This window comes from Sulfurospirillum tamanense, assembly GCF_016937535.1.
Taxonomy (GTDB): Bacteria; Campylobacterota; Campylobacteria; order Campylobacterales; family Campylobacteraceae; genus Sulfurospirillum_B; species Sulfurospirillum_B tamanense.
Genome location: NZ_JAFHKK010000010.1, coordinates 1 through 57,671, shown reverse-complemented (window position 1 = coordinate 57,671; position 57,671 = coordinate 1). Strand labels below are relative to the sequence as shown.

Annotated in this window: 58 protein-coding genes (1 of these 58 running past the window's edge); 25 read left to right on the top strand and 33 right to left on the bottom strand. The window is 45.7% G+C overall.

Annotated features, from left to right (window positions below; translation table 11 throughout):
- The 9 genes from JWV37_RS12805 to JWV37_RS06045 form a co-directional block, all read right to left on the bottom strand.
- A protein-coding gene (locus JWV37_RS12805) for a methyl-accepting chemotaxis protein (RefSeq protein ID WP_205458888.1) crosses the window boundary here: on the bottom strand, positions 1 to 1,014 show its 5' portion. 576 nt of this gene lie to the left of the window's left edge; 1,014 of the gene's 1,590 nt are visible here — the first part of the coding sequence; the start codon lies at positions 1,012 to 1,014; the stop codon falls past the left edge of the window.
- 138 nt (positions 1,015 to 1,152) lie between these two features.
- A complete protein-coding gene (locus JWV37_RS06080; protein WP_205458887.1) occupies positions 1,153 to 1,446 on the bottom strand; it encodes a metal-sulfur cluster assembly factor in 294 nt (97 codons plus the stop codon).
- Positions 1,440 to 1,820, bottom strand: coding sequence for a hypothetical protein (locus tag JWV37_RS06075; RefSeq protein WP_205458886.1), 381 nt, complete (start codon positions 1,818 to 1,820; stop codon positions 1,440 to 1,442). The genes JWV37_RS06080 and JWV37_RS06075 overlap by 7 nt, the downstream gene beginning before the upstream one ends.
- On the bottom strand, positions 1,789 to 2,685 hold the full coding sequence (locus JWV37_RS06070; RefSeq protein WP_205458885.1) for a hypothetical protein: 897 nt from the start codon (positions 2,683 to 2,685) through the stop codon (positions 1,789 to 1,791). Before JWV37_RS06070 ends, JWV37_RS06075 begins: the two co-directional genes overlap by 32 nt.
- Before the next feature lie 3 nt (positions 2,686 to 2,688).
- On the bottom strand, positions 2,689 to 3,039 hold the full coding sequence (locus JWV37_RS06065) for a hypothetical protein (RefSeq protein ID WP_205458884.1): 351 nt from the start codon (positions 3,037 to 3,039) through the stop codon (positions 2,689 to 2,691).
- A 110-nt stretch (positions 3,040 to 3,149) separates the two neighbouring features.
- On the bottom strand, positions 3,150 to 4,682 hold the full coding sequence (gene purH, locus JWV37_RS06060; RefSeq protein ID WP_205458883.1) for a bifunctional phosphoribosylaminoimidazolecarboxamide formyltransferase/IMP cyclohydrolase: 1,533 nt from the start codon (positions 4,680 to 4,682) through the stop codon (positions 3,150 to 3,152).
- A gap of 132 nt (positions 4,683 to 4,814) precedes the next feature.
- Entirely contained in the window at positions 4,815 to 5,423 is a 609-nt protein-coding gene (locus JWV37_RS06055) for a hypothetical protein (RefSeq protein WP_205458882.1), read from the bottom strand.
- 156 nt (positions 5,424 to 5,579) lie between these two features.
- Positions 5,580 to 5,855, bottom strand: a complete 276-nt coding sequence (locus tag JWV37_RS06050; RefSeq protein ID WP_205458881.1) for a hypothetical protein — start codon at positions 5,853 to 5,855, stop codon at positions 5,580 to 5,582.
- Positions 5,856 to 5,900: 45 nt separating this feature from the next.
- Positions 5,901 to 6,359 (bottom strand): FKBP-type peptidyl-prolyl cis-trans isomerase, encoded by a 459-nt coding sequence (locus JWV37_RS06045; RefSeq protein WP_205458880.1) that lies wholly within the window; start codon positions 6,357 to 6,359, stop codon positions 5,901 to 5,903.
- 125 nt (positions 6,360 to 6,484) lie between these two features.
- Between JWV37_RS06045 and JWV37_RS06040 the strand changes: the two genes are divergently transcribed.
- A complete protein-coding gene (locus JWV37_RS06040; protein WP_205458879.1) occupies positions 6,485 to 6,886 on the top strand; it encodes a cupin domain-containing protein in 402 nt (133 codons plus the stop codon).
- A gap of 47 nt (positions 6,887 to 6,933) precedes the next feature.
- Here the strand turns inward: JWV37_RS06040 and sstT are convergent, their stop codons facing one another.
- Positions 6,934 to 8,145 carry a serine/threonine transporter SstT gene (sstT, locus tag JWV37_RS06035; RefSeq protein WP_205458878.1) on the bottom strand — a complete coding sequence of 404 codons (1,212 nt, stop codon included), beginning with the start codon at positions 8,143 to 8,145 and terminating at the stop codon, positions 6,934 to 6,936.
- Between the two features lie 158 nt (positions 8,146 to 8,303).
- Complete coding sequence (locus tag JWV37_RS06030; protein WP_205458877.1) at positions 8,304 to 8,675, bottom strand: pyridoxamine 5'-phosphate oxidase family protein; 372 nt, start codon at positions 8,673 to 8,675, stop codon at positions 8,304 to 8,306.
- 176 nt (positions 8,676 to 8,851) lie between these two features.
- On the opposite strand from JWV37_RS06030, the gene JWV37_RS06025 reads away from it, so the two are divergent.
- Complete coding sequence (locus tag JWV37_RS06025; RefSeq protein WP_205458876.1) at positions 8,852 to 10,846, top strand: transporter-like protein; 1,995 nt, start codon at positions 8,852 to 8,854, stop codon at positions 10,844 to 10,846.
- Here JWV37_RS06025 and JWV37_RS06020 read toward each other — a convergent pair.
- Complete coding sequence (locus JWV37_RS06020; protein ID WP_205458875.1) at positions 10,843 to 11,601, bottom strand: DnaJ domain-containing protein; 759 nt, start codon at positions 11,599 to 11,601, stop codon at positions 10,843 to 10,845. The genes JWV37_RS06025 and JWV37_RS06020 overlap by 4 nt on opposite strands.
- A gap of 98 nt (positions 11,602 to 11,699) precedes the next feature.
- Here JWV37_RS06020 and JWV37_RS06015 point away from each other — a divergent pair, with 98 nt between their 5' ends.
- The 4 genes from JWV37_RS06015 to JWV37_RS06000 all read left to right on the top strand — a co-directional run bounded on the left by JWV37_RS06015 (position 11,700) and on the right by JWV37_RS06000 (position 16,523).
- Positions 11,700 to 13,322: a cation:proton antiporter gene (locus JWV37_RS06015; protein WP_205458874.1), complete on the top strand. Its 1,623-nt coding sequence runs from the start codon at positions 11,700 to 11,702 to the stop codon at positions 13,320 to 13,322.
- On the top strand, positions 13,315 to 14,442 hold the full coding sequence (locus JWV37_RS06010) for a MalY/PatB family protein (RefSeq protein ID WP_240332056.1): 1,128 nt from the start codon (positions 13,315 to 13,317) through the stop codon (positions 14,440 to 14,442). The genes JWV37_RS06015 and JWV37_RS06010 overlap by 8 nt, the downstream gene beginning before the upstream one ends.
- Positions 14,443 to 14,558: 116 nt before the next feature.
- Positions 14,559 to 16,292 (top strand): aldehyde ferredoxin oxidoreductase family protein, encoded by a 1,734-nt coding sequence (locus JWV37_RS06005; protein ID WP_205458872.1) that lies wholly within the window; start codon positions 14,559 to 14,561, stop codon positions 16,290 to 16,292.
- Positions 16,293 to 16,523 (top strand): MoaD/ThiS family protein, encoded by a 231-nt coding sequence (locus JWV37_RS06000; RefSeq protein WP_205458871.1) that lies wholly within the window; start codon positions 16,293 to 16,295, stop codon positions 16,521 to 16,523.
- Here JWV37_RS06000 and thiS read toward each other — a convergent pair.
- Entirely contained in the window at positions 16,520 to 16,798 is a 279-nt protein-coding gene (gene thiS / locus JWV37_RS05995) for a sulfur carrier protein ThiS (RefSeq protein ID WP_205458870.1), read from the bottom strand. The two genes, JWV37_RS06000 and thiS, sit on opposite strands and share 4 nt — an antisense overlap.
- Positions 16,799 to 16,843: 45 nt before the next feature.
- Between thiS and JWV37_RS05990 the strand changes: the two genes are divergently transcribed.
- Positions 16,844 to 17,644, top strand: coding sequence for a HesA/MoeB/ThiF family protein (locus JWV37_RS05990; RefSeq protein WP_205458869.1), 801 nt, complete (start codon positions 16,844 to 16,846; stop codon positions 17,642 to 17,644).
- Here the strand turns inward: JWV37_RS05990 and purL are convergent.
- The 11 genes from purL to JWV37_RS05935 form a co-directional block, all read right to left on the bottom strand.
- Entirely contained in the window at positions 17,641 to 19,842 is a 2,202-nt protein-coding gene (gene purL, locus JWV37_RS05985; protein WP_205458868.1) for a phosphoribosylformylglycinamidine synthase subunit PurL, read from the bottom strand. The two genes, JWV37_RS05990 and purL, sit on opposite strands and share 4 nt — an antisense overlap.
- A 197-nt stretch (positions 19,843 to 20,039) precedes the next feature.
- Positions 20,040 to 21,368, bottom strand: a complete 1,329-nt coding sequence (mnmE, locus tag JWV37_RS05980; RefSeq protein ID WP_205458907.1) for a tRNA uridine-5-carboxymethylaminomethyl(34) synthesis GTPase MnmE — start codon at positions 21,366 to 21,368, stop codon at positions 20,040 to 20,042.
- Positions 21,365 to 22,273 carry a Jag N-terminal domain-containing protein gene (locus tag JWV37_RS05975; protein WP_205458867.1) on the bottom strand — a complete coding sequence of 303 codons (909 nt, stop codon included), beginning with the start codon at positions 22,271 to 22,273 and terminating at the stop codon, positions 21,365 to 21,367. The genes mnmE and JWV37_RS05975 overlap by 4 nt, the downstream gene beginning before the upstream one ends.
- Positions 22,270 to 23,865 (bottom strand): membrane protein insertase YidC, encoded by a 1,596-nt coding sequence (yidC, locus tag JWV37_RS05970; protein ID WP_205458866.1) that lies wholly within the window; start codon positions 23,863 to 23,865, stop codon positions 22,270 to 22,272. The genes JWV37_RS05975 and yidC overlap by 4 nt, the downstream gene beginning before the upstream one ends.
- 9 nt (positions 23,866 to 23,874) lie before the next feature.
- Positions 23,875 to 24,219, bottom strand: coding sequence for a membrane protein insertion efficiency factor YidD (yidD, locus tag JWV37_RS05965; RefSeq protein WP_205458865.1), 345 nt, complete (start codon positions 24,217 to 24,219; stop codon positions 23,875 to 23,877).
- Positions 24,216 to 24,554, bottom strand: coding sequence for a ribonuclease P protein component (gene rnpA / locus JWV37_RS05960; RefSeq protein WP_205458906.1), 339 nt, complete (start codon positions 24,552 to 24,554; stop codon positions 24,216 to 24,218). The genes yidD and rnpA overlap by 4 nt, the downstream gene beginning before the upstream one ends.
- Complete coding sequence (gene rpmH, locus JWV37_RS05955; RefSeq protein WP_205458864.1) at positions 24,542 to 24,676, bottom strand: 50S ribosomal protein L34; 135 nt, start codon at positions 24,674 to 24,676, stop codon at positions 24,542 to 24,544. Before rpmH ends, rnpA begins: the two co-directional genes overlap by 13 nt.
- Positions 24,677 to 24,872: 196 nt before the next feature.
- Positions 24,873 to 25,397: a hydrogenase-4 component G gene (locus JWV37_RS05950; protein WP_205458863.1), complete on the bottom strand. Its 525-nt coding sequence runs from the start codon at positions 25,395 to 25,397 to the stop codon at positions 24,873 to 24,875.
- Between the two features lie 139 nt (positions 25,398 to 25,536).
- Positions 25,537 to 25,962 carry an Hsp20/alpha crystallin family protein gene (locus tag JWV37_RS05945; protein ID WP_205458862.1) on the bottom strand — a complete coding sequence of 142 codons (426 nt, stop codon included), beginning with the start codon at positions 25,960 to 25,962 and terminating at the stop codon, positions 25,537 to 25,539.
- Between the two features lie 122 nt (positions 25,963 to 26,084).
- A complete protein-coding gene (locus tag JWV37_RS05940) occupies positions 26,085 to 26,675 on the bottom strand; it encodes an Aq_678 family protein (RefSeq protein WP_205458861.1) in 591 nt (196 codons plus the stop codon).
- 58 nt (positions 26,676 to 26,733) lie between these two features.
- Positions 26,734 to 29,307 carry an ATP-dependent Clp protease ATP-binding subunit gene (locus JWV37_RS05935; RefSeq protein WP_205458860.1) on the bottom strand — a complete coding sequence of 858 codons (2,574 nt, stop codon included), beginning with the start codon at positions 29,305 to 29,307 and terminating at the stop codon, positions 26,734 to 26,736.
- A gap of 208 nt (positions 29,308 to 29,515) precedes the next feature.
- Between JWV37_RS05935 and JWV37_RS05930 the strand changes: the two genes are divergently transcribed.
- The 9 genes from JWV37_RS05930 to JWV37_RS05890 all read left to right on the top strand — a co-directional run bounded on the left by JWV37_RS05930 (position 29,516) and on the right by JWV37_RS05890 (position 37,909).
- Positions 29,516 to 30,823: a S41 family peptidase gene (locus JWV37_RS05930; RefSeq protein ID WP_205458859.1), complete on the top strand. Its 1,308-nt coding sequence runs from the start codon at positions 29,516 to 29,518 to the stop codon at positions 30,821 to 30,823.
- 9 nt (positions 30,824 to 30,832) lie between these two features.
- Positions 30,833 to 31,546: a phosphoribosylaminoimidazolesuccinocarboxamide synthase gene (purC, locus tag JWV37_RS05925; RefSeq protein WP_205458858.1), complete on the top strand. Its 714-nt coding sequence runs from the start codon at positions 30,833 to 30,835 to the stop codon at positions 31,544 to 31,546.
- A gap of 11 nt (positions 31,547 to 31,557) precedes the next feature.
- The gene (purS, locus tag JWV37_RS05920) at positions 31,558 to 31,797 is read left to right on the top strand and encodes a phosphoribosylformylglycinamidine synthase subunit PurS (RefSeq protein WP_205458857.1); all 240 of its coding nucleotides are present in this window, start codon (positions 31,558 to 31,560) and stop codon (positions 31,795 to 31,797) included.
- Positions 31,794 to 32,465, top strand: a complete 672-nt coding sequence (purQ, locus tag JWV37_RS05915) for a phosphoribosylformylglycinamidine synthase subunit PurQ (protein WP_205458856.1) — start codon at positions 31,794 to 31,796, stop codon at positions 32,463 to 32,465. Before purS ends, purQ begins: the two co-directional genes overlap by 4 nt.
- A gap of 4 nt (positions 32,466 to 32,469) precedes the next feature.
- On the top strand, positions 32,470 to 33,627 hold the full coding sequence (locus tag JWV37_RS05910; protein ID WP_205458855.1) for a hypothetical protein: 1,158 nt from the start codon (positions 32,470 to 32,472) through the stop codon (positions 33,625 to 33,627).
- Positions 33,611 to 34,306, top strand: coding sequence for a lysophospholipid acyltransferase family protein (locus tag JWV37_RS05905; protein ID WP_205458854.1), 696 nt, complete (start codon positions 33,611 to 33,613; stop codon positions 34,304 to 34,306). The genes JWV37_RS05910 and JWV37_RS05905 overlap by 17 nt, the downstream gene beginning before the upstream one ends.
- Positions 34,275 to 34,664 (top strand): fluoride efflux transporter FluC, encoded by a 390-nt coding sequence (locus JWV37_RS05900; protein WP_205458853.1) that lies wholly within the window; start codon positions 34,275 to 34,277, stop codon positions 34,662 to 34,664. Before JWV37_RS05905 ends, JWV37_RS05900 begins: the two co-directional genes overlap by 32 nt.
- Positions 34,665 to 34,774: 110 nt before the next feature.
- Positions 34,775 to 36,649, top strand: a complete 1,875-nt coding sequence (htpG, locus tag JWV37_RS05895) for a molecular chaperone HtpG (protein WP_205458852.1) — start codon at positions 34,775 to 34,777, stop codon at positions 36,647 to 36,649.
- Between the two features lie 144 nt (positions 36,650 to 36,793).
- Positions 36,794 to 37,909: a PQQ-dependent sugar dehydrogenase gene (locus JWV37_RS05890; protein WP_205458851.1), complete on the top strand. Its 1,116-nt coding sequence runs from the start codon at positions 36,794 to 36,796 to the stop codon at positions 37,907 to 37,909.
- Positions 37,910 to 37,946: 37 nt separating this feature from the next.
- Here JWV37_RS05890 and JWV37_RS05885 read toward each other — a convergent pair whose 3' ends face one another.
- Genes JWV37_RS05885 through JWV37_RS05870 form a run of 4 tightly spaced genes read right to left on the bottom strand, consistent with a single transcriptional unit; the run spans position 37,947 to position 41,473 of the window.
- Positions 37,947 to 38,888, bottom strand: coding sequence for a DMT family transporter (locus tag JWV37_RS05885; RefSeq protein ID WP_205458850.1), 942 nt, complete (start codon positions 38,886 to 38,888; stop codon positions 37,947 to 37,949).
- Position 38,889: 1 nt separating this feature from the next.
- Positions 38,890 to 39,279, bottom strand: coding sequence for a rhodanese-like domain-containing protein (locus tag JWV37_RS05880; RefSeq protein WP_205458849.1), 390 nt, complete (start codon positions 39,277 to 39,279; stop codon positions 38,890 to 38,892).
- 16 nt (positions 39,280 to 39,295) lie between these two features.
- Complete coding sequence (locus JWV37_RS05875) at positions 39,296 to 39,436, bottom strand: hypothetical protein (protein ID WP_205458848.1); 141 nt, start codon at positions 39,434 to 39,436, stop codon at positions 39,296 to 39,298.
- A gap of 9 nt (positions 39,437 to 39,445) precedes the next feature.
- The gene (locus tag JWV37_RS05870) at positions 39,446 to 41,473 is read right to left on the bottom strand and encodes an ATP-dependent helicase (RefSeq protein WP_205458847.1); all 2,028 of its coding nucleotides are present in this window, start codon (positions 41,471 to 41,473) and stop codon (positions 39,446 to 39,448) included.
- Positions 41,474 to 41,729: 256 nt separating this feature from the next.
- Here JWV37_RS05870 and JWV37_RS05865 point away from each other — a divergent pair, with 256 nt between their 5' ends.
- From JWV37_RS05865 to JWV37_RS05855, 3 genes are all read left to right on the top strand, one after another.
- Positions 41,730 to 43,751, top strand: a complete 2,022-nt coding sequence (locus JWV37_RS05865; protein ID WP_205458846.1) for an ABC transporter substrate binding protein — start codon at positions 41,730 to 41,732, stop codon at positions 43,749 to 43,751.
- 110 nt (positions 43,752 to 43,861) lie between these two features.
- Positions 43,862 to 45,478, top strand: a complete 1,617-nt coding sequence (locus JWV37_RS05860; protein ID WP_205458845.1) for an ABC transporter substrate-binding protein — start codon at positions 43,862 to 43,864, stop codon at positions 45,476 to 45,478.
- Positions 45,468 to 48,038: an EAL domain-containing protein gene (locus JWV37_RS05855; protein ID WP_205458844.1), complete on the top strand. Its 2,571-nt coding sequence runs from the start codon at positions 45,468 to 45,470 to the stop codon at positions 48,036 to 48,038. Before JWV37_RS05860 ends, JWV37_RS05855 begins: the two co-directional genes overlap by 11 nt.
- 29 nt (positions 48,039 to 48,067) lie before the next feature.
- Here the strand turns inward: JWV37_RS05855 and JWV37_RS05850 are convergent, their stop codons facing one another.
- Together JWV37_RS05850 and JWV37_RS05845 are read right to left on the bottom strand one after the other, a co-directional pair.
- Complete coding sequence (locus tag JWV37_RS05850; RefSeq protein WP_205458843.1) at positions 48,068 to 48,277, bottom strand: hypothetical protein; 210 nt, start codon at positions 48,275 to 48,277, stop codon at positions 48,068 to 48,070.
- A gap of 15 nt (positions 48,278 to 48,292) precedes the next feature.
- The gene (locus JWV37_RS05845; RefSeq protein ID WP_205458842.1) at positions 48,293 to 49,147 is read right to left on the bottom strand and encodes a TIGR01777 family oxidoreductase; all 855 of its coding nucleotides are present in this window, start codon (positions 49,145 to 49,147) and stop codon (positions 48,293 to 48,295) included.
- 288 nt (positions 49,148 to 49,435) lie between these two features.
- Between JWV37_RS05845 and JWV37_RS05840 the strand changes: the two genes are divergently transcribed.
- The 3 genes from JWV37_RS05840 to JWV37_RS05830 are packed head-to-tail and all read left to right on the top strand — an operon-like array spanning position 49,436 to position 52,395.
- A complete protein-coding gene (locus JWV37_RS05840; protein ID WP_205458841.1) occupies positions 49,436 to 49,669 on the top strand; it encodes a hypothetical protein in 234 nt (77 codons plus the stop codon).
- Between the two features lie 52 nt (positions 49,670 to 49,721).
- The gene (gene metE / locus JWV37_RS05835; protein ID WP_205458840.1) at positions 49,722 to 51,980 is read left to right on the top strand and encodes a 5-methyltetrahydropteroyltriglutamate--homocysteine S-methyltransferase; all 2,259 of its coding nucleotides are present in this window, start codon (positions 49,722 to 49,724) and stop codon (positions 51,978 to 51,980) included.
- Between the two features lie 58 nt (positions 51,981 to 52,038).
- Positions 52,039 to 52,395 carry a methionine-R-sulfoxide reductase gene (locus tag JWV37_RS05830; protein ID WP_205458839.1) on the top strand — a complete coding sequence of 119 codons (357 nt, stop codon included), beginning with the start codon at positions 52,039 to 52,041 and terminating at the stop codon, positions 52,393 to 52,395.
- A 15-nt stretch (positions 52,396 to 52,410) separates the two neighbouring features.
- Here JWV37_RS05830 and JWV37_RS05825 read toward each other — a convergent pair whose 3' ends face one another.
- Positions 52,411 to 53,175: a fumarate reductase cytochrome b subunit gene (locus JWV37_RS05825; RefSeq protein ID WP_240332055.1), complete on the bottom strand. Its 765-nt coding sequence runs from the start codon at positions 53,173 to 53,175 to the stop codon at positions 52,411 to 52,413.
- Between the two features lie 330 nt (positions 53,176 to 53,505).
- On the opposite strand from JWV37_RS05825, the gene JWV37_RS05820 reads away from it, so the two are divergent.
- From JWV37_RS05820 to dtd, 3 genes are read left to right on the top strand one after another with little or no spacing between them, the layout of a single operon-like run.
- Positions 53,506 to 56,136 (top strand): valine--tRNA ligase, encoded by a 2,631-nt coding sequence (locus tag JWV37_RS05820; protein WP_205458838.1) that lies wholly within the window; start codon positions 53,506 to 53,508, stop codon positions 56,134 to 56,136.
- A 23-nt stretch (positions 56,137 to 56,159) separates the two neighbouring features.
- On the top strand, positions 56,160 to 56,762 hold the full coding sequence (locus JWV37_RS05815; protein ID WP_205458837.1) for a DedA family protein: 603 nt from the start codon (positions 56,160 to 56,162) through the stop codon (positions 56,760 to 56,762).
- Positions 56,759 to 57,202 (top strand): D-aminoacyl-tRNA deacylase, encoded by a 444-nt coding sequence (dtd, locus tag JWV37_RS05810; protein WP_205458836.1) that lies wholly within the window; start codon positions 56,759 to 56,761, stop codon positions 57,200 to 57,202. The genes JWV37_RS05815 and dtd overlap by 4 nt, the downstream gene beginning before the upstream one ends.
- 12 nt (positions 57,203 to 57,214) lie before the next feature.
- On the opposite strand, the gene JWV37_RS05805 is transcribed toward dtd, so the two are convergent.
- Positions 57,215 to 57,499, bottom strand: coding sequence for an addiction module antidote protein (locus JWV37_RS05805; protein WP_240332054.1), 285 nt, complete (start codon positions 57,497 to 57,499; stop codon positions 57,215 to 57,217).
- Complete coding sequence (locus JWV37_RS12910) at positions 57,499 to 57,663, bottom strand: type II toxin-antitoxin system RelE/ParE family toxin (RefSeq protein ID WP_369407660.1); 165 nt, start codon at positions 57,661 to 57,663, stop codon at positions 57,499 to 57,501. Before JWV37_RS12910 ends, JWV37_RS05805 begins: the two co-directional genes overlap by 1 nt.
- Positions 57,664 to 57,671: the final 8 nt, after the last annotated feature.

Genomic DNA, 57,671 nt, shown 5'->3' with positions numbered 1-57,671 from the left:
AGAACTTGCAATGTGTTCCACCACAATTTCTAACGCATTAACCATATCTGTCAAAACCTCATAAGAGGCCATGCTATCCTCAACGGTTTTTAATGCCAGTTTTTCTGACACCCCTAATTCTTCTTCTACTTCTTTAGTCAGTGCATATGATGCTTGCACTTGTATGTTTTGAGTTTTGGCACTCTGAAGCAACCCTGAAGCATTTTGATTTAAGGTGCTGCTAGTGGCCTCCACGCGGTGCGCCACTCCTTGGGCCTCTGTAACAGTGTGGTGAATTTTTTCAATAAAAACATTTACATGTTGCCCCACTTGCCCGATCTCATCTTCACTTTTTACCACAACGCGCGCGGTCAAATCACCGTTGCCACTAGCCAAATCACAAGAGCGCACCAAAAGCTCTCTAAGAGGCTTCCCTACCATCTGCCTCAAAGCGTAAAGCAAAAGAAGTGTAATAGCAACGAAAAAGAAACTAAAAATGAAGATAAATTTCATACTTCGCTGGCGAATATCCTCATCCACCAAGGCAAAAGAGTACCGCATATCCATCACCCCAAGCACCTCTCCGTGCTTGGAGGTGCCATGACAGGCCAAGCAATCCTCTTGGGCTATCATAGGCTGTACAAGGCGCAAAAAATGACCCTCATCAGTCTTAACTTCAAGATTAAAGCTTCGTGGAGCGTTAAATTGCTCTACAATCAACGGGTCTGTTGAGATAATCGCGTTCAAACCAAAAGCATTAATAACCTCTTGAGATTTGTGGATTGTAATGGATGCAATCCCTTCAATCTCAGCCACATCCTCAATAGCCTTTTGGATGATGACAGGGTCGCCAAAATTCATCGCATTGCGAATGGTTTGAAACACCGATTTGCCTAGCATGTTGAGATTATTCTCGCTCTGCTGCAATGAAGAGTTTTTAAACTCACTGATGAACACAAATTGCATCACCCCAAAACTCACCAACAACACACCTGCAAGCATAGCGATGATCTTTATCCCCATGGAGCGCTTCATGAAAACACCCCCACTTTGAAACCCAAGTCTTTTTTTGTACACACATCCACCACACATCCTTTATCTGTCACATGTTTGTTATTAAGGATTGTAGTGTATCTATAATTACAATTGACTTTAGTGATAATTTTGAAATAATTATGCCAATGCTTTTTTAACTTCTTTGCTTGCCATGGTAATGTTCCACGCAGGTTCCCATACGATATTAATGTTACATGTAAGAACTTCGGGAAGCTTCTCTACTGCTTCTTTAGCCCATTGTTTAAGCAGTTCATGAAGCGGACATCCGCGTGTGGAAAGGGTCATGTCCACCTCCACGTGCGTCCCTTCGATACGCGCATCATAAATGAGTCCAAGATTAACGATGTCAAACCCCACCTCGGGGTCGATGACTGTTTTTAACGCTTCGTAAATTGTCTCTTTTGTTAGCATGTTTTTTCCTTCCATTTTGAAAACCCATAAGCGCGGTAAAGCACCACCATAAGCGCCCAGCCGCTCAGTGCCAAAAGCACCGCGCCACCAAACTCCACAACCCTTACATGTAAAGTCATCCCCAGAGCAAAAAGCGTTGTGCCAAGAACGCCTAAAATAAGTTGCGCGTAGGCATAACGCTCCACAATCATCTCGTGCAACATAGGGACTTTTTGCTTGCCAACTAGTGGCGCAATGAACTCATACCACACCAAAAAGGGCAAGATTTTGTACAAATGCCCTGCCACAAAGTGGAGTCCAAAGCCCACCAAAAACACAAACATAGCAACTTTTAGCGCGTTTTCATCGCCGCCCAACCCCCCCCCAAAGCCCAAGCCCAACTGCCACGACAATGCACGCAAGCGCAAAAGCAACATTATAAAACCAGTAATCTTTCTTTCGGCGCATCCGCTTTGCCAAAATGTGTGCAGATTGCGCCACATAAAGCACAAGCCCAAGCCCCAAAAGCCACGCCATAAGCGCAAAAGCGTTGATAAAGGCACATCCAAAAGCCAACAGCATCGCCCCAAAGGCGACCTTGGAGTACCACGTGCTTACGCCGTGCGCTAGGGCAAACATAGGCAAAAGCACCAGCGAAACCCCCATCACGATAAACATCACAAATCCACCAAGGCTCAGCACCCCGTGGCGAATGAGCGTCGCTGTGACATCTAGCGCTATGCCGCCTGTACTCATGGCGATGAGCAACCCAAGCCCAAGGCTAATGCCAAGCACCAAGCACACGCCCGAAGCGAGCAAAAAATAGGTGATGAGATTCCAACGCGTGACACCCTTAAAACTGAGCAAAAACAGCACCGAAAAAGCCGTCAAACTAGCGTATACCGCCGTGCCTCCTGCGTGCATGAGCGGGTTGTTGCCCAGCACCATTCCCCCGCTTAGGGCGAGAGTGCCTAAAAGATAGGCATAAAACAGCACCGAACTCCCTTTGAGGGTAAAAAACGGTGCTTCAAGCACCACAGGCACGAGTTGATACAGCGCACCCAAGATGACCATCATCACAAACCCAAGCAAGTACAGGTGGATAAACCCTGCCGCCCCAAAAGCCAAAAGAGGCGTTTGGGTTGCTACAAATGGGAGGGCGTTGAGGCTCACCAAGAGCAACACGCTTGCCGCCATAAAAAACTTCGACACCAATGAAAACGGCGGAGCCATCGAAATAGCACTTTGAGAAAGCATCATGACTTAGCCCGCGCAGTGGAAAGAGGAGAGGTCAGCGTGTTGTGTCGCGCCTTCTTTGTAGCTAAAGGTGAGACGCACGGCACCGTTTTCAAGCTCTTCTTGGTCAATACTGTAGCATTCGCCAATCTTGGCAAGCAAGCCCACGGGGCTTCGGTGGTTAATCATCACTACTTTGGTTTGTGGGGTTTTGATGTGCACGAGGGCCAGCATGGCGTTGACCATGGGCTCGGGCGGCACACACGCGCGGGAATCAAACCCGATGAAGTGGATGCCCTCCTTGGTGTACTTTACAAAGGGAACGGTGGCGCCCTCTTCTTGAAACGCAATCGCATCGCTAGGCCATAATGTTTTCATGAAATTATCCTCTTTTTTTGGGAGGATTATAGGGGAAATTGAGAATGAATGTCATTGATAGATATCAATCAAGAGGCGCGGGGTGATGGCGCGCACCACCCCAAAAAATGTTAATGTAAAAAGTGACGAATCCCTGTAAAGTACAGTGCCATGCCGTGCTCATCGGCCGCGGCGATGACTTCATTATCACGGATACTGCCGCCGGGTTGGATGATGGCTTTGACGCCCGCTTTGGCCGCGGCGTCCACGCTGTCGCGGAAAGGGAAAAACGCTTCGCTGGCCATGGCACATCCTGCTACTTCTAGCCCCATCTCTTTGGCTTTTAACAGGGCGCATTTGCCCGCGTCCACACGACTCGTCATCCCCATGCCAATACCTACCATCATGCTGTCCTTGACGTACACGACGCAGTTAGATTTAGTGAGGCTGGCGACTTTGTAGGCGATTTCAAGGTCGGCGAACTCTTGGACTGAGGCTTTGCGGGCACTTTTTTGCTCGGCATTTGTAACTTCGTCTTCGCCCACCGCGTCGGCTTCTTGGTAAACAAACCCGCCATCGATGTGTTTAAAGTCGTACGCGTCGTTGCTCAGCACCAAATAGGGGCTTTCTTGGGTAAAGATTTTGATGCGTTTTTTGCTCTCAAAGACCGCTAGGGCGTCTTCGTCCACATTAGCCGCGATGATGACTTCGATGAAGATTTCGTTGATTTTCTCGGCTAGGGCTTTGTCTAGCTTGCCGTTGATAGCGACCACGCCACCAAAGGCCGACACAGGGTCGCATTTGAGGGCTTCGGTGTAGCTTTCTAAAAGCGTGTTTTTGATAGCAAAACCGCAGGGATTTGCGTGCTTGATGATGGACACTGCGGGGGCTTCGCCAAAGGCCGCGGCGATTTTGACCGCGCCGTGGATGTCGGTCATGTTGTTAAAACTAGCTTCGCCTTTGAGGGCTTTGAAGTTGTTGGAAAAAAAGTAGTCAAACTCGTACAACGCGCCCTTTTGGTGAGGGTTTTCGCCATAACGCGTGTCGAATGCTTTGGTGCCGACGATGAACTGCTTGGCTCCAAAACCGCCGTTGAAACGCTCATTCATGTAGTTGGCAATCATCGCATCATACGCGCCCGTGTGCTCGAACGCCTTAATCATCAAACCACGGCGAAACGCTAGGCTATCGGCACCTTCTTTTAGAGCTTCAAGCACCGCGTCGTAGTCCAAAACGTCGGTGACGATGAGGACATCTTGGAAGTTTTTGGCCGCACTGCGCACCATGGCAGGGCCGCCGATGTCGATGTTTTCGATGATGGTATCAAAATCGTCCGTTTTGGCGATGGTTTCTTTGAAGGGGTAGAGGTTCACGCACACAAGGTCGATGCCTCTGATGCCGTGTTCGTGGGCGGTCTTTACATGTAAGGGTTCATCCCTACGGTGCAAAATCCCCCCGTGAATGTAGGGGTTGAGGGTCTTGACCCTGCCATCAAACATTTCAGGAAACTTGGTCACTTCGCTAATCTCAACGGCGCTAACGCCCGCTTCTTGGAGTTGCTTAAAAGTGCCGCCTGTAGAGACGATCTCCCATCCAAGTGCTACTAATCCTTGGGCAAACTCCACAATGCCCGTCTTGTCACTTACGCTTATCAATGCTCTCACAACGCATCCTTACATGTAAAGGTTTAAAACCGCGATTGTACCTAAAGCTTCTTTTAAGGAGGGTTAAATGGGGTTAGATACAGAGAAGGATGGGCGTTGTCTGCATTTTATTTCCAATCTTTTGAAAATAAATTAGCTGTTTAGCTTTTTTAAAATTGCATTCCATATTTCTCTGGATTCCGCTAGATATTTATTGGAAGAAAAATTTTCATCTTTTATTCTCAAATATCGGGCTTTCAGATTTAGATATTTTTGCAATTTTTGAGGTTCACAAAAATATTTTTGGCTTATTTTGTTGCTCAAATTGACTCTCGGAAGTTTAAATATTACATTTGAATTAATCTCGGAAGAGTAGAATTGAAAACGATTTTCCGATGATTCATTAGTTATTATTTCTATTTTTATTGGACTTTTTTCTCTGCCTCCATACTTAACCCTTCTTGGCCCATAGATTGCTTCAGATTCATTCATCAACCCACGTACCAAAATGCCACAATAGATATCTTTATCTTTATTTCCATTGCAAATATCAAAACCACTATAGTGTTGATATTCTTTTAAACTTTCTAAGTGTTCATTTCTATCATGGCGATAAATATCGTCAATACCTTTTTTAGCATCCTTGAGGTAGATTTCAATTTCTGCTAATTCAAAAACTGCCTCATTTCTTATAATTCTATATTTATTAAAAGCTTCTATTGCAATTTCATCTATGTAGTTTTGAAGATTATCTATCGTCATTTTATTCCTTTTTGTAAATACGATACCATAATGCTAAATCCTATTAAGAGTATAAATAGTTGAAATTGAGCTCTTCAAAAATACCACATATCTATCCATCAGCATTGCATTCAATAAGCCACTTCAAATATCTTTACATGTAAGGCTACAAACCGCCTAAAAGCTTGCTTTGATTTTTCCTTGAATGTATTGATGGACAAGGGATTGTATGATATTTTGGTAGCTAAGTCCGCTTTCAAGTGATTTTTGCTTTAAGGCATAAATATCACTCTCTGGCAATCTTATATTTATTGCTTTTTTCTTTAAAGAATAAGCTTTGGCCAAATTCTGAAACCTATTTTTTTCATCACTCAAGTTAGCAATGCTTTGCGCCTTCCCACTTTCAATATACTCTACAATCTCTTTTTCTTCGGCGTTTAAAATCTGATTCATTTTTTATCCTTACATGTAAAAACCAAACACAATGCGCTTGCCCGCTCAATGCCCATGCTCCTCTTTAAGTATCTCCTCAATCGCCTCGGGGGACAAATACTCTATCTCGCGCACCTTGCCTTTGGCTATCATGGAGACACCGGCGTAAGGGTGATTGCCGTCCACTAGGGCGTGGGTGGCGTCTAGTTCGACCACGCGGAACACGACCCCCTCTTCTTCGCCGTCTAGCTCCATGCCAAGGGCAACCTCAGGAGGCAAATCTTCCAAAGATTCGCGCAACACCAGTGCCTCGTCAAACTCCCCAAAAGCTTCAGAGGCGGTAAGTTTCACACAAAACGTATCGCCCACTTTTTTGCCCTCAAGTGCTTCTTCTAGCTTTTGAAAAAGGTGTCCGTATCCGCCGTGGAGGTAAATCACCTCTTGGTCGTTTTCCTCTATGACATTTCCGTTTTCATCTTGCAATTCTAGGGCTATGGAAACCAGTGCGTCTTTTTTGATGTGCATTCTACTTCCTATTTTTTAGCGAAATTATAGTCAGTTTTTCTTGTATCCACAAACCTTTACATGTACCCGTAAAATCCCCCTAAATAGGCTAAAATACTCTTCCCATCTTCCCCAAAAGGCGTTTCATGAAAAGGTTGTTGTTCTTATTTTTACTTCTTGCTAGCTCTGTTTTTGCCTCGGCGCAAACCCAAGTGGTCGTCTTGGCAAAATCTTCCCAAAGCTGGGAGGGTTCACCCTTGCCCGCTTACCCCAAAGAAGCGCCGGAGATTTCCGTGCTAAAGATTACCATCCCGCCCCACACCACCCTTCCTCTGCACAAACATCCTATCATCAACGTAGGCTACATGGTTAAAGGCACACTAAAAGTTGTAACGGAAGAAGGCGAAGTTTTACACTTAAGCGCGGGCGATGCGATTATTGAAGTAGTAGAAAAATGGCACTACGGCGTCAACGAAAGCGACGAACCCGTAGAGATAGTAGTAGTTTACGCAGGAACAAAAGAGAGCGTTTATAGCATTAGCAAATAAACCTTGGACAAAAAAATGCCCAAGGTTTCCTTACATGTAAAGCGTTATCAAATCTCTTTTTCGTCGCACGCGGCGGTAAATACAACGTCTGTGGAGCTATTGAGCGCTGTTTCCATGGAATCTTGAATCACCCCAATCACAAAGCCAATGGCCACCACCTGCAAGGCGATGTCATTGCTAATCCCAAAAAGGCTACACGCCAAAGGGATGAGCAACAATGACCCGCCCGCCACGCCACTGGCACCGCACGCGGCAAGGGCTGAAACCACGCTGAGCAAAAGTGCCGTTGGCAAATCCACAGAAATCCCCAAGGTATGCACCGTAGCCAATGTCAACACCGTAATGGTCACCGCCGCACCCGCCATATTGGTTGTCGCCCCAAGCGGAATAGAGATAGAATAGGTGTCTTCGTTTAAGCCCATTTTTTTACACAGATTAAGGTTTACAGGGATGTTCGCCGCCGAACTTCGGGTAAAAAACGCCGTAATGCCACTCTCTTTGAGGCAGGTAAAAATGAGCGGATAAGGATTTTTCTTGCGTTTGATAAACACGATGAGCGGATTAACCACAAACGCGATAAACAGCATCGTTCCCACAAGGACTAACAAGAGTTTTCCATAGCTTAGCAAGGCGCCAAATCCCGTTTGTGAAAAGGTTTCTGCAACCAAACCAAAAATCCCAAGAGGTGCCAAGCGGATGATAAAACGAACGATTTTCGTCACCCCTTGGGCGATGTCATGGGAGACGTTTTTTGTTTCCTGTGAACTGTAGTGCATGGCAACACCAAGGGCAATGGCCCACACCAAAATACCTATAAAGTTGCCTGTAGCTAGGGCATTTACAGGATTATCCACCATGTTAAACAACACACCTTTTAACACGCCAATAACGCTATCGGGTGGATTAAAACTACCATTTGCCGCGTCAATGAGCACCAAATGCACAGGAAACAAAAAGCTAGCAAGCACCGCGATAAGTGAAGCTAAAAACGTGCCGACAAGGTACAGCACAACAATGGGCTTCATGTTTGCTCCCGCGCCCACTTCTTTGGTCGCAATCGCCGTCGAAACCAACACAAACACCAAAATAGGCGCAATCGCCTTAAGCGCACCCACAAACAAAGATCCAAAAATCGAAACAGCCTCCGCAGCTTGGCTTGAAACCGAAGCCACCACCACACCTAAAACAATACCCACCATAATCTGAAACACCAAGTTTCCATTGGCAAGTCTAGGGATTAAACCACCCTTTGCCTCCATATACCATCCTTCCTTATTGCCCAAGGCAATCGTATTTTACTGCTAGTCAAAAATTGACCGAAAGGATTGTAGCAAAAAAGGATGGAACTTAAAAAGCAAAAGGCAAAATTTTCCCAAACTAAAGAACTTTTACCCCGAGGCTATGGTTTTTCCCTTTTTCATCCTTCTTCTTGTCCGCCAACAAGAGGCAATACTTTAAGGATTTTAAACACCAAAATATACGCCTTCTCTTCTGTTTTAGTGTGGCGTCTTCGGAGTTTTTCCGCAAGAATATCATCATCTTTTATCTCTTGAAGCAACAATGTCAGTCGCACCCCTTCGTAGCCCTTTCCATCAACCCGAAAAAGGTAAGAGGCGTATGGGTTTTGCTGTAGGTTTTCTAGGTTTTTTCGCTTCAAACAAATAAACATCGCAAGGTCATGCTCCACGTGTGGGCGTGCAAAGAGAGCGCTGTTTACTTCGCCTTTTTGGTTGGCAGTTGAGAGGACTCCTGTACCTGTATTGTTTTCAAAAAAATAGTGTAAATCCATATTTTTCTCTTTTATTTTGCTTGCTCATTCTAACACTACTTTTTAAATGATCCGCACTCTCTCTCAATAAAACCCCGACAAAATACAAATCCTTTACATGTAAAACCCTTCAAACAAACCTAAGGGTAACTTTCGCTAAAATCTTTTCTATTTATTTTCCTCAACAAAGGACATTTGTGCCTAAAAATTTTGAAAAAACCCGCGCTATTATTCTCGACAAAAACAGTTCGGCTGTAGAAAAACTCAGCGCGCTAATCACTTATATTCGTCCTCAAGATTTAGAAGACATCGATGGCGTGCGTTTTGCTATGCGCCAAGTTGCCGACCACCTCATCACAGACCAAAACCTCACACTCGCCCTTTCTGGAGCCTTTCACACATGGATTTTAAACTCACGTATCTCTACCAATCTCGCCTCTCTTGGCATCCTTTCTGATGATGGCTTTGGAGGCGAATTTGCCAAACGTTTCTACAACAAATTTCTCCCTGCCCCACCCAAAGGCAATGATTTTAAATATCTTTTTGCCACCCTTTTTCACAAAAACACCGACCACCTATGGGTACGTGCCATCGACACTGAGATTTGGATCGCTTTTATTGGGGCTCTTTTGCGCCACGACACCCTTGTTGCTAAAACTAAAGACCATCTTTTTTATGAGATCCTTTACGGAGTAGAAATTCTTTCTATCTGGATTGCTTCGGAAGAATTTGATGAAAATTTTATCCGCCTTGACCATTCGCTACTTAAAAAAGACTCTGCTTTCATCGCGCTTCAGCGAGATGTCTCAAACCTCACGCGCACACTTCAGGACAACACCATCAAGCTTGAAGCCGTGACTGAGGATTTTGGGCACATTGAAGTACTGCTAGAGCAGTGCCGCGACCTTGTCACGTCTTTAAAGAAAAAATCTATTAACAAGGGTATTTCTGTTTCACTAACTTACGAGCTTGAGCGCCTTGATCAAATCATCGACCGCACTGCAGAAGTGCTTGCCCTAGTTCAAACCTTTGGTTCTGAGGATTTTTACACTGCTTTGGTAGAACTTTTTAAAGAAGCGGTAGAAAAAAACAGTTCTCGCAATTCCCTTAGAGAAATAAGCAACCGCAGCATTAAAATCCTCGCTAAAAGCATCACCAACAACACCAGTGAACACGGCGACCACTACATCACCGAGACCAAAAAAGAGTACATTGGCATGTTTTTTAGTGCCGCTGGAGCGGGGATTATCATCGCACTTATGGCACTTATAAAGATTTTTATCGGCCAAACAGAGCTTAGCCTTGGTATTCAAACTGTTTTAGCAAGCCTTAATTATGGACTTGGTTTTGTTTTTATTCACCTTCTTGGCTTCACCATCGCCACCAAACAACCCGCCATGACCGCCTCCACCTTCGCAAAAGCTGTCGAAAAAGGAAAAAACAACAAAACCAACCAGCTCAAACTTGTCAAGCTTGTCTTTCAGGTAAGCCGCTCGCAGTTTGCGGCTGTTGCGGGCAACGTGAGCCTCGCGCTACTGGTTGCATTTGGGTTTGGTGTTGTGGTTGTTTCTTACTATGGCGCGTTTTTGACACCCGAAGAAGCTTATTATTATTTTCACAGTTCCGACCCCTTTCCTGCGCTTTTATATGCAGCTATTGCTGGGGTGTGGTTGTTTTGTTCGGGAATTATTGCGGGGTATTTTGATAATCGTGCGGATTATTTAGATTTAAAATACCGTTACATGTACCATCCTTTACTTATCAAGATCACTTCCAAGGTCTTCCGAGAACGTTTGGCAACGTTTCTTCATGAGAACCATGGTGCCATCGCGGGGAATTTTTTCTTTGGAATTTTACTGGGCATCACCCCCTATTTTGGTCATCTCATGGGGGTTCCTTTAGACATTCGCCATGTTGCCTTTTCCACTGCTAATCTTGGCTATGCGCAACTTCACCTGAGTGCTTCTGTATGGGAGTTTTTGCTAGTCTTGTGTTTTGTATTATTGATTGGACTGGTAAATCTCACGGTGAGTTTCGCTCTTGCACTTCGTGTTTCTTTGCGCGCCCGCGATGCACATTTTGGAAGTTTTTCTGGTTTTTTGAAACTTCTTTTTCAAGAAGCCTCTGCGCGTCCTTTGGAGCTTTTTTGGCCATCCAAACCCGAGGATGAAACAAAAAAACCTACTGCTTAAGTGCCTTTGTGTTTTTTAATAAGCTCATATGCTTCGTTAATCTCTTGTAGTTTTTCAGTGGCTTGGTCAATGATGTCTTGCCCCGCACCTTGCCCCATAAGCACGTCAGGATGGTGTTCGCGCACCAAAGCGCGGTAGCGCTTTTTTACCTCATCAAAAGAAGCACTTTGCGAGACGCCTAACAAAGCGTACGCATTGGCTAGTGTCATGGCTTTCTGGGTGTTTTTTTGCGCGTAAAAGGCCTGAAAACGCGCCACAAGTCGCTCAAAATCTTGTGAACACACTTCAAGTGCCCTGGCAATATCCTCAGTAATCATCCGTTCGGCCGCAGAAAACTCCCCATCAATAAACGCGAGATTAAGCAAATACTCAATGAGTCCCAAGCGCTTGGGGTAGTTACTTCGCGAGAGCTGCACGTATTGTTTGGCTATCATAAGGGTATTTTCAAAGGTTTCTTTTTCACGATTATAGATGGCTTTAAGCTCTTCACGAATATGCGTAGCCTCTTCAAAAGTGTTGGCAATGTCCGTAAGAGTAAGGCCGATAAGCTGCGCCTCAAGTTCACTCACTTTGCCGTCAGCCTTGGCTACCTTGGCCATCAATGCGACCAACAAGCCCGCTTCATGGTCTTTGAGCGCACCCTGAAGTTGTTGTTTGCGTCCAGGCCGAATGTGTTGATAGTTACTTGTTTTATAATTTTTGGTTAAAAAATAATACAGCGCAATCACAAGCACGAGAAAAAGAAGGGAATTCATCAGTATCCTTACATGTAAATGGAGAATTCTACACAAAATGGCACTTTTAGACAACCTATGTTAAAATCCCCCCAATTTTGTCACAAAGTGGGTTTTGCATGTTAGGTATCATCGTTACAACGCTTTTTGTTGCTATTGGCTCCAATGTCCTTTTAAAACGCCTTAATCTTCCCACCATCATTGGGTACATCTTTACAGGCACGATTATTGCCTACGGGTTCAACTTACACGATGTTGCCAACAACCACACCCTTCAAGAGATTGCTGAGTTTGGGATTGTCTTTTTAATGTTCACTATCGGGCTTGAATTTTCCATCTCGCATCTTAAAAAAATGCGCTACGAAGTCTTTGTGGCAGGCTCCCTGCAAATTGGCCTCACTGCACTTGTGGTGTATGGCGTGAGCCATTATATGCTTGGTATTGCCCAAATCATTAGCATCGTTCTTTCCCTTGCCATCGCCCTCTCTTCCACTGCCATCGTCCTTAAGACTTTCAACGAATCGGGCGAAATCAACAAACGCCACGGGCAACGCGCTCTTGGTATTTTGATTATGCAAGACATCGCTGTGATTCCCATCTTGCTTCTTTTAGGTTTTTTGGGCTCCCATGATGGAGATGTAATGGGCATTCTTCTCAAAACACTCATCAACGGCGCCCTCTTGCTTGTGGTACTTTACCTCATAAGTAAATTTTTACTAGAACGTTTTTTTGTCTCTATCACTAAAACAAACTCTGACGAACTCTTTGTAGGCTCCATCCTTTTTCTCGCTATCGGAGCTTCGTATTTTGCCCATGAAATGGGATTTTCATACTCTTTGGGTGCGTTTATCGCGGGAATGTTGATTGCCGAGACCAAGTTCAAACACCAAGCAGAAGCCGACCTCATTCCTTTTCGCGACTTACTTCTTGGGGTCTTTTTTGTCACCGTTGGCATGCAAATAAAATTTGACATTATCGCCCAATACTTACACATTGTTTTGCTTGTTTTGGCCGCTATTTTAGCCTTGAAATTTATCATCATCTATGGCATTGTTCGTTTGAGTGAACACAAGAAAACCGCCTTTAAAACCGCCCTGACCCTTGTGCAAGTGGGAGAATTTTCCCTTGCTATTTTAGAGCTTGCGCGCTCTTATTCGCTCATTGAAGCGCCGTACAATCAAATCATGGTAGTGTGCATCGTAATCTCCATGGTCATCACCCCTATTTTGCTTAAAAACCTCACTGCCATTACAGACAAGGTCATCCCCACTACCGACGATGAGGCCATCATCCCAGACTACATCTCTAAAGGCATCAAAAACCACGTGGTCATTTTAGGCTATGGAGAGTTTGGTCAAAGCGTGGCACGCGCCTTTCGCGAAGAAGGCGAGCTTTATGTAGTGGTTGAACGCGACATCAACTCCTACCACAAAGGCTTGGCCAACGGCGACCCTATTATCTTTGGAAACGCTCTGAAAAAAGAGGTGCTAAAGAGCACCTACTATAAAGACGCCAGACGCATCATCGTCGCCATCGACAATCCCAAAAAACTCTTTGAAGTGTGTGAAATGCTCCTAGAAAGCGTCCCTAGTAACAAACTCATCGTCAAAGTTCACAGCTACCGCGAAAAACAAGCCCTTGAGTCCTTGCACATCGAAACCATCATCGTCGAAAACGCGGTCACTAGCCATGCTGCCCTAGTGGCGTGCATTCATCCTGAACAAAAGGTTGCCCATGTTTGACACCCCCATTGACCGAACCCGCATCCCCAATGAAAAATGGTCACGCTACCCCCACGATGTCCTTCCTGCTTGGGTGGCGGACATGGATTTTAAAGCACCCCAGTGTGTCATCGACGCCTTGCACAAACGCGTCGAACACGGTGTTTTTGGCTACACGGGCGTTAGTCAAGACTTGCTAGACACCGCGTGTACTTTTATCAAAAAACAGTACAACTGGGACGTTAAGCCCGAATGGTTTGTCTTTGTGTCTGGTGTTGTACCTAGCATGAACGTTACATGTAAGATGCTAGAACCCAACCAAAGCGTACTCACCACTACGCCCATTTATCCGCACTTTTTTAAAGCACCCAAGATGATGAACAAAGAAGTTGCCACTGTCCCTTTGGTGGAAAAAGAGGGGCGCTGGACCTTTGATTTTGAAGCACTCGAACGCGCTATTTCCCCTACATGTAAACTCTTTTTACTGTGCAATCCTTACAACCCAGGTGGCACCGTGTTTACCAAAGAAGAGTTAACGCGCCTTGGAGAAATAGTCAAAACCCATGACTTATTGATTTGTTCTGATGAAATCCATGCCGATTTGCTCCTAGACCCTAAGGCGAGGCACATTCCTATCGCCTCTCTTGATGAAGACCTTGCCAACCGTACCATCACGCTCATGGCACCTTCCAAGACCTTCAACATCGCAGGCCTCAACTGCTCTTTTGCTATCATCCCCAACGAAACCCTAAAACGACGCTTTCAAGCTTCCATAGGTGGATTAAACGGTGGTGTGAATTTGCTTGGTCTCACGGCAGCCAAAGCGGCTTACGAAGGGGGTGAAGCGTGGTTAAAAGAGCTGCGTTTATACCTTAATGAAAACCTTTTACTGGTGCAAGAATTTGTAGCTAAACACCCTAAGCTAAAACTCTTAGACCATCAAGCGACTTTTTTAGCGTGGATTGATTGCCGTGCCCTTAATGCCAACCCCCATGCACTCTTTCTTGAGCATGGCGTGGGACTGAGCGATGGAAAGGATTTCTTAGGAGAAGGGTTTGTGCGGCTTAATTTTGGATGTCCACGCACCACTCTTGAAACAATATTACACCGTATGGATTGCGCGCTTACTTCGTTCGCATAAGAGATGTGTAAAAGAAGATATGCAAATTTTGCATATTATTTTTTTGTGATATTTTATTCTTTGTTAAAGCTCCTTTGCGTTAAGATAGATGTAAATCTGATTACAAAGGAGTTTTCATGGCAGACCAAATTTACCGCGTTAACATGTCCACCCTCACCTTTACCGTCGAAGAAGTTCCCACGGCTTGGATGGGGCTAGGTGGGCGCGGCCTTACTTCTACTATCGTCGCAGCTGAAGTTGACCCAGAGTGCCACCCTCTTGGGCCCAATAATAAGCTTGTCTTTGCTCCAGGCTTGCTCTCAGGCACCGCTGCAGCAAATAGCGGCAGAAACTCCTGTGGTGCCAAAAGCCCACTCACTGGTGGCATCAAAGAGAGTAATGTGGGTGGCACAAGTGCGGGCATCATGGCAAAATTGGGCGTTAAAGCTCTCATTATCGAGGGGCAACCAACCGAGGGAAAATTTTACCATTTACATGTAAGCAAAGAAAAGGTAGAAATTGTCGAAGCTCCTGAACTTGTAGGCAAAGATAATTACGAAGTTTTGGATGCCATGCTCGAAAAATACGACAAAAAAGTTGCCGTGATGAGCATTGGTCGTCCAGGTGAAATGCGCATGTTGCTTTCCAATATCTCCGTCAAAGACCCCAAAGGCAAACTCCGTAGCCATGGGCGCGGTGGCATGGGCGCGGTAATGGGCTCTAAAGGCATCAAATGCATCACCGTGGATGCTGAGAGCTACAAAGAAACCACCTTGGCAGACCCTGAAAAATTTAAAGAAGCAAGCAAGGTTTTCACGCAAGCCCTCAAAGACAACCCTATCAGTGGTGAAGGCTTACCTGCATTTGGCACCAACGTTCTTGTAAATATCATCAACGAAGCGGGCGGACTTCCAACGCGTAACTTCCGCGAAGGACAGTTTGAATTTGCCGAAAATATTTGCGGTGAAACCATGGCAGAAAACATCAAAGCCCGTGGCGGCGACACCACGCACGGTTGTCATGCAGGTTGCGTCATCCAGTGCTCTCAAACCTATAATGACAAAGAGGGTAACTACCTCACCTCTGGCTTTGAGTATGAAATGATTTGGGCTTATGGCGCCAATCTAGGCATTAAAGATTTGGATGTCATTGCTAAAATTGACGCACTCATGGATGATCTTGGCGTGGATGCCATTGAAACAGGCAACACCCTTGCTATGGCTGTGGATGCAGGTATTTTGGCGTATGGCGATGGTGCAAAAGCCTACGAACTCATTGCCAATGACATCGCCAAGGGCACCTTTTTGGGACGCATCCTAGGTGGCGGTGTGGGCAACTTTGCTAAACTTTATGGCATGGTTCGTGTTCCTGTAGTTAAAAACCAAAGCATCCCTGCTTACGACCCACGCGCCATCAAAGGCCAAGGCGTCACCTACGCCACCTCAACTATGGGTGCAGATCATACCGCCGGCTACGCGGTAGCCACCAACATCCTCAACAGTGGTGGTCACATTGACCCACTCACCAAAGAAGGTCAAGTCGCCCTAGCACGCAACTTGCAAATCGCTACTGCAGCAGTGGACAGCACGGGCATGTGTATCTTTGTGGCATTCCCAGCCCTCGATGACCCCAAATGTCTACCCGCACTTATTGACATGATTAACGCCCGTTTTGGCGTCAGCCTTACAGGGGATGACGTGGTTAATCTTGGCAAAAACATCCTCAAGCTTGAACGCGCCTTCAACCAGCGCGCGGGCCTCACCAGCGCAGATGATCGCTTGCCTGAGTTTATGAAATACGAAGCCCTACCCCCGCACAATGCGCTTTGGGATTTTACCAATGAAGAAATCGATGCGTTTTGGGATTTTTAGATGACTATTACAGTGAAACTCTTTGCTCAGTACCGCGAAGGTAGGTTCAAAGAAGAACAACGCGCCTACCCCGAAGGAACATGTGCCAAAGAGGTCGTGACAGAGCTTGGCATCTACGAGGGGAGGTTTCCCTTGGGTGTGTTGATGCTAAATGGACGCCACCAACCCGAGGAAGTGGAGCTTGAAGAGGGGGATATTCTCTCCCTCTTTCCTAAAGTGGGCGGAGGTTAAGCGTTTTCTTTAATACCCAAAATGAGACGGTATGACCCTGGTGTGCCAGGAGGGATAAGGGCGACTTTATCCCCCTCTTTTAGGACAGTCGCTTTAGGAACCACCAAATGGTTTACAAACGCCCCCTCTACTTCCTCCTCTTTAAATCCAAGCGTAACGATAAGCTCCTTTAAAGTAAGGTCCTCTTTACATGTAAAGGCTTCCCCTAGATAGCCGATGCCTTGGTTTTTTAAATGGGGTCGCAGCGAGGAAAATGCTTTGAGAAAAAGTTGCATAAAATCTCCTGTTTTTGCTACATTATACCTTGCAAAAGGATAAACATGAAAACACTTTCTTCCTTTCTTCAAGAACGCGCCCATGAGGGCTTTGTAGGTATTGCTACTATCAATGAAGCCATGAAGACCTTTACATGTAAAGCCAGAACTGTTGAAAAAACTATTTTTGAAGCAGGTCTCACCCCCTTGCGCTACCGTCGCAACCAACAAAGCCTCACCCAAGAAGAGCAACACCGACTGTTTAACGCCCACGTCTTTGTAGTGGGGTGTGGAGGGTTAGGTGGACTCATTAGTGAGCTTTTGGCCCGTGTTGGCATTGGAGCGTTAACGCTCATCGACCCCGATGTCTACGAAGAGCATAACCTTAACCGCCAAATCTTCTCTTCTGTAAAAACGCTAGGGCACTCCAAGGCAAAAACCGTGCGCAAACGCCTACTTGAAATCAACCCTGCTTTACATGTAAAAGCCATCCAAGATACCCTTGGCCCCGAAAATGCCCGATTGTTTGTAAAAGGTAAATCGGTCGTGGTAGATGCACTGGATTGTCCGCTTACTAAAACCTTGCTTGCCTTTACATGTAACGAGGAAAAGGTCGCTTTTGTGCACGGTGCTATCGGGGGCTGGATGGGGCAATGCAGTACCAGTAAAAATTTGGAAGAGGTGTACAAAGACGGTGAAAAAGGGGCAGAAAAACGCAGTGGAAACCTTCCCATGACTGCGGCATTTTGCGCGTGTTTACAGGCCTCCTTGGTGCTAAAAACACTCCTTGGGAAGCCTGTGTTAGATGACGCGTTACTCTTTTTTGATTTATACGATATGGAAATGGTGGAGGCAAGACTCTTTTAGATGTCTTGCTCAATCACCTGCTTAAAGCGATTAAAATAAATCTCTTGCACTTGCGAGAGCTCCATGGAAACATCGTTACATGTAAAGGCTTCTCCGCCCACAACGCCGATTTTCTCAGCTTTTACACCAAGTTTTTCCGCCATGGCTAAAAAGCCTTTTTCATCCGCCACTTCCACGATAGCCCGTGAAAAACTTTCACTAAAGATATCCCGAGGGTCTTTTGCTTCCACAGAAGCTTTGATGCCCTGCCCTGAAACTGCCGCCATTTTAGCAAGGGCAATCGCCACGCCACCCACATTGACATCTTTTGCGCACGCTAGCATCCCTGCTTTATTGGCTTCAATCACAAGTTCCCACAAAGCAAGTTCTTTAGCATAATCAATCGCAGGCAACACCCCACGCACCTTGTCAAACAAAACCTTCATATATAAACTGCCACCAAACTCATGCGCCGTCTCGCCGAGAAGGTACACGCTGTTGCCCTCTTTTGCAAACGATGAGGGCAAAATGCGCATCGCGTCGTCATTAAGTCCCACCATGGCAATGGAAGGGGTGGGGTAAACACCCACGCTGTTGGTTTCATTGTAAAGAGAGACGTTACCACTAACAACAGGCGTGTTAAGCGCCGCGCACGCTTCTTTGATGCCATAGCACCCTTGGGCAAATTGCCACATCACTTCTGGGTTTTCAGGGTTACCATAATTTAGACAATCGGTAATCGCCAAGGGTCGCGCCCCACTCATAGCCACATTTCGCCCGCTCTCCATCACTGCAGCTGCTGCACCCCCTTTGGGGTCGATGAAGTTATAGCGCGGATTACAATCACTGCTCATGGCAAGGGCTTTGCCGTTTTCTTTGATGCGAATGACACTCGCATCCAAACTGCCCGGACCCTTGGCGGTATTGGTTTGCACCATGGAATCGTACTGCTCAAAAATCCACGATTTATCTACTACTTCTAGGCTTGAAATGAGTGATTCAAAGGCTTTTTGGTTAGAGATAGGCTCATAATCATCAATCCCAACACCTACGATTTCATCAAGATACGCAGGGCGCTTCACGGGACGGTCAAGTACAGGGGCTTGTTCACTCACAGGTTGCACAGGGATGTCAGCCACTTTTTCCCCGTGCCAAAACAGCTCCATATGGCCTGTGTCTGTCACTTCACCGATGACTTCTGCATCCAAATCCCACTTGCGGAAGATCTCAAGCACCTTCTCTTCCATCCCTTTTTTAGCACAAATCAGCATGCGTTCTTGGGATTCACTCAGCATGAACTCATAAGGTATCATGCCCTCTTCACGTGCGGGTACCCTAGAGAGGTCCATCTTCATCCCGCTTCCGGTACGGCCTGCCATCTCAAAAGAGCTTGACGTCAGCCCTGCCGCGCCCATGTCTTGAATGCCTACGATGTAGTCTTGTTTAAACAGTTCCATACACGCTTCAAGCAAAAGTTTTTCCGCAAAAGGATCACCCACTTGCACGGTGGGGCGCAAGGATTTGTTCTCTTCGGTAAAGCTATCACTTGCCATCACCGCGCCGCCTAGGCCATCACGTCCTGTTTTGCTGCCCACGTAAATCACCGGATTGCCAATGCCCTCAGCTCGTCCGTAAAAAATCTCATCGGTTTTGCAAAGACCCAAGGTAAAGGCATTGACTAAAATGTTGCCGTTGTAACATTTGTCAAAAGAAGTTTCACCACCCACAGTTGGCACACCCATGCAGTTGCCATAATCCCCAATCCCCGCAACCACGCCACGTACAAGGTAACGTTGGTGCTTGGCAACCGCGCCAGGCCCTTCTACTTCGCCAAATCGCAACGCGTTAAGGTTGGCCACAGGACGCGCGCCCATGGTAAACACGTCGCGCAAAATACCGCCCACGCCCGTTGCCGCGCCTTGGTAAGGCTCAATGAAACTGGGGTGATTATGGCTTTCCATCTTAAAGACCGCCGCCATGCCATCACCTACGTCGATGACGCCAGCATTTTCGCCAGGGCCTTGGATGACCCATGGGGCTTTAGTAGGAAAACCATTGAGGTATTTTTTACTGGATTTGTAAGAGCAGTGTTCGCTCCACATGGCAGAAAACACGCCAATCTCAAGCAAGTTTGGCTCTCTTCCAAGAATCGAGAGGATGTTTTGATAATCCTCTTGCGTTAACTTATGGGACTTTAAGACATCGTTAATATTTTCCATCCGAATCACCCTTGGGAAATTTTTTAGTGAGTGTACTCAAATTGCACTTATGGACTTGTTAAGGACGCTTTTGCATTTTATCATGAGGGTTTTGAATCACCCGCAAGAGAGACTTTATCCCAATGGGTCAAAGCGTTAGTTTTGGGGTACCCATTGTGGATAAGCACGTCTTTAAAAAGGGTGAAGCAAAACCCTAATTATTTGCCAAGGCAAAAGGTGCCAAACATCTTATCGAGCATTTCATCCACCCCATAAGGCCGTGTAATAGCGCCCAGTGCACCGATGGCTTCGTTGAGATGGAAGGCAAACAGTTCAAGCTCTGCCTCTTCAAGACGCGGTTTCGCCTCCGTGATGGCTTCATGGGCTTTGCGCACTGAGGCAATTTGACGGGTTGAAGTGAGCAACATTCCCTCATCCATACGCTTTGTGTCTAAGTGCTCCCTAAGGGTATCCACAACGCATGAAAGGCTCGAAAGGGTGCTTACATGTAAGGCATTTTCCAAACCCTCAAACACCTTTGGTAGGTCTGTTTTATTCAGAAGCGGTATCACATGTTTTGATGAAGCATAAGTTTCCAAAAGGTCTAAAATTTCCCTATCTTCCGTATCTTTTGGACGGCTTGCATCAAACAAAGCCAACACAACATCGGCTTCCTCGATGGCTTTTTTGGAACGGGCTATACCGATTTGCTCGACTTTTTCTTCCGTATGGCGAATGCCTGCGGTGTCTACGATTTTGATAAGATGGGTGCCGATGCGCATCTCTTCTTCGATGGTGTCGCGCGTGGTGCCCGCAACATCGCTAATAATCGCACGGTCGTAGTGCAAAAGGCCATTTAATAAAGAGCTCTTGCCCACGTTTGGCTTACCAACAATTGCGACTTTGAAGCCCTGCATCAACCCTTTGCGCTGTTCGCTCACCGCCACAACCTCGCCTAAGCGCTGCTCTAGTGCGGTGAGTTTTACTTCCATTTGGCGTATCAAATCTTCAGGCAAATCTTCCTCAGCGTAGTCGATGGAGACTTCCACGTACGCCAAGATTTCCAATAAAGACTCTCTGGCTTCATTCACAAAACGGCTTAGCTCCCCTTTCATTTGACGGGCGAGGATTTTGGCAGCTTCTTCACTTTTAGCTTCGATGAGCTTAGCAATGGCTTCGGCTTCGGCAAGGTCAATACGGCCATTTAAAAAAGCCCGTTTTGAAAACTCCCCAGGGGTCGCAAGACGCGCACCCTTGGCAAGAAGCGCTTCTAACACCATGCTTGCCACCATCATGCCCCCATGGCATTGAAACTCCACCACCTCTTCGCCCGTAAAACTCTTAGGCGCTTGGAAATAGACAATCAGTGCTTCATCAATAAGCGCTCCTGTGGCATCAAACAAGGAAGAAAGGGTGGCGTGGCGTGGGGAAAAAGAGGATTTTCGTGTCAAGGAGCAAGCCAAAGGCAGCGCCTCTGGCCCGCTTAAGCGAACAATAGCAATAGAGCCAATGCCATGGGCAGTGGCAATGGCAGCAATGGTTTTTATAGGCTTTTCCGATTAAAGTCGTTCACAACGACAAATTTTCGCCCTTCGCGGCCTGTTTTAATGCCCACGTATTTCTCAGGAAAACGGGCGCGAAGTTTTTCTAAAGCGATTTTTATCAAGACGCCATCAAGGGGTTTGGTTTGTCCACGCCCTTGGGATTCGATGCGCTCAACCACGGGGGCTAAGTAATTTTCAATCATCTCTTCTTGGTTGTGCAAAAATTGGGCAATCTCCAAGCGAATTCCGAGGCCATATTTCATGTTTATCCAGTTGTACAATAAGTAAGAAAATGCCTTATAGCGGTACCCTTCTTTGCCAATCAACAACGCCGCGTCTTCACCGTTAATTTCAATTAAGACGGTTTGGTCATCATGGGCTTCAACTTTTACAACCTCAATGGCAAAACAACTGTTTTCCACAAGTTCGCAGATTCCAGCATTGATAGCACCCAACACCTCACCCACAACAGCATGGTTGCGTTGTTTTGATTGATAAGGCACCGTTTCTTCTTTGACTTCTTCTTTTTTAACTACTGCGAGCTTTTGCTCCAATGGAATTTCTTCAGAAGTTTCTGGCAAAACTTCTTCGCTGGATGTCTCTTTTTTACGCCGTGAGCGACTTTTTTTTGGACGAAGCCTTGGTTCTTCTTGATTTTTTTGCCAAGAAGCAGCAGAGGGTGCATTCTCCTCTTGGGTTTTTGACACGGTCTCTTTAATCGCAACAGGAGCTTCTTGGCGTAGCTCTCCTTCACGAAAAGCCTCAATAATCGCTGGTTTTTTAAACATACCAAAAAGTCCAGCACGCGGATGCTGAATCACCTGAATATCTAACTTCGTTACCGAACACGAAAGCTCGGCTGCAGCCTTTGAAAACGCTTCTTGAAGGGTGTCGGCTTCTACTCTCATTTTTTCTCTTCTTTTAGTGCTTTTTGCTCTTCTTTCTTCTTCGCAAACAAATGGTTAACATAATACTGTTGTGCGATAGAAAAGAGATTATTTACAAACCAATACAGCGTTAAACCTGCAGGGAAAGTAACAAAGAAAAAGGTAAAGATTAGTGGCAAGAATTTCATAATTTTTTCTTGCATTGGATCAGTAAAGTTTGTCGGGGTAATCCGCTGGTGTAAAAACATCGTTGCACCCATAAGAATAGGCAAAACAAAATAAGGATCCATAACAGCAAGATCTTCTACCCACAAAATCCAAGGAGCACCTTTGAGCTCAATCGCATTTGAAAGAACGCGGTAGATAGCAAAGAAAATCGGAATTTGCATCAAAATCGGCAAACATCCCCCCATGGGATTGGCACCGTGTTTTTTATACAACTCCATCATGTGCGTATTTAGCTTTTGGGGCTCACCTTTGTATTTTGCTTGAAGTTCTTTAACTTTCGGCGCAAGCTCCTTGAGCTTGTTCATGGAAACCATGCCTTTATACGTCAGTGGGTAAAGCACCAAACGGATAAGGATTGTCATGGCTACAATCGCCCAACCCCAGTTTCCAAAAAGTCCGTACAAATAGCTCAAAAACAAAAAGAGGGGCTTAGCAATGAACGTGAACCATCCATACTCAATAGCATCCGTTAAGCGTGCATCAATACCGTTTAAAATCTCGTAATCTTTAGGGCCAACATAGCCGCTAAAGCTCATCGTAGGTTTACCCTTAATGAAAAGAATGGGATTTTTGTCTTTATCGGTTGAAACAACAACATCAAATCCCTCGTTAAAATCGTACAACAAGGTTGTGTAGTAGCGATCTACTGCAGCCACCATAGGGGCATCAATAAATCGCTCATCCCCCTTAGCATCCCCATCGCCAATAACTGTAATTGTTTCATCTGCTTCTTTAATCAAGACGCCGTGGAATGTAAAATTGTCAGCAATGACATTAGGGCGAAAACCAGGTGTAATAAAAAACTCTTGCGGCGCACTCAGTTCGATGGCTACTTCGTAGTGTCCCTCGGGGTAAAAGGTGAGTTTTTTTGTAAGGGTCGTTGCTTCAAGCACTTGGGTCAACACAAGGGTTTTTGGACCACTCTCTACCACAAGCTGTGCATTATCGACCGTATAGTCTACTGCAAATGCCTCATTGTTAACAGAGGTTTCTTTAAAGCGCACTTCAAGAGGCTTTGGCTCAAAACTCTCGTCAATCAGTTGAAGACGTGAGGTGTCTTCGTTTTTAAATTTCGCATCATTAAGATAATATTTTGCAATGCGCCCTAGGCGGTCAATTTTTAGCTCAAAATGCTCACCCCTGACTGTGGCAATATATTCCGAGTCCAAAGACGCGCTAGACATTGATGGACTAGGCGCTGTTTGACTCACGCTAGATGAAGGAGCTGGTGTCTGTGGCGCAGAGGTTTGCGTAACGCTTGTGGTTGCTTCGGTTTGTGTTGGTACATTTTTGGGGATAAAAAAGTAGTCGTAGCCGACAAAAAAAGCGAAGGAGAGGACGGTTGCAATGAGAACTCGGTGTTGCGTGCTTAATTTATCTATCACAAAAATTCCTTAGTTAGATTTACTGCAAGCAAATGATTTAATCACATAATAGTGGTGAGGGCCTTTGGGAATGAACCAAAATTTTACATGAATTGTTTTACATGTAAAGGGTTGGATCATCGAATACGGATGAAACCGTTTCAATACTACTGGGTAGTCAATCCCGCCAGGAAACAGTTGGTTGCAGCGCAGTATTCGCAACAGACTTGCCCCCAAACCAAACAAAAGACGATTGTGCATCACCTGCCATTTGGCATATTCAGAACACGTAGGATAATACCTGCAACTTCCAAAGCTAGCGAGTGTTAAAACTTTTTGATAAAAAGCAATCAACCACAGCGCAAATGTTTTCATGAATGAAGGCATCCAAGCTTTCGCAACGCCCAGCGCATACTTCGAACACACTCTGCGTGTGTAAGTGTATGAATCTGAGCCTTGGCTACAAAAATATAACTGCCATCCACCACGCTGTCTTGAAGCTCCAAGAAAACAGCGCGCAGACGGCGTTTGCAAAAATTGCGCTGCACTGCGTTGCCCACTTTTTTACTAGCGGTAAATCCTACGTTTTTCTTTGACGATGCTTTGTAAAAGATCACGGCACAATCACAGTGCCATTTCTTACCCTGATTGTATCCAAGGGCAAACTCCCGTGAGTGTCTAAGGGAGTCGTAAGTCCTTAGGCGGCCAATTTTTTTCTACCTTTTGCGCGACGCGCATTAATGAGTCGACGACCATTTTTGGTTTTCATCCGCGTAAGAAACCCGTGCGTTCGCTTACGTGGCGTATTGTGTGGCTGGTATGTACGTTTCATGCCATTCCTTTTTTTAAGATAATTTAAGGTTAGGATTTTACTGTGAATTTACTTAAAAGTGGCATAAGAACCCTTGAATACGCCAAGAAGAATCGCTTTATTTAGCAGCCCGACCCTCTTAGCTTACAAAGAGAGAGTCTCCTCTTAATAAAACAAGAGCGACAAAAGAAGTAAAAATAAAAAAGGCATTAAGTCTCTAGGCTTGTGTGTTTAACACCGAACCTCCAAGTTCAGCAATGCGCGCATCAATAGTTTCTAGCGCTTTAGCTAGCGTGTTATAGCTAATATCAAAAAGTTTTTGGCCCCAAATAGCTTCTGCTTCCTCAAACCCTTGAAGCACCCCCTTTCTACCCTCTTGAAGCTTCTCTAAATCATCACCCGCACCGCTAATAACAAACCCTGCAATGCGATTAGCCGTTTGCGCTACGCCAAAAAAGCCATCATCCGAGACAAGCTCTTTGGCTTCTTGTTGCGATAACGCCTCAACAGGCTTCCCTTGATAACCAATAGCATCATAATCAATAAAATCTGACAGACTTTGAGGTGGCTGAATATTGTTAGAAAAACTACCCACGTAGCTTTGGAATGAAAAATCTACCCGAGACATTTCAAAAGAAAACCCTTTAGTAGCCCCTGCTTCACCCGCGGCATTCCCTTTTCCTGAAACAGAAAGGTGGTTGTATTTAAAAAAATTACCAGCAATAAGTGTGTTGATATTCATGGGTTACTCCTTTTTTGTTGTGATTCCAATATCGGCTTACAGAAAAAAGAGTGTATAAAACCCTTAGCAAAAGGAATGTGCTTTACTTGAGAAAAAGAAGTGATACATGAGGCAGCATTAGGCCACCTCATGTTACATTTTATAAAATTTCGATTTTTTTAGCTTCTTTGGGAGCAATTTTTGGAATTCGTACTTCCAAAACACCATTTTCGCATTTTGCGCCGATGGCTTCGGTGTCTACATTTTCTGGCAAGGTAAACGTGCGTTGAAATTTACCAAAAAAGCTTTCCACTTTATAATAATGTTCTTCTTTGACCTCTTCACTACATTTTCGCTCTCCCGAAATAGTAAGGCTCTCTTTATTTACATCCACATGAATGTCTTCCTTTTTCACCCCAGGCAAATCCACCTCTACATAATACGCATCCTCATCTTCTCGCGTATTAACAGTGGGGGCAAAGCTTGAAATGTTATTTCGCTCTTCTGGAGTATGCGCCAAAGTAAAAAAGCGCTTTTCCAACTCCCTTAAATCACGAAATGGGTCATAACGACTAATGGACTTCATAGGCTCCTCCTTTTGGAAGTATTTGAGTATAGTTCAATAATTTTACTTATTAAACTTGACATAATTATACTAAAGTTAAGCGATGATTGTCAATATTTTTCATCACTCTATTTGTATAATTGCTAATTACACCGCTCAACACATATAGACTGCAGCACCACACTCCCACCACACGCCACAAAACATCCATCAAACCCTTCTGAACAGCCGCAACTCTTATCACACCCTGCTACTTCTTGCTCAAGAATCTGTGCTAAATTTGGGGCCAGAGGGGTTAAAGGGGCGAGAGGTTCTTGACGCACTAGGTTTTTTTGAAAAACAGCCAGCTCTTTGGCTCTGGCGCAAGCATAGGCATCTTTCTTATCTTTACATGTAAGGGTGAAAAAACGGTAATCATTATGAAGCTGGGAAGCAAGATAGTCGTAAGCGATTCTGTTTTCGCGATAGCTTCTCCACTGAAGCTGATAGTGTGCTTCATCTTGTTTGAATTGTTTTGAAGCTTCATAAAAGCGATCTCGTGCGCGTTCGCTTGCATGTGCTTGACACGCCTCAAGGCGCTCTTGACAACCCAACACGCAGGACTCTTGACGCACTTGACACTGGGCAACACAAGCCTCTTGACCTTGGCCAATGGCGTACTCTTTTTGTACCATGTATTTTGGTCCACAACCTGCCAAAAAAAAGACCACAAAGAAAAGAAAAAAACCACGCACAACCCACCTCCTTTTTTTAAAAAAGTGTAACAAAAAATCGTGAGTCATGCGTGAAAAATTAGATTTTTTCGATAAAAATTTCTCCCTCTTTGGCGCCAATGCGCAAAGTGTCGCCCTCTTTAATACGCTCTTCTAAAAGCATCTGTGCCAAGGTATCTTCCACCAGCTCATACAACGCGCGTTTAAGGGGTCTTGCGCCATACACGGGGTCAAACCCTGCTTCACCAATCATCTCTTTGGCGGATTCTTCTAAGGTCGCTTCGATGGACATGGCGGCTAATTTCTTGCGCACCTCTTCAAACATGATGGAGACAATGGCGCGCAGTTGGGTTTTGCCTAAAGGATTGAAAATCACAATGTCATCTAGGCGGTTTAAAAACTCGGGCTTAAAGTGTAACTTCAACTCTCCCATCACCGCGTCACGGCGCTGTTCTTTTTCCACTTCCATGATTTTGCCGCTGGCAATGTTAGAAGTCAAAATAATGATGGTATTTTTAAAATCCACCGTTACACCCTTGTTGTCCGTCAAACGCCCATCATCCAAGACTTGAAGGAGGATATTAAAGACATCCGGATGGGCTTTTTCAATCTCATCAAAGAGCAACACGCTGTAAGGTTTGCGGCGTACTGCTTCGGTAAGCTGACCACCTTCGTCGTAGCCCACATACCCTGGAGGCGCACCGACTAGGCGGCTAACAGCATGTTTTTCCATGTATTCGCTCATGTCAAAGCGCACCAACGCGCGCTCTTCATCAAACAAAAACTTCGCCAAGGCTTTAGCGGTTTGGGTTTTTCCCACGCCCGTTGGCCCCAAAAACAAAAAGCTTCCAATGGGCTTATTGCTCTCAGAAAGCCCTGCCTTACTGCGCTTAATGGCGCGCGCCACCGCATGAATAGCCTCTTCTTGCCCCACCACCGTTTGTTCCAAATGGCTCTCAATAGCCAAGATTTTCTCTTTTTCCGTGGTGAGCATTTTACTCACAGGAATCCCCGTCCACTTACTTACGATGGCCGCTATCATCTCTTCATCTACAAAGTTTTTAAGCAGCGTGCCCTCTTCTTGCATCTTCGCCCAACGGGCATTAAGGTTTTTTTCATCCTCAAAAAGAGCAGGGATTTTGCCATACTCAATCTCCGCGGCCTTGTTAAAATCGCTGTTACGCTTGGCTAGCTCCGCTTCCTTGCGCAAGCTGTCAATATCGCTTTTAATGGAAGAGAGTTCCGTAAATACCTGTTGTTCGTTTTCAAACTGGCTCTCAAGGGCTTGGCGTTTTTCATTGGCATCAGCCAACTCTTTTTCAATCACCCGTAAGCGCTCTTCGTTTTTAGCACTCTTTTCCATCTTGAGTGCTTCTTTCTCTACATGTAAAGCAGAAATAAGACGCTTAACACGGCTTAGTTCCGCGGGTTCGCTTTCAATCTGCATCTTGAGTTCCGCCGCCGCTTCGTCGATGAGGTCGATGGCTTTATCGGGCAAAAAACGGTCGGTAATGTAGCGATCCGAAAGGCGCGCGGCCGCTACAAGAGCGCTGTCTAAGATGCTCACGTTGTGGTGGGCTTCAAGACGTTCTTTAATGCCCCGCAAAATCTGCAACGCTTCGTTAATGCTAGGCTCACCCACTTGGATGGGCTGAAAACGCCGTTGCAGTGCCGCATCTTTTTCAAAATATTTGCGGTACTCTTTTAGCGTGGTTGCCCCCACCGTGTGCAGTTCGCCCCTGGCAAGGGCAGGTTTGAGGATGTTGGCCGCGTCCATGCTTCCCTCACTCGCACCCGCACCAATAATGGTATGGATTTCATCAATAAACAAAATAATATTGCCATCTTGCTTGACTTCATCAATCACCGCTTTGAGGCGGTCTTCAAACTCACCTCGGTACTTTGCCCCCGCAATGAGCGCGCTCATATCTAGCGTCACCACTTGGCGGTTTTGCAACGAAAGGGGGACATTTCCCTCCACAATGCGTTGGGCCAAGCCCTCTACAATCGCCGTTTTTCCAGTGCCTGGTTCGCCTAGTAAAATGGGGTTATTTTTCGTCTTACGAATCAAAATCTGCATCATGCGATGAATCTCTTCATCCCGTCCAATCACAGGGTCAAGTTCATGGTTTTTGGCTTTTTGCGTTAAATCGATGCCGTATTTGCCCAGTGCTTCAAGCGTGTCATCTCCTGTTTGTTTGGTGATTTTTTTCCCGCCACGCAAGGCTTCGAGGGATTTTTTAAATTCCATCATGTCAAGGTATTTTTCTAAAATGCCCTTTAGTGGAGCCTTGCTGGCATTAGACAACAACCACGTATCCACTGCCAAAAACGTGTCACCTTGTTTTGTCATGAGCCCTTGGGCCTCTTGCAACGACTCCACAAGCTCGCGCCCTAGCTTGATGCTCTCCTTGGTGACGCTACTGCTTTTAGGGAGTTTGTCCACATGGCTCTTTACCTCAAGTTCTAAGGCCGCTTTATCCACGTTCATTTTTCGCAAAACCTGCGAGAGGATGGATTCTGAGTTAGTCACCAAACCCCAGAGTACATGTAAAGGTGTGGCCTCACTGTTTTTGCTGTGCAAGGCCAAGCTTATAGCACTTTCAAGTGCTTGTGTCATTTGATGTGTTAGGGTTTCAAAAAGCTGATTCATTGTTATTCTCCTTATCTGTATTTATAAGAATAAGTATACAACCTTTAGTCTAGTATTGTCAACTATCTTTATAAATTATCATTAGGAATTATTCCTTGCGTTCGCTAACCAAGAGGTCTTTTGAATAAGAAAAGAGCTCTTGGTTTAGCCTTTTTTTAGGCAATATTGACTACAATCAGGGATTTATAACCCTGGGGAGTATATTCGGATGAAAAAGACACGATTAATGACACTTGGCTTTGTCGCAACGCTCATAGGGGCAACCTTTGCACTTTCTACTAATCTTAATGCCCAGACAGGTGTTTCTGAAGAGAGCAGACTGAGTGCATTAGCAAAATTCACTAAAGTATTAGGAACAGTTGAACAATACTATGTAGACGACATAACTTTTAATGAAATTATCACCAAATCTATCGAAGGGCTTTTGAGCAACCTTGATGCCCATTCTGGCTTTTTGGACCAAAAAAAATTCAAAGATATGAAAGTTCAAACCGATGGTGAGTTCGGAGGACTGGGCATTACCGTTGGGATGCGAGACGGAGCTCTGACAGTCATCGCTCCTATCGAAGACACTCCAGCAGACAAGGCCGGCCTAAAGTCTGGCGACATTGTGCTACGCATCGATGAACAATCCACCTTAAACATGACTATTGACGAAGCCGTAGGCCTTATGCGAGGGAAACCTCAAACAGACATTGTTCTAACTATCGTTCGTGAAGGCGAAGCGAAGCCTTTAACTTTCAAAATCACCCGCGATATTATTAAAATAAACTCTGTTTACACTAAAACTTTTGAAAACGAGAACCTTCTCTACCTTCGCATCACAAGCTTTGATAAGAATGTTGTCGAAAAAACCAAAGAAGCCCTCTCAAAACACCGAAGTGTCAATGGTATTATTATGGACCTGCGCAACAATCCTGGTGGCTTACTCGACCAAGCCGTTAATCTGACGGATCTTTTTGTTAGCGAGGGTATTATTGTCTCTCAAAAAGGCCGCGTCAAGGGAGAAGACCAAGATTACACCGCTAGCAAGCGCACCACCATCACCAATGTGCCCATGGTTGTATTGCTCAATGGAGGAAGTGCGAGTGCAAGCGAAATTGTAGGCGGGGCACTCCAAGACCACAAACGCGCCATTGTTGTGGGTGAAAAAACCTTTGGAAAAGGAAGCGTTCAGGTTATTTTGCCCGTCGGAAACGAAGAGGCTTTACGCCTTACCATTGCACGCTACTACCTTCCCAGCGGTCGCACCATTCAAGCCGTGGGTGTAACGCCCGACATTATCGTTCATCCAGGTAACGTACCAGCCCCTGAAACAGATTACTCCATTAAAGAAAATGATCTCAAACTTCACCTTACCAGTGAACTTGAAAAATTAGCGGCTGAGCAAAAAATGGCGCCAAAGAAAAAAACGGACGAGTCCGTCATCTCTGCCAAACAGCTCTATGGAGACATTCAACTTAAAAGCGCTGTTGACATTGTCAAAGTGCTCTCAATCACAAAACCCAAACACTAAGGAGACCCCGTGGAAAAACACGCGTTGCTTTATGAAGGCAAAGGAAAACGCCTTTATAAAACCTCTGATGAGCAGTTGCTGATCGCAGAATTCAAAGACGACCTTACTGCCTTTAATGCAGAAAAAAGAGGCAGTGAAGCAGGCAAGGGAGCCTTAAACAACAAAATCAGCACGCAACTTTTCCGCATCCTTGAAGAAAAAGGCATCGCGACACACCTTGTTAAGACCCTTGATGACACACACCAGTTGGTAAAAGTCTGTCGCATTATCCCCATTGAAGTCGTTGTGCGCAATGTGGCAACAGGTTCGCTCGTAAAACGCTTAGGCCTAAACGAGGGAGCAGAGCTCCCTTTTCCATTAGTGGAATTTTATTACAAAGACGATGCCCTTGGTGATCCACTGATTAATGATGAGCATTGCTTGGTTCTTGGTCTTGTTAAAAGTGAATCCGACCTCGAAGAGTTGCGCCGCCTTGGAAGAGAAATTAACAGGATTTTAAAAAGCTTTTTTGCTGGACGAAACCTTACGCTTGTTGATTTTAAAGTAGAATTTGGCATTGACAAAGATGGGACTATTTTATTGGCCGATGAAATTAGCCCCGATAGCTGTCGATTTTGGGATACTGCCACCAAAGAAAAGCTAGACAAAGACCGCTTTCGTCAAGGCCTAGGTGACGTAAAAGTTGCCTACGAAGAAGTTTTAAAACGCATTTTAGCCCAATAAGGAAAACATTCATGAAAGTTATCGTAAACGTACAGTTAAAAAATGGCGTCCTTGACCCTCAGGGAAAAGCAGTCCACCACGCCCTTGGCTCGCTTGGTTTTAACAGTGTCAACGATGTGCGCATTGGCAAACAGATTCTTTTAGACGTTGCTGGCACTGATGCCGAAGCAGCCAAAGAAGAGGTCACAAAAATGTGCGAGGAACTGCTAGCCAACACCGTTATCGAAGATTACACAATCGAGCTGGCATGAAAGTAGCTGTTGTTGTCTTTCCTGGTACCAACTGCGAGGTTGACACCAAGCATGCTTACGAGACTTTAGGTCAGGAAGTGGAGCTTGTGTGGCACAAAGAAGAGCGTTTACCCCAAGAGGTTGATTTGGTTGTCCTTCCTGGAGGCTTTAGTTATGGGGACTATTTGCGTAGTGCTGCGATTGCTAAATTTTCACCGATCATGAAAGAGGTTCAATCTCATGCCAAAAAAGGCGGTTACGTACTTGGTATTTGCAATGGCTTTCAAATGCTTTTGGAAATGGGCTTATTGCCAGGTGCGATGAAACGCAATGCCAATGTGCATTTTGTCTCAAAGTACCACCATCTAAAAGTGGAAAACAGTACTAATCAATTTTTGCGCCACCTCACCTCTGGTCAAATCATTAATATTCCCATCGCACACGGCGAGGGAAATTATTTTATTGATGAGGCAGGACTAACTTCTCTTCGTGCGAATAATCAAATTCTTTTGACCTATTGTGATGCTCAAGGAAACCCGCAAAACCCTAATGGTTCTGTTGCCAACATTGCAGGAATTTGTAATGAAGCCAAAAATGTTTTTGGCCTCATGCCACACCCGGAACGGGCCATTGAAGCGCTTCTTGGCTCCAAAGATGGCAGGGCCATGCTAGAAGGGTTTGTTGCCTAGTATCATGGGTTATTTGCGCCACCTTGTTGGGATTTTGTTTTTTATTACAGGTGCGGTTGCGCAAGAGGGGCTTGAGCCCTCTATGTATGACCAAAATCCCAACGCCGGCGAAGTGCGCACACTTGCCGCCACATCCGACACTATCCCACTTCAAGGATTTGCCAAATCCTTGTTTCTCTCTCATGATCCTCCACCTGAACGGGTTTACCGTAATCAGATTTTTGCATTTACCCTCAAAGCGATTGTGGCAAGAGATGATTATAAGGAACTTGAAACCGAGTTTTCTCACAGCGATTCGGTCGTAGTACTAAATCCCCAATCCCCTTGGGTGCGTGAGAGTGAAAATGTTTTTCGCAATACTTTTTACTTAAAAGCAAACCGACAAAATGCACAGCTGCCGCGTACAACTCTCTCGCTTTTGGATGAGGGTATCACCATTGAAACAGATATTTTATTTCCCAAAGCGCTCAACGTGGTAATCCTAAACCACAACGCACTTTTTTCAGGCGTCGTTGCCGAATCTTTACATGTAAAGCGCTTTAAAACGAGTCGATTCGATGCCCAACATTTAATCATGGTTATTGAGCTAGAAGGACTCTTGGCAAACTTGGAAGATTTTTCTCTTCAAGGAATCTCAAAAGGGGGTGCTGACTCCTTTTCTGAAAATTACCCCGAAAGCAAGGTTTTTTATTTTGCGATTTTTGAAGAACACAAAAATACCATAGATTTTACTTATTTTGATGCACAAAGCAACCGTTTTGAACGCGTAACGCTTCCTGTGGTTCTTGACGAAGGGGATGTAAGCACACAAATTGGTCTCAATCCCAAAGAAAGCCCTTTTCAAATCTACAAAAACGCCTCGATACTCATCATTGCGGCACTGTTTTTGTTGCTCTACGCCTTTCGCCGCAAAATAATTTATCTAATACTGGGGTTGCTTCTTTGCGGATATTATGCATATTCTCAATCTCCTTTTAGCCATATCACCCTTAAAGCCGACACACGCGTGCGCATCATCCCTACAGAAAAATCTACTATTTTTTTCACCACTGACGCACCCTTGCAAGTAGAGCAGCTGGGAAAGCGGGAAGAATATCTTAAAATACTGCTTCCAACTGGCAAAATTGGCTGGGTAAAGGAGGAACATGTTCGCAAAGATTAGAGCCGTCTGGGCATTAGTAGAACTCTCTATCAGCATTCCCATCACTATTGCGCTAATGTATTTATTTAACACCCACCATCGTCGCATTCGAAAAACATGGGCAAAATTACAATCTTTTTTCCTGGGGTACACTTTGATTCAAAAAGGAACCGTTGACCCTGAGGCCAAACTTCTTGTCATGAACCACCAGAGTTTACTTGACATTGTTGCCATGGAAGCCTTACATCCCGCAGATCCTTGCTGGGTGGCAAAAAAAGAGATTGAAAACATTCCTGTTTTTGGGCATATTATGCACCCACCAAAAATGATTTCCATTGATCGCAGCGATCGTCGCTCTATGGTTAAGCTTTTAAAATTAGCCAAAGAACGCATCGAAGAAGGACGGGTTATTGCTATTTTTCCCGAAGGCACACGGGGAAAAGGAGAATCCCTTTTAAAATTCCAAGAGGGTGCTAAAGCTTTGGCTGAAAAGTTAAATTTAAAAGTCCAACCTGCCATCATCACAGGAACCCGTCGCATTTTGGATTCTCAACATTTTGAAGCACGCAGCGGAACAGTGCGTATTACTTTTTTGGAAACCATTGACCCAAGTGCCGATGCAAACTGGTACGAAAACCTTAGATTCGCCATGGAAAAGGCCCTCGCCGATGAGTTGGCAAACCCTTCTAGCCATCGGTAGTGGCGGGTTTCTTGGCGCCATAGCACGGGCTTACTTGAATGGACTCATTAACCACACCCTGCCCCATTCTCTCCCTTTGGGAACTTTGGGAGTAAACCTCGCGGGGAGCTTTCTTTTGGGGGCGTGTTTTGCTTTTTTTATGCACACTACATGGTTTTCTTTACCTTTGAAATCTTTTCTCACCACAGGATTTTTAGGCGCTCTTACCACCTATTCCACTTTTGCAATGGAAACATTTTGGCTTTTTCAAGGAGGTTCACTACTTCTTGGCATTAGCAATATGGGGCTCAATCTTTTAGGCACGGTTCTTGCCGCAGGAGGCGGATATAAGTTGACCGAACTGCTGTTTACCTCCTAACCTTTCCGATAATTAATCTATATTCTTTAGTCAATGAAGCTAAACTTCCTTGATTGATTAAACTAATTGTGATAAAATTACACTAAAAATTTACATGTAAAAGGAGCACTATGTCCAAACATCAATTTCAAACCGAGGTCAGTCAGCTTTTGCATCTGATGATTCATTCTTTGTACTCCAACAAAGAGATTTTCCTCCGCGAACTCATCTCCAACTCCTCCGATGCCCTTGACAAACTGAACTACTTGACATTGACGGACGAGTCGTACAAAACACTCAGTTATGTCCCGCGCATCGACATCGTTGCGAACAAAGAGGCCAACACCCTCACCATCAGTGACACCGGCATCGGCATGAACGAAGAAGAGTTGGTGGAGAATCTTGGCACCATCGCCCGAAGTGGTACCAAGTCCTTTGTAGAACGCCTGAGTGGGGATGCCAAAAAAGACTCCACCCTCATCGGACAGTTTGGCGTTGGGTTTTACTCTGCCTTCATGGTAGCCACCAAGATTAGCGTGGTTTCCAAAAAAGCAGGCACGGAAGAAGCTTTTTGCTGGGAAAGTGAAGCGGGAGACAGCTACGACATTACCCCAACCACCAAAGAAACCCACGGCACCACCATCACGCTGACCCTCAAAGAAGAAGAAAAAGAGTTTTTGGAGTTTTACCGCCTTGAGAGCATCGTCAAAAAATACTCCAACCACATTCCCTTTGGCATTTTTATGGACAAAGAGGAGTACACCCCTTCTGAAAAAGAAGAGGAAGAAGGCACCACTGAAGTTAAAAACGTCCAAATCAACAAAGCTTCCGCCCTGTGGCGTTTGTCTAAAAATGAAATTAAAGAAGACGAATACAAAGATTTCTACAAGCAACTCTCCCATGATAGCACCGACCCTATCTTGTGGTCGCACACCAAAGCAGAGGGAACCCTAGAGTACTCTACTCTCTTTTACGTCCCTGCAACCGCGCCTTTTGACCTCTTTCGAGCAGACTTTCAATCAGGCGTAAAACTGTACGTCAAGCGCGTGTTCATCACCGATGATGAGCGCGAACTCTTGCCTATGTACTTGCGTTTTGTGCGCGGTATCATCGACGCAGAAGACTTGCCTTTAAATGTTAGCCGTGAAATCCTACAGCAAAACCGCATCTTAGAAACCATCAAACAAGCCTCGGTGAAAAAAATCCTAGGCGAGCTTAAAAAACTCAAAGGCAAAGACGACGCCAAATACCTTGAGTTTTACAAACTCTTTGGCAAAGTCCTCAAAGAGGGCTTGTATGCTGACTATGCTAACCGCGATGCCATCTTAGACCTTGTGCTGTTTAAATCCAGCAAACGCGAAGGTCTTGTGAGCCTTAAAGAGTATAAAGAGGCCATGAAAGAGGGGCAAAAAAGCATTTATTACATCACGGGCGAAAACGAAGCCATGCTTAAAAACTCGCCGCTCATCGAGAGTTTCAAGAAAAACGACATCGAAGTGTTGTTGCTTGATGAAGAGGTGGACGCCATCGTTATGCCGATGGTCAACGAATACGACAAAACCCCCATCAAACCCGTCAACAACTCTGACGTGGACGAAGAAATCACCGAAGACAAAGAAAAAGCCAAGGCGGATGAGGGCAAGTACCAAGAGATTTTAGTCAAGATGAAAGAAGTGCTCAAAGAAGAAGTCAAAGAGGTGAAAATCTCTAGCCGTCTGAGCGACTCGGCTTCATGCCTCATCTACGACAAAAACGACCCCGACTTTCAAATGCAGCAAATGCTCAAACAAATGGGCCAAGACAACCTACCCAAAGTCAAGCCCATTTTGGAAATCAACCCCGATCACGGCATCGTTCAAAAACTGGCCGAGTCTAAAGACTATCTCTACCTAAACGACATCGCGCACCTCTTGCTCGACCAAGCCAAACTCCAAGAAGGCATGAAAATCGAAGACGTGAGTGCCTTTACTAAGCGCATGAATACGTTCATCACCAAAGCCCTCTAACACACGTTTACATGTAAGGATTTTTTCCTTACATGTAATCCTTTTTCTTTAGCTATCCATACCCCTCCCAAGATAGACTTGTGATTGCTTTTGCATTGACCCACGCAAAAGGTCGTGTTATAATGTTTCTTACAAGGAGTCACCATGATGCGCTTATGCTTGGCACTCTGCCTTCTTTTTTCTTTTTTGCAAGCAACATCTCTTTTTGACGCTCAAAGCGAGGGGATGGGCTATCGCGTTGAACGCATTGCTTCGGGTCTTCAAGGCATCCCTTGGGGGATGGCTTTTGTAGATGAGCACACCCTTTTTATCACCCAAATCCAAGGAGACATGCTACTCCTAGACACCCGCACCGCCCTTGTGCAACCTGTGTTTGGAATGCCTTTTGAGCCCCTTTATGGCGGGCAAGGAGGCTTGTTGGATGTTGCCATTTCGCCCCACTTCCAAGAAGATAGCACCCTCTTTTTTACCTATGTCAAATCCATCAATTTTCAAGGGGCCACCACCCTTGCGCGGGCCACCCTAGAGGGCCACATCCTCACCCAATGGAAAGATTTGCTCATCACCCACTCCACTTCTGGCACGTCGCGCCATTTTGGCAGTCGCATTGCTTTTGATGAAAAAGGGTATGTTTATTTTAGCGTCGGTGACCGTGGCATGCGAGATGAGGCCCAAGAGTTACGTAGTCACACGGGGACGATTGTGCGGCTTCGTCAAGATGGCACGATTCCTGAAGATAACCCTTTTATAGACCACCCTTTTGCCCTCAAAGAAATCTACTCCTATGGCCATCGAAATCCCCAAGGGCTTGCCTTTGACCCCACCACTCATCGTCTTTATGCTAGCGAACACGGCCCACGCGGTGGCGATGAGATTAACCTTGTAGAAGCAGGCAAAAACTACGGCTGGCCGACGATTAGTTATGGCAAAGAGTACTGGGCTCCCATCAGCATCGGCGAGGGCACGCACAAAGAGGGGTTAGAACAGCCTTTACACCACTACACCCCTTCCATTGCGCCGGGGTCTTTACTGGTTTACACGGGGGATGCTTTTCCTGCATGGCGAGACAATCTGTTTTTAGGGGCACTCAAACTTCAGCACCTCAACCGCATTGTCCTTAACAAGAATGGTAAAGTTATCAAAGAAGAGCGCTTATTGGAGTCTTTGGGCTTGCGGATTCGTCAAGTGATTCAAAACCACGAAGGACACTTGTACCTTTCCACTGATACAGGAGAGATACTGCGCATCGTTCCCCAATAAGCCTCCTTTACATGTAAAGATACAAAAAATAAAGGTTTTAAACCACTTTTTGACGGAAAAAAAGAAAGCAAAACAACCCCAAGCCAATGAGTCCAAGCCCTGCAAAAGCCACCATGCTTGGCAAAGGTGAGTCCAAAAACACCATGCCCCCCAATAATGCAAACACCACTTGACTTGACTGGCTAGCGTCCACCCCAGCTAGCTCACTAGGGGTGTGAGCCAAAGAGCGCGCAAAAAGAAAAATACTCGTAGCCACCACCCCTGAAAAAAGCGCTACTAGCGCTGTTTGAAACACTTGCGCGCCACTGGGCATCGGGGGCTGAACACTCAAAATAAGCACCGCCCACAAAGGAAAAGACCCCATGCTCATCACCAGTACTTTCACAAAAGCGTTGGCTAGTAACGGGGAGGAAATATGAGGCAAATGGGCATGTTTTCCCCGCGAAGCTTCCCATACAAGCTGATTGCCAAAGGGGTAACAAAAGGCCGCTATAAACACAGGGAGTGCGCCAAGCAAAAGGGTCTGGGCAGTGATAGATTGGGTATGGGAAAGGTTCACAAGCAAGACGCCCACAAAAACAAGCGCGGAAAAAAACCATACACGCTTAGGAAAACGCTGGCCAAAAAGCATTAAGACAAACAAACTTGCCACCACGGTAAATTGCCACGTGGAGGCGATAACCCACCCTGGCGCACTCTTAGCACTAAAACAAATGAGCGCGTAAAACCCGCCAAAGCCCACGCCACCCGCAAGCACCCAAAAGCGCCAGTGGGCCAAAAAAAGCGCCCATGTGCCCTTAAGCAAAGCCGCGCCACCTTTAAACCACAACACCGCGACCAAAAACAGCACCATAAATCCATACCGAAGCGAAGCCGACCAGACCCAGTGTCCGCCCCCTAAACTCATGGCTTCATTGAGCAAAAACGTGGTACTAAAAAAAGCACCCGAGAGAATTCCTAGGAGTAAAAGTCGCACCATTTTAAGGGCGGTAAGGCACAGGTTGATACCCCTGCCTTACAAGCTCTACCATGCCCCCTTGCAAGTTAATAACCGCATAACCAAGCTCTCCCAAAAACTCCGCAACCGCCGTAGTACGATTACCTGTACGGCAAATAATAGCAAAAGGAGTTTTCTTGTCAACATGCTTGTCAAGCTCCCTTAAAAAAGCTTGCGCGTCATACCGTCCTTTGTTATCAAAAAAGGTTAATGTAATAGCCCCTTGAACAATCCCTGTATCCAACCACTCCGACTCTGTCCGAATATCAATAATCGTCATAGGCTGGCGCGCAAGCTCCGGTGTGGCCATCTTATCTTTGGCTTGTCCTACCATAATTGCCACTAATGTTAAAAAGAGCAGACGTAAAATCACCACTTTTCCTTTTTATTTATTTTTTTTCGGGCTTACACAATTGTTTTTTTGCTTCAGCCTTAGCACCGCACTTTTTACATATAAAAGGAGGGTGCTTGCCAAGGGTTTTGGCAATTTCCTTACGCTCTTGCTTCCCTAGCTCACAGATTGTTTTCATGCAATTTCCTTACGTAACCAACCCTGCTTCCACTAAAAATGGGGAATGAATATAGTCAAGTTTTTTGATTTTATCGTACTTTGCAAAAGAAAGAAAGAGGCGGTCGCGCGCCCTTGTGGTGGCCACATAAAAAAGCCGTCGTTCTTCGTCTAAACTTCCACCCATACTCATAAGTTTACGGTTAGGAAAACGTCCGTCCATCAAATCTACGATGTACACATCATTAAACTCCAAGCCCTTGCTCGCGTGGATACTGAGCAGATTTACCCCCTCGCCTTCACTCATTTCCCCACTTCCAAGGGTGAGCGCATTTAAAAACCGTTCGCTCTCGTGGTAGTTTTTCGCCAAATCTTTGAGCAAGATGCCTTTGCGCGCGATGCGCTCTTTGGCTTCTTCTTTTTGTTTTTCATCTACCGTACCATCTTTTTGCGTAGCACGTTTAGTAGCAAGTTGCTCGGCGATAGTTTTAAAAACTTGTGAGGTTGTTACGTGTTCCACTAAGGTGCGAGGATGCTTAACACGCTTAGTCTCTTTTAAAAAAATGTAAAAACTGTGTAAAAACTGTGCGCCATCCACGGTGAGCTTACTCAGCTTTAAAATAGGATTAGCCAAAAAGGCTTCATCAAACCCTAATTTGTAAAAGCGCGCCACACTTCCAAGCTCGTGATGGTCATCAAAGAGCCCAAGCTGGGTGTTTTTAGCCCGCTGCTCAAAAGGATTCACTCCCTCTTTGGGCTGAAAAAGTCCCTTTGTGATGTTTCCCTCACCCAAAAGATACAACCCATCAAACAACTCCTTAGAAAGAGCAGGGCCGACCCCCTTGGCGTACTCAAAAATATGAATAAACGCCATCATATCGCGTGGGTTTACTACCACAGTGAGCAAGTCTATCATCGCCTTGACTTCCTTGGCGTCAAAAAAACTTACTCCACCCTTGCGCTTACACGCAATGCCCACTTCTCGCAAGCACGCCTCGATACCATCGGCACTGGAATTGTTGCGAAAAATCACCGCCACATCGTGATGAGGAGTAGACGAAGCGCGAATTTGTGATGCAATGGCTTGGTACTGCAAAAACAGTTCATCATAAATAAGCAACCGTGGGGGTTCGCACTCCCCTGTACGCGTCACTTCCAGTTGCTTGGGGTAGAGCCGTTCGTTTTTCTCAATGACCCGATTGGCCAAAGAGAGAATCTTGGCCGTAGAACGGTAGTTTTTGGTCAAGGTGAACACGCGCGCATTTTCATGACGCTCCCCAAAGGAGCCGATAATGTTGATATTTGCGCCATTAAACGCGTAAATACTTTGGTCATAATCCCCCACGCAAAACACGCTCTTGCACGGAAAGGCTTCGATGAGTGCACCTTGGAGGGTATTGGTGTCTTGGTACTCGTCAATCAAAATCTCTTTGTATCCAATGGGCGCGCCTTTGAGGAGTTGGTCGCGCATGAGGGTCAAAAGGTCGTTAAAATCCACGTAGCCAAAGCGTTTTTTTTGTTCTTTAAATTCTTCCAATATATCTTCGTAAATGTCAAAATACGCCCCGTGTTCGTTGTCGTTTTCTTTAAGCCATTCACTAAAACTAAGAGACACCGTGGAATTTTGATACAAAGAGTAAAGGTCATAAAGATAACTTGCCTGATAAGGCCTCATGGGCGAGTCGATGTGATCAAACCGCCGCCTGCCGTGGATGGTTTTAAGGAGCATTTTTAAATCTTTGGGCTGCTTGAGAACGATGGCTTTGCCCAAACGTTTTAGCAGTCGGTAACTCACCGCGTGAAAGGTACCCGATTCGATACGCCCAGCTACCTCTTTACCAAAAAACCCCGCCACACGCTCCACCATCTCCGCAGCGGCCTTATTGGTAAAAGTCAAAAGCAAAATATGTTCAGGCTTCATCCCCGAACGAATAGAGTGGGCAATGCGCGCCACAATGGTTGAAGTTTTTCCAGTTCCTGCACTGGCAATAACCAAGTTATACCCCAAAGGCGCAGTAGCGGCGGTGTATTGTTCTTGATTAAGGTGAGAAAGGGGCATATGCAGACTCTTTTGGGTAAAAATTTAAAGGACGGTATTATACCCAGACAGGGTTAAAAGGCCTTTACATGTAAGCGCTCACACGAAGTTTTAAAACCCAATACCTTCGTCACATTGAAACAGTTGTTACATAACGAAGCGAATACCATAACAATAACGGATCGGTCTTCTAAATGCAGCAAGGAAATTGAACTTTATTGGCACTTTGGGCTATACTCATTTATAAACAATCAAACACTCCGCAGGAGGGTTTTAAATGATTGCGAGATTGATTTTTTTACTCTTTTTTACCACAACACTTTTTGCTGACAAAAACGTGCTTGTGCTTCACTCTTACCACCACGGATTGCAGTGGACAGACAGCATCTCAAAAGGCATCATCGCTGCTTTTGAGTCATCTGAGGAAAAAATCAATATCTACTTTGAATACCTGGATTCCAAGCGTAATCTTGAATCTTCTTTTCTGGAAAGAACCTTTCGCTATTTTTTATTAAAACACAACAACACTGCATTTGACGCCATTATTGCCTCAGACAATGATGCACTGGCCTTCCTCAATGACTACCAACACGAACTTTTCCCTAATACTCCAGTTGTCTTTTGCGGTATCAATAACTTTGACCCCCAAATGGCATCAAACCTTCCGCACGTCACAGGCGTCAAAGAAGTGGTTGATTATGATGGCACACTCGCCTTGGCTATAGACCTATTTCCAAAACGTAAAAAAGTGGTAGTCGTTTTAGACAATACCTACACCGCCAACACCATTCGCACAGAAATAAAAGAGGTGGAAAAACGCTTTAACCCTGAGCTAGATTTTTACTATTTCTGGGACTTTGAAACCCAAGATTTAGAAGCATTTATTCACAAGCACAAAGAGGATATTTTCGTCTATGCCCTTGCTTTTAACCGAGACAAAAAAGGAAATTTTTTCAGCTACAGTGAGAGTATCGCTATCATCAAAAGACTCTTTGGCCCAACCATTCCTGTATTTGGGTCTTGGGACTTTTTTTTAGGCCAAGGGATTATAGGTGGCGTGATTGTCAGCGGATTTAACCAAGGGCACACAGCCGGAACACTCACCTTGGAGGTCTTGCAAGGCAAAGAGGCAAGCGCTCTCCCCACCCAAACAAACATAGGCAAAGATGGAATTATTTTTGATTACAAAGAGATGCAGCGTTTTTCACTCAAGACTCCCAAAGGTCTTTTACATGTAAGCTATATCAATAAACCTATTGGCTTTTTCGCCCAACACAAAACAGTGCTTATTCCCCTTGGTGTTTTATTTTTAATACTTCTCATTGGTGTACTTCTCAGGGAATTTCGCAACCACGAAAGAAACCAGATGCTCAAAGAAGCCAATGCCCTACTGGACCAAAAAATTGCACTAGCCACCCAAGAGAGCCAAAAAAATGAAAAACTTTTTAGGTTTGTTGCAGACAGTTCTCTCTACTTGATTTGGGTTGCCGACACAAAATACAACATAACCTACATCAACACCAAAGTCAAAGAGTATTTTGATCTCTCGCCTCAAGACATCATCGGTAGCCATGATTTTCCTTTTTTATCGCCTTCTTACAAAAAAGAACTCCGCGCACAGCTAGAGGCATTACACCAAGACAGAACCCTTGAATCCATTGCATTTGAGTTTTACTGCGACACTCTTGACAAATACATGAAAAATACCGTTATGCCCATCCACGACAGTGAGGGCGTCGTAGATGGCTACAAAGGCATCATTGAAGACATCACTGAAGAGAAAATCCACCTTGACCTACTTGAAGAAGCAGCCCAAACCGACGCCCTAACAGGGCTTCTTAATAGATCAACCCTCGAAGTAAACTATTTAAACCTGCTTCAAAAAATGCGTTTATCTCAAGAAGAATCTTGCTTAATGATGATTGACATTGACCACTTCAAAGAGATAAATGATTGCGCTGGGCATCTCATGGGAGACAATGTTTTAAAAAGATTAGCCCAATACCTTAAAGCCTATTTTCGCAAAAGCGACTTGATCTTTCGCTATGGAGGGGAAGAGTTTGTGGTACTTTTGCCAGATATTTCCCAAAAAGATGCATACACCTCTGCCCAAACCCTAAAAGCAAAAGTCAGTGAAGAGCCGTTTGAGGGTATTATCTCCTCTCTTACCATTAGCATTGGTTTGACAGTGATTAGCAAAGATGACAGCGTTCTTATGGAGACTATTGCAAAGGCAGATAAAGCGCTTTATAGAGCAAAGAAAAATGGAAGAAATCGCGTAGAGGCCTTTGATGGGTAAAAACCCAATAGCATGGTAAGATTTTTTACCTGCTTTGAATCTAGTAGCCACAAACACTAACGGATTATGATAGTATCTATTGTTTGCAATAATACGCCAAAGGAAGGACCATGGAAAAGAAAAAAAGCCTGAAGAAGAGCCGCTTAAAACTACTGCGACATGGGTTAGGTTGGATTTTTTGCATCACATTACTCTTTGGCGCACATGCAATCTTTTTCACAACAAACACTTACGCAAATGACTCCAAAAAAACACCCCAAGACACCTTGCGCGTCATTGCTCATATTGCCACTTCATGGGTCGTGGGGAATTCGGTTGTAGAGCCGTTGGTATATGTCGACAATGAAAACAATTTTGTTCCTAATTTGGCAAAACAGTGGACACTTGGCCCAGAATATATCGACCTACACTTGCACCAAGGGGTTGTTTTTCACGATGACACACCTTTTAACAGCAGTTCGGTCTTGCAAAACTGGGAGCGGTATGTGGAAACAGCGGCCACAAAAACCCCCTATTTTACTCTTGATTTGCGCTTAGCGATTCGCGACATGGAGGCCCTTGATGCCCATACTGTACGAATGTATTTTCACGTAGACGCCTTTATGGGACAAATTTTGGTCTACCTTCGCTCTTTTTACATGTATTCGCCAACTTTCTTTGAGGCTTTTAATGGTCGCTACCCTCAGGGCAATCAAGCTAATATTCTTAAAGCTGGCCCGTGGGGAACAGGCCCTTATGAGATTACAAAAATCCAAGATGGCGGGGCTATTTCCTTGCTACGCGCCAACGCGCGCTACTGGCAAAAAGGCTATCCGCGCACTCAAAATCTTGAAATCTACAGCCCAGCTGCGCTCAACACCCAAGAAGCTTATCAATGGATGATCGAAGGCAAAGCCGATCTGTTTGATGCAGTAAGCCCTTCCATGCTCCCCATTTTAGGAAAACATGCGCATTTACATCGCACACTAAAATACCCCACAAGCCACCTTACCACACTATTTAACACCCGCAAGCCCAATAGTCCACTTCGTGACATCAGAGTGCGTGAAGCACTCAACCTACTGGTTGATCGCCATACCTTACACCGTTTTGTCTCCCAAGGGTCAGCCAGAATGACAGCTTTTATTCTTCCTCTTGATGAATCCAACGGCTTGCAACCTTATCCTTATGACCCGCAAAGGGCGACTTTACTTTTAAACGAAGCGGGTTTCAATGAAGCCAACCCTCTACCTTTAGTAATTGGGTATTACATTAGTGAAGAAAAACTAGCCAAAGCCATTGGTGCCATGCTCCAAAGCAAAGGGGTAGCGGTTGAGTTTGAACAATACACAACACGCCAAGAGTATTACAAACACATTAAAAATTACACCCACGGCCCAGACAATCCTATCGAAGGTGAACGCTGGGATCTTTCCATCGTCCAAAGTGGCCTATATACCAACACCGTTGCCACCCATTTTGAAGCATTTTATGGCAAGGGAGGCAACCGCTGGATAGAAGTGGACAATGAAGCTGACCGCTTATTTTTAGAAGCAATGCACGCACCGTCATGGGAAAAGGCGCAGGAAAAATTTGTTCAGATGGAACTTTACCTTTACCAGCAACACTACTCCATGCCTTTGTTTATTTGGCCCAGTATTTTCACCATGCACCAACGCATTGCTCATAACTCCTTTTCTGGAAGCGGATACTTGCTTAACTTAAAGGAGATATCCATTGCTAAATAAGCTTTTAAAAAATCGACAGTGGGGGCTAAAGCGTATTCTTTTATTTTCCATGCTACCTGTTTTTCTCCTAACAGCCGCCACGGGTGTACTGTTTAATTATTTTGCTGCCAAAGAAAGTGCCCAGAATCTTCTTAGAGACTATGTGGAACACCGCAGCATGGAGCTAAAGTTTATCGCCAATTTACCCACACTTAAAATATTTATTATGAATTTGCGTTTAGGACTGGAGGAAGAGGCGGCCTTTTTTCGAGTGGAGCTGGAAGACTCTTTGGAGCAGTTTTTCAACGCGCCTGACACTCCTGCTATCCATCACTTTACAGTTGTCTCCCAAAGTGGCCAAGAACTCTTGCGCGTCGTCAATGGAAAAGTTACGCCAACATTTCAAGAGAGTGTTAACCTCAACTTTCTACACACCCCATCCAAGCCCTATGATGCAAGCGACTTTAAATTATCTTCCCATACAGACAGTCTTAAGTTGCTTGACCCCATCAACAACGAACTCATAGGCGGGCTTATTTACGAATACCACATACCAATCAAACAAATTCTAGCCAAACCACGTCAAGTGCTGTGGTTTAACTTGCTTTTTAGTTTTGTGGGGATCGCAATGCTGTTTTTTCTTTTTTACCTCATTATTGATTTTAACATTCAACCTCTAAAGCGTTTGAGTGTCGCTGTGCGCAGGATTATTGATGGCAATCTCGACCAAAAAATAGACGCCGTTGGTTTTGGCGAAACACTAGCCCTTTCAGAATCTTTTGAACAAATGCGTGGTCGTCTAAAAGCCTCTTTTGTAGAAATTTCAAATAAAAACGACACGCTTGCAACCCTTCTAGAAGAACAACGTCGCATTAGCATTCAAATGGGTGAAAAAAATCAAGAACTAGAAGCCTCAAAGGCACAACTAGCCCAAAGTGAAGAAAAACTAGCTACCACGCTACACTCCATAGGCGATGGTGTGATTGCTACTGATGAAAAGGGTTTGGTCTCTAGCATGAACCCTATGGCAGAAAAGCTTTGTGGTTGGACACTTAAAGAAGCTCAAGGAAGGCCACTTGATGAGGTTTTTATTATCATCAATGCACGCACACGAAAACCCTGCCTTAACCCCGTTGGAAAAGTTCTTGACTCGGGCGAGGTTGTAGGCCTTGCCAACCACACTGTGCTTTTAGCAAAAGATGGTAACGAATACCAAATAGCTGACAGTGCCGCCCCCATTCGCAACCGAAAAGGCGAAATCACTGGCGTGGTGCTTGTCATAAGCGACGTAACCGAAAAATACGCCCAAGAAGAGAAGTTGCGTCAAGCTCAAGAGGAGCTCACTAAAAACCTCGAAAGCCAACTCTACACTGACGAACTTACCAGACTAGGGAGCCGTGCCTCTTTACTTAAAGAGATTAAAGCATCCACACACCCTGCCGTTATTCTCATTGACATCAACTCCTTCAGAACAATCAATGAGCTCTATGGCGTGGAAGTAGGCAGTGAAGTGCTTGTATTGTTTTCTTTGCACTTAAAAGAGTTTGCAACACTAAAAAAATACCAAGCCTATCGCATCTCTGGCGATGAATTTGTTCTTTTTAGGGATACCGCCAAGGTAAATGTCTCTTTGTGTAACAGTTTTTTGATAGAACTTTTTAGGTTTATCAAAAAAACACCCATCTCTCCTTCCTTGCTCAACGAAGACCTGTATTTGGACATTAGTGCAGGTGTTTCTTTTGAACCCATTAACCCCCTAGAAACGGCAAACATCGCACTAAATAATGCTAAACAGCACTACTCTCCTTATGCTATTTTTAGCAAGGAAATGGATTCTCATGAGGAAATTACCTACGGAGCCTTGTGGAAGAAAAAAATTATACTAGGACTCCAGCGCAGTGCATTTGTACCTTTTTTTCAACCCATTGTCGACAAACAACAGCGCGTTGTCAAATACGAAGCATTAATGCGGTTTCGTGAATCCGAGGAGGAAAATACCGCCTACATTCCTCCTCATGAATTCTTAGACATTGCCATCAAGACACGTCATTACAATAAAGTCTCTCAAATCACCTTACTTAAAAGCTTAAGCACTTGCGTCAACGCAAACATAACGGTCTCTTTAAACCTTAGTTATCAAGATATTCTCAACCGAGACCTTCACAAAATTCTGAGAAAAACCATTGAAAAAAATGCCATCGGAGGGCGCGTTGTCTTTGAAATTGTCGAATCACAAAACATCAAAGATTACGACATCTTAAAGGCATTTGTCCGTGAGTTCAAGGCCTTGGGTGTGCGCTTTGCTATTGATGATTTTGGTACTGGTTTTTCAAACTTTACCCACATCTTTGAGCTCTCGCCCGATTTTATCAAGATAGATGGCTCCCTTATCAAACACATTGACAGCGACAAAAAATCCCTTGAACTGGTCAAAGCGATTGTCTTTTTCTCCAAAGAAATGGGGATTAAAACCATCGCTGAATTTGTCCATTCGGAGGAAATTTTTAAAACAGGCTTGAAGCTTGGTATTGATTTTTTTCAAGGGTATTATTTTGGAAAGCCTTGCCCGTGGGAGAATTAGGCCTTTACATGTAAAGAAAAGCTCTAACGCTAATCTCCCTCGGGGTTTTTTCCTTCCAACAAGCGCTTCATTTTGCGTTCCATGCGTCTTTCAAAAGCATCATTAGAGGGCGACTCTGGACTGGAAAACAGCGCCTTGCCATACAGCACACAGCCCTTATCTCCAGGGTCGCAAGCTTTTTTTAATATGTCGCACACATCACTGATGCAGTGCGGGCAACTCCATCCACCCTTGCTCATAGCACCTCCTGTATTCTACGAAATCACCGCGTCAAAGGCTTGGTCAATCTGCGGGTAAAAAAACGAAAAACCCTCATCAAGCAGATGTTTCGGGTAGACTTTTTGACCCTCTAGCAAAATCACGGCCCCCTCCCCAAATTTAAGCTTTAGTGCAAAGGTTGGCACTGGCAAAAACGCAGGGCGGTTTAATGCCGCACCGAGGGCTTTTGTCATCTCTTTATTGGTTACTGGATGAGGCGCAGTGAGATTGTAAATTCCCTCTTTATTTGCATCCTCCAACACCCACACATATGCCCGAAACAAATCTTCAATATGAATCCACGAAAAACCCTGCTCGCCCGAACCAATCACCCCTCCAAGACCAAGTTTAAAAATAGGCATCATTTTTGCCAATGCTCCACCACCTCGCCCAAACACAACCCCAAAACGAAAAAGCGCCACACGCACACCCGCTTCTTTGGCTCTTAAGGCTTCATTTTCCCAGCGCTTTGCCAAATCCCCTAAAAAGCCTTGGTCAAATTCATTAGATGTCTCATCGTGCTCTTTGCCTGCTTCGTAAATTCCAACGGCTGAGGTAGAAATGAGTACCTTTGGTGGAGTTTGCATGGCCTTAAGCGCACTCACAATGGCGCGTGTGGTGTTAATACGGCTTTTAACCATCGCCTCTTTATGGGATGGTGTCCAACGCTCAGAGATGTTTGCACCCGCAAGATTAATTACTCCATCACACCCTTTTAGTGTTGCCAACAACGCGCTTTCATCACTCAAAGCAAGGCGGGTAATCGCCACAATCTCGTGGCCACTCTCAACAAAACGCTTGGAAAGATAACTGCCAACAAATCCGTTGGCCCCACTCATAGCAATACGCATGAAAGCTCCTTTTTGGTGTATTATAACCGTTTTCAAGGTTGTTTAAAAGAGGAAAAATAGCCATTCATCCATTCGTTTTTTGAGTTTTTCTGTTGGCGCACACGGTTTTAAAAACTCCCCTACCACTTTACATGTAAGGCTTCACAAGCTATAATCACTTTCATTTTACATTAAGGTAAACTTCTGAGAACTCCCAAAGGTTTTGGCAAACGCTATTTTACCCTCGCTTCCATCCAAGCCCACACGGTGGAGATTTCCCTATGCGCCCAGTTTGCTCGTACGCACACCTTGACACACAGATACAGCCACGGCACAACACCCGATGAAGACGACCCACCGCCTGAACCTCTCGAAGCAGTTGTCTGCCCCCAAACCTCCACCGCCAAGCCTTGCCACTGCAATTGCTTTTACAAACGCCGCACCAAGCGCGCCTTACGTCGCAGTAAACTCTTAAGCTACCGCCGTTGCAATTGCCTCTTTTACAGCTTTCGCCGCACAGGCATTCACCCTCCTTACATGTAACGATTTTTCACGCAGTTTAGTTACTTAATTTCATACATATAAGGATACATCTATGCCAAAAAACACCATCATCGGCTTTCCCCGCATTGGGGAAAAACGTGAACTCAAACACGCTTTAGAAGCCTACTGGAGCGGGCAAACCGCCTTTGCAACCGTACAGCAAACCGCCCTCACCCTCAAGCGTCGCCACTGGGGCTACCAACAACAAGCGGGCATCGCCCTCATTAGCTGCAACGACTTTAGTTTGTACGACACCATGCTTGACACCGCAGTCATGTTAGGTGCCATCCCACTGCGCTTTGCAGACATTAGCGATAGCACCGTGCAGTATTTCACTATGGCCAGAGGCGACGAAAAACGCGTGGCGATGGAGATGACCAAATGGTTCAACACTAACTACCACTACATCGTGCCCGAACTCTCCGCGCAAACCCGCTTCAAGCTCAACGCCACCAAGGTACTTAGTGAACTTGAAGAAGCCAGAGCCTTTGGCATCATCCCCAAAGTCAACCTCATCGGCCCGCTCACCTTTTTAAGTCTTGCTAAAGCCACCGACAACAGCGATGTGTTCGCACACCTTGACCGCGTAGTAGAGCTGTACGAACAGCTTCTTACGCAACTGGCGCAACACGCGCCCGCCCTTTATGTGCAGTTTGATGAACCCATCCTCTCCCTTGGCACTGACCCGCTCACGCAAGCACGCTTGGGCGGGGTGTATAAAACGCTTTCTTGCGCTTCTCCTGCGTTGAAGCTCATCGTCACCACCTACTTTGACCATGCTAAAGAATCGGTTGTTTCACTCGCCAAAAGTGGCGTATGGGGCATTGGGTTAGATTTTGTACACGGAAAAGAAAACCTTGACGCCCTTGGAGAATTAGGAGACCTCCACCTCATCGCAGGTGTAGTAGACGGGCGCAATGTCTGGAAGAATGACATTCGTACCACCCTCGAACTGCTTGAACGCATCGCATCGCAAGTACCAAAAGAGCGCATTTGCATCTCAACTTCGTGCTCGTTGTTGCACGTACCCTACACGCTAGCCCACGAAAGCAAGCTGGACAAAACCCTCTCCACATGGCTCAGTTTTGCCCTTGAAAAACTCGAAGAAGTTACCCTGCTCTCCCAGTGTTTTCATGGCGCGCCCCTAAGTCCTGCCAAAACCCAGGCCTTAGAAGCCAACCGTGCCGCCGCTGCGTCGCGCAAAACTTCTGACAAAATCCACAACAAGCAGGTCCAAACACGCCTACAAACCACTACCAAATGGAAAAGAGACCTGCCTTATACCAAGCGCATCGTGGTTCAAAAAGCGGCTCTAAACTACCCCGATTTAGCCACTACGACCATCGGTTCTTTCCCCCAAACACCCGCACTGCGTCACGTGCGAAGAGAGTACAAAAACGGCACCATCTCATCTGCGGTTTACGAAACGCACATTAAAGCCTACATTGACGAGTGCCTCGCGTTTCAAGAGTCCATCGACCTAGACGTGCTCGTACATGGCGAACCTGAGCGCAACGACATGGTAGAGTACTTTGGCGAACAGCTTGAAGGCTTTGCGTTTACCCAAAACGGCTGGGTGCAAAGTTATGGCAGTAGATGCGTCAAGCCCCCTTTGCTGTACGGCGACATCAGCCGTCCCTCACCCATGACAGTCGCGTGGATTACCTACGCACAGTCAAAAACCCAAAAAATCGTCAAAGGGATGCTCACAGGCCCCGTGACCATTCTCAACTGGTCATTTGTCCGCAATGACAAGCCTAAAAAAGAGATTGCTCAGCAAATCGCCCTTGCTATTTGTGATGAAATCAACGACTTACAAGAAGCGGGCATCGGCATTGTTCAAGTGGACGAGGCGGCTTTTAAAGAAGGGTATCCTTTGCGTCAAGAAAAACACGCGCAGTACGAAGAATGGGCGCTTGAGAGTTTTAGGCTTTCCACCAGTAGTGCACACCCTCGCACGCAAATCCACACCCACATGTGTTACAGCGAGTTTCGCGACATCATCCACACCATCAAAGCCATGGACGCGGATGTGATTTCCATCGAGACGGCGCGTTCTGGCAACAAATTGTTGCAAATCTTTAAAGAAATCGGCTACGAACAAGAGATTGGACCAGGCATTTACGACATCCACTCTCCACGGGTTCCAAGTGTGGAAGAGATGGTGACACAGATTCACGCACTTTTGGAAGTTTTTCCCAAAGAACAGCTGTGGATTAACCCCGATTGTGGCCTTAAAACCCGCAAATGGGAAGAAGTCAAACCCTCTCTAGCAAACATGGTCACAGCAGTCAACGCCGTACGCGGCTAAAGGGCACGTCCATTTACCCAAAAAAAGCTACAATGCCTCCATTAAAAGGAGGCATTGTATGCACACACTTACCCCAGAAGAACGGTATATTTTAGAAGAAAAAGGCACTGAGGCACCCTTTAGCGGGGAATATTATGCGTTTGATGAAACAGGGGTTTTTCACTGCAAAAAATGCGACGCGCCCTTGTTTCCAAGCACTGCAAAGTTTGATTCTGGCACAGGCTGGCCCAGCTTTGATGCGGCATTTTTAGGTGCGGTAAAAGAAATAACCGACAAAGACGGAAGGCGCACAGAGATTATCTGCGCCGCGTGTGGAGGGCACCTTGGACACGTGTTTCATGGAGAAGGATTTACCCCCAAAAACACCCGCCATTGCGTCAATTCACTTTCCTTGGCATTTAAAGCGGGGGATTAACCCCGCTTGGCGTGCTTATTTTGACTCAAAAGAGATAAGGTGAGCGCTATTTTCTGCCAAAGATTTGCCGTACTGTATGTACGCTAAATCTGCCAAAAATGCTATTAGCCCAAGCCCCATAAAAACCCCAAGTACAGTGCGTTTTACTTGCGCAACCGCAACCCTGCGCGCTTGCGGTGTTGACTGATCGAAAGAAACCCACTTAATCACCAAACGGTATACGCCAACACTAGCATGGGCAACCATCATTACGAGTAAAATCAGATAAAAAAGTCCCATGCCCCCTTGTGTAAAACGCGTTGCCGCAGTTGCTGCATTAATAGAATCATAACTAGATAAAATCACAATCAAATGCGCGCCGCCCAAAAAAAACAATGCAAAACCCGTAACATACTGCACTACCCATAAGGAAGTATCGGCGTGTTTCATCATTTTACGGTGCTGCCAAAAGACTAAAATCTGGCGATACGTGGCAGGAAATTTACGCATGGCCAAAAATGCGTGGCCAACGAATACAACGAAAATAAAAAGTGTTACAAAGAGGGTCACAACAGGCACTGCCTCACCAAACAAAAAAGCGCCCTCAGATTGTTTTACTACCCAATCAAACGCCGCAGGGCCCGCAAGAATGGTCGATGTAAACATCATGTGAAACACAATAAACCCTGCCAAAATAGCTCCCGTGGTGCTTTGCCACCAGTCAAGTTTTGCAGGAATTCTGCTTTTTCTGCATTCGGAAGTTTTGCCAATAACACTCTCAATCATTGCCCGATGACCCATAAAAAACCCTTTAAGAAAATTTATGTTTTGATTTATTATTACTATATTTGCAAGAAAAATGACAATTCTTAACTTCGCCTAAAAAGCTTCAAAACAGCCATCAACTCTAAGCTAAATAGTATTTTATTAATCTAAACATAAAAAATTATATAAGATAGTTTCTTTAAGTCAGTTTAGGAGCCCGAAAAAAGTCCTAAAAATATCCCTCTTCTTGTGGTAAAGAGAGTCGCCTATCCCTCTTTCATTCTCCTTTACATGTAAAGCCTAATTAAAGCCCCCCATTAGGCACTTTTTGCTACAATCCGCACAAAAAAACACAGGGGCAACACCGTGAGTGAACCAAGCACCACCTACGAACCACACGCTATTGAAGAACGCTATTACAAGCTTTGGGAAGAGAGAGGCTATTTTGAAATAGAGGGCAACAAAGCCATCCAAAAAGAGGGCAAACGGTTTTCCATCATGCTTCCCCCACCCAACGTCACGGGCAGTTTGCACATCGGGCACGCCTTTAACCACACCCTCATCGACATCATGACGCGCTTTAAACGCATGGACGGCTACAAAACCTTGTGGCAACCAGGTACCGACCACGCGGGAATCGCTACCCAAAACGTCGTGGAAAAACAACTCCTCGCCCAAGGCATCACCAAAGAAGAGCTAGGCCGTGAGAAATTTTTGGAAAAAGTCTGGGAATGGAAAGCCAAAAGCGGCGGCACCATCGTCGGTCAAATGCGCAAAATGGGCGTTTCCCCCGCGTGGAGTCGCGAACGCTTTACCATGGATGAAGGCCTCAAACGCGCCGTACGCAAAGCCTTTTTGGCGCTTTATAGCGAAGGGATGATTGTCCGTGGCAATTACATGGTCAACTGGTGTACCCACGATGGCGCGCTAAGTGACATCGAAGTCGAATACGAACAACACAAAGGCAAGCTGTACCACCTGCGCTATTTCCTAGAAAATTCCCAAGAGTACATCGTCGTAGCCACCACGCGCCCTGAAACGTTTTTTGGAGACACGGCGGTCATGGTGCACCCCGAAGATGAACGCTACACCCACCTCATCGGCCAGTACGTCACCCTACCCCTCATCAACCGACGGGTCAAAATCATCGCCGATGATTACGTAGACAGTAGCTTTGGAACAGGCTGTGTGAAAGTCACGCCTGCCCACGACGTGAACGACTACGAAGTAGGCAAACGGCATGATTTGGAGTTCATCACCATCTTTAACGAAGCGGGTTTTTTAAACGACCAGTGTGGTGCGTTTGAAGGGCAAGAACGCCTCGAAGCGCGCGAAGGCATCGTAGCCGCCCTTGAAGCGCAAGGGTTTGTGGAAAAAATCGAAGACTACGAAAACCAAGTGGGACACTGCTACCGCTGCAAAAACGTGGTCGAACCCTACATCTCCAAACAATGGTTTGTGAAAAAAGAGATAGCCGAGGGAGCCACCCAAAAGGTCAACGCGGGACTCGCGCAGTTTTACCCAGCGCATTGGATCAACTCCTTTAACGCGTGGATGAAAGAGTTGCGCGACTGGTGTATCTCCCGTCAACTGTGGTGGGGGCATCAGATTCCTGTGTTTTACTGCCGTACATGTAACCACGAATGGGCAACCGAAGAAGAGACCCAAACCGCGTGCCCCGCATGCCAAAGCACCGACATCTACCAAGACCCCGACGTGCTTGATACGTGGTTTAGCTCTGGCCTTTGGCCGTTTTCGACGCTTGGCTGGGGAAATGAGGAGTGTGGCAAAGGCGAAACGTGGTTTGAAGAAGACATGGCGGAGTTTTACCCCAACTCACTCATGGTCACAGGTTTTGACATCCTCTTTTTCTGGGTCGCACGCATGATGTTCCAAGGAGAACACGCCCTCAAAGAACTGCCTTTCAAAGACATCTACCTGCACGCCTTGGTCAAAGACGAACACGGCCAAAAGATGAGCAAATCCAAGGGCAATGTCATCGACCCCATCGACACCATCCAAAGCCACAGTGCCGACGCGCTTCGTTTCACCCTCGCTGTCCTTGCCATCCAAGGGCGCGACATCAAACTAAGCCCCGACAAACTCGACCAAATGCGCAACTTCACCAACAAGCTTTTTAACGCCTCTAAATACCTCTTGCTAAACGCCAACCGCTTTGAGGATTTGGACGCCATCACCATCAAAACCGAACTGGGGCGCTACATGCAAAGCCGCTTGCACGGGGCCACTAAAGAGGTGCGCGAACACCTTGAAACTTACCGCTTTAACGACGCGGCCACGGTGTTGTACCGCTTTTTGTGGAACGAGTTTTGCGACTGGGGCATTGAACTTAGCAAAGCCCAAAGAGAAGCCGTGCCAGAACTAGGCGCCATCTTTAAAGAAGCCATGAAACTCTTGCATCCGTTCATGCCTTTCATCACCGAACACCTTTACCAAACCCTAGGCAACACCACCCTAGAAGAAAACACCTCCATCATGGTTCTGCCCTACCCTACCAACGAAACCAAAGACGACGCCATGGAAGGGCTTTTTGAGCGCATCATCGAAGCGATTGTGAGCATCAGACGCGCCAAAGCGACCATAGAACTGGGCAATCAACGCATTGATTTGGCGTACGTAAAACTCAACACGCCTCAGGATTTGAGCGCGGCGGTGCCGTTTATTAAACTCTTAGCCAAATGTGGCGCGGTGGAGTTTGTGAGTGAGAAAATCCCCGACGCCGTGCGCGACGTGAGCGACAACCTTGAAGTGCTCATCCCCCTCTCAGGCATCGACCTTAGCCCCATCATCGCGCGTCTTGAGGGGCAAGCGGGAAAACTCCAAAAAGAAGTAGACAAGCTAAGCGGTATGCTCTCCAACGAACGTTTTGTGGCCAACGCTCCTGAAGCGGTTGTGGTGCAAAACAAAGCCGCCCTCGCCGAAGCCACCGACAAATTGGCTAAAGTGACCGAAGAGTTGGGAAATTTGCGTGACTAAGCCCTTTACATGTAAGGCTTTTCGTGCTGCATGATGCCGTAACATTTCTGGTGGAAACCATCGGTGCGTGGGGGTACGTGGGGATTTTTTGCCTCATGTTTTTGGAGAGTTCCTTTTTCCCTTTTCCTAGCGAAGTAGTGATGATACCCGCGGGTTATTTGGCCTTCAAAGGTGAAATGAGCCTCGCGGGTGCACTCTTGGCGGGCACAGGCGGCTCACTAGCGGGCGCGCTGTTTAACTACTACCTTAGCGTCAAGCTTGGGCGCAAACTCTTGCTCAAATACGGCCGCTACGTAGGGTTTGATGAAACCAAGATGACCAAGCTAGAAGTCTTCTTTAACAAACACGGCGAAATCTCCACCTTTAATGGACGGCTCATTCCTGGTGTGCGCCAGTACATCTCTTTGCCCGCAGGCCTAGCGCGCATGAATCTCTTTCGCTTTTGCCTTTACACCTCTTTGGGGGCAAGCATTTGGATGATCGTGCTTATCACGCTTGGGTATTTTCTAGGGAGTAACGAGACGCTAGTAAAAGAGTACCTCAAGCTCATCATCTACATCACCCTTGGGTTTGTAGCGGTGCTCAGCGTGGTTTATTATCTTTACCAAAAAAAGCGCGCGGCGTGATTGCACTGCTCCAACGGGTGCGCCACTCGGCGGTGCGTGTGGAAGGCGAAATCGTCGGTGAAATTGGCGTGGGACTAAACGTGCTTTTGGGGATTTTCAAAGACGATGATGAAAAAGACATCGCCCTTTTGGTGCCAAAAATCCTGCAGATGCGGATTTTTGAAGACAATGAAGGCAAGATGAACCGTTCGCTTTTAGACATGAGTGGCGAACTGCTTGTCATCTCTCAGTTTACCCTCACAGCCAACATCAAAAAAGGACGTCGCCCTAGTTTCGACGGGGCCATGCCGCCAGAACGCGCCAAGGCACTCTATGAGGAATTTATCCTTACATGCAAAGCCCACACGCACGTCCAAAGCGGCGTTTTTGGCGCAACCATGGACGTAGAAATCCACAACGACGGCCCCGTGAGCATCATTGTGGATTCTAAGGCGCTTTAGGAGTGCTTCACCTTACACTGCTGTGCGTGCATGAAGGGTTAAGCCAAGGGATTTGAGCACTTTTAAAATTGTGCTAAATTTTGGTTCTGCGCCTTCTTGAAACGTTTTGTAAAGGCTCTCCCTCCCCAATCCTGTCTCCTTGGAAATCTGACTCATTCCCTTTGCTTTGGCGATATGTCCAACGGCTCTTAAGAGTTCGTTTTGATCGCCTTCTTCGAGCACTTGAGAGAGGTATTCGGCAATTGACTCAGGGCTATCGAGGTATTCGGAAATATCAAATGTAGTTAACTTATTCATTATTTAAACTCCTTTGCCAGTGCCTTGGCTTTGTCAATATCTTTTTGTTGATGGGCTTTTGAACCGCCATGCAACACAATCACAATTGTCTTTCCCCTGATGAAATAATAAAGCCTATAGCCAGGTCCAAGATCTACCCTTGCTTCGGACACGCCCTCGCCCACGGGCTTAA

Coding starts and splice junctions, on each gene's coding strand:
- JWV37_RS06055 (WP_205458882.1), bottom strand. CDS start 5,423: ATGACGATAGATAATCTTCAAAACTACATAGATGAAATTGCAATAGAA.
- JWV37_RS05910 (WP_205458855.1), top strand. CDS start 32,470: ATGGGTTATTTGCGCCACCTTGTTGGGATTTTGTTTTTTATTACAGGT.
- JWV37_RS05845 (WP_205458842.1), bottom strand. CDS start 49,147: ATGCGTATTGCTATGAGTGGGGCCAACGGATTTGTTGGCAGTTATCTT.
- JWV37_RS06005 (WP_205458872.1), top strand. CDS start 14,559: ATGGCAGACCAAATTTACCGCGTTAACATGTCCACCCTCACCTTTACC.
- JWV37_RS05990 (WP_205458869.1), top strand. CDS start 16,844: ATGAAAACACTTTCTTCCTTTCTTCAAGAACGCGCCCATGAGGGCTTT.
- JWV37_RS05950 (WP_205458863.1), bottom strand. CDS start 25,397: ATGAATATCAACACACTTATTGCTGGTAATTTTTTTAAATACAACCAC.
- JWV37_RS05865 (WP_205458846.1), top strand. CDS start 41,730: ATGATTGCGAGATTGATTTTTTTACTCTTTTTTACCACAACACTTTTT.
- JWV37_RS05805 (WP_240332054.1), bottom strand. CDS start 57,499: ATGAATAAGTTAACTACATTTGATATTTCCGAATACCTCGATAGCCCT.
- JWV37_RS05870 (WP_205458847.1), bottom strand. CDS start 41,473: ATGCCCCTTTCTCACCTTAATCAAGAACAATACACCGCCGCTACTGCG.
- JWV37_RS06015 (WP_205458874.1), top strand. CDS start 11,700: ATGTTAGGTATCATCGTTACAACGCTTTTTGTTGCTATTGGCTCCAAT.
- rpmH (WP_205458864.1), bottom strand. CDS start 24,676: ATGAAACGTACATACCAGCCACACAATACGCCACGTAAGCGAACGCAC.
- JWV37_RS05900 (WP_205458853.1), top strand. CDS start 34,275: ATGAGTTGGCAAACCCTTCTAGCCATCGGTAGTGGCGGGTTTCTTGGC.
- JWV37_RS06045 (WP_205458880.1), bottom strand. CDS start 6,359: ATGCACATCAAAAAAGACGCACTGGTTTCCATAGCCCTAGAATTGCAA.
- yidD (WP_205458865.1), bottom strand. CDS start 24,219: ATGAAAACATTTGCGCTGTGGTTGATTGCTTTTTATCAAAAAGTTTTA.
- JWV37_RS05945 (WP_205458862.1), bottom strand. CDS start 25,962: ATGAAGTCCATTAGTCGTTATGACCCATTTCGTGATTTAAGGGAGTTG.
- JWV37_RS05825 (WP_240332055.1), bottom strand. CDS start 53,175: ATGGGTCATCGGGCAATGATTGAGAGTGTTATTGGCAAAACTTCCGAA.
- JWV37_RS05850 (WP_205458843.1), bottom strand. CDS start 48,277: ATGAGCAAGGGTGGATGGAGTTGCCCGCACTGCATCAGTGATGTGTGC.
- JWV37_RS06020 (WP_205458875.1), bottom strand. CDS start 11,601: ATGAATTCCCTTCTTTTTCTCGTGCTTGTGATTGCGCTGTATTATTTT.
- metE (WP_205458840.1), top strand. CDS start 49,722: ATGCCAAAAAACACCATCATCGGCTTTCCCCGCATTGGGGAAAAACGT.
- JWV37_RS05890 (WP_205458851.1), top strand. CDS start 36,794: ATGATGCGCTTATGCTTGGCACTCTGCCTTCTTTTTTCTTTTTTGCAA.
- JWV37_RS06040 (WP_205458879.1), top strand. CDS start 6,485: ATGAAAAGGTTGTTGTTCTTATTTTTACTTCTTGCTAGCTCTGTTTTT.
- purQ (WP_205458856.1), top strand. CDS start 31,794: ATGAAAGTAGCTGTTGTTGTCTTTCCTGGTACCAACTGCGAGGTTGAC.
- purL (WP_205458868.1), bottom strand. CDS start 19,842: ATGGAAAATATTAACGATGTCTTAAAGTCCCATAAGTTAACGCAAGAG.
- JWV37_RS05885 (WP_205458850.1), bottom strand. CDS start 38,888: ATGGTGCGACTTTTACTCCTAGGAATTCTCTCGGGTGCTTTTTTTAGT.
- JWV37_RS05875 (WP_205458848.1), bottom strand. CDS start 39,436: ATGAAAACAATCTGTGAGCTAGGGAAGCAAGAGCGTAAGGAAATTGCC.
- JWV37_RS06050 (WP_205458881.1), bottom strand. CDS start 5,855: ATGAATCAGATTTTAAACGCCGAAGAAAAAGAGATTGTAGAGTATATT.
- JWV37_RS05830 (WP_205458839.1), top strand. CDS start 52,039: ATGCACACACTTACCCCAGAAGAACGGTATATTTTAGAAGAAAAAGGC.
- JWV37_RS06080 (WP_205458887.1), bottom strand. CDS start 1,446: ATGCTAACAAAAGAGACAATTTACGAAGCGTTAAAAACAGTCATCGAC.
- JWV37_RS05860 (WP_205458845.1), top strand. CDS start 43,862: ATGGAAAAGAAAAAAAGCCTGAAGAAGAGCCGCTTAAAACTACTGCGA.
- JWV37_RS06010 (WP_240332056.1), top strand. CDS start 13,315: ATGTTTGACACCCCCATTGACCGAACCCGCATCCCCAATGAAAAATGG.
- JWV37_RS06065 (WP_205458884.1), bottom strand. CDS start 3,039: ATGAAAACATTATGGCCTAGCGATGCGATTGCGTTTCAAGAAGAGGGC.
- JWV37_RS06070 (WP_205458885.1), bottom strand. CDS start 2,685: ATGATGCTTTCTCAAAGTGCTATTTCGATGGCTCCGCCGTTTTCATTG.
- JWV37_RS05905 (WP_205458854.1), top strand. CDS start 33,611: ATGTTCGCAAAGATTAGAGCCGTCTGGGCATTAGTAGAACTCTCTATC.
- JWV37_RS05935 (WP_205458860.1), bottom strand. CDS start 29,307: ATGAATCAGCTTTTTGAAACCCTAACACATCAAATGACACAAGCACTT.
- thiS (WP_205458870.1), bottom strand. CDS start 16,798: ATGCAACTTTTTCTCAAAGCATTTTCCTCGCTGCGACCCCATTTAAAA.
- JWV37_RS05975 (WP_205458867.1), bottom strand. CDS start 22,273: ATGAGAGTAGAAGCCGACACCCTTCAAGAAGCGTTTTCAAAGGCTGCA.
- sstT (WP_205458878.1), bottom strand. CDS start 8,145: ATGGAGGCAAAGGGTGGTTTAATCCCTAGACTTGCCAATGGAAACTTG.
- purS (WP_205458857.1), top strand. CDS start 31,558: ATGAAAGTTATCGTAAACGTACAGTTAAAAAATGGCGTCCTTGACCCT.
- JWV37_RS05930 (WP_205458859.1), top strand. CDS start 29,516: ATGAAAAAGACACGATTAATGACACTTGGCTTTGTCGCAACGCTCATA.
- JWV37_RS06000 (WP_205458871.1), top strand. CDS start 16,293: ATGACTATTACAGTGAAACTCTTTGCTCAGTACCGCGAAGGTAGGTTC.
- JWV37_RS06030 (WP_205458877.1), bottom strand. CDS start 8,675: ATGGATTTACACTATTTTTTTGAAAACAATACAGGTACAGGAGTCCTC.
- htpG (WP_205458852.1), top strand. CDS start 34,775: ATGTCCAAACATCAATTTCAAACCGAGGTCAGTCAGCTTTTGCATCTG.